This window comes from Rhodococcus sp. MH15, from assembly GCF_019266045.1.
GTDB lineage: Bacteria > Actinomycetota > Actinomycetes > Mycobacteriales > Mycobacteriaceae > Rhodococcus_F > Rhodococcus_F qingshengii.
Genome location: NZ_LPNP01000060.1, coordinates 1 through 57671 on the forward strand (window position 1 = coordinate 1; position 57671 = coordinate 57671).

At 63.0% G+C, this 57671-nt stretch carries 58 protein-coding genes and 1 riboswitch; of the genes, 28 read left to right on the forward strand and 30 right to left on the reverse strand.

The window, feature by feature from the left end:
• Both ATN37_RS06645 and ATN37_RS06650 read left to right on the forward strand, forming a co-directional pair.
• The coding region (locus ATN37_RS06645; RefSeq protein ID WP_256933182.1) for an alpha/beta hydrolase-fold protein at positions 1-501 on the forward strand (501 nt) is incomplete at its 5' end.
• 84 nt (positions 502-585) lie between these two features.
• Complete coding sequence (locus ATN37_RS06650; protein ID WP_218694936.1) at positions 586-2637, forward strand: prolyl oligopeptidase family protein; 2052 nt, start codon at positions 586-588, stop codon at positions 2635-2637.
• A gap of 4 nt (positions 2638-2641) precedes the next feature.
• Here ATN37_RS06650 and ATN37_RS06655 read toward each other — a convergent pair whose 3' ends face one another.
• Positions 2642-3475 carry an alpha/beta fold hydrolase gene (locus ATN37_RS06655; RefSeq protein WP_020906717.1) on the reverse strand — a complete coding sequence of 278 codons (834 nt, stop codon included), beginning with the start codon at positions 3473-3475 and terminating at the stop codon, positions 2642-2644.
• Between the two features lie 51 nt (positions 3476-3526).
• Positions 3527-4441: a polyphosphate kinase 2 gene (gene ppk2 / locus ATN37_RS06660; RefSeq protein ID WP_037129644.1), complete on the reverse strand. Its 915-nt coding sequence runs from the start codon at positions 4439-4441 to the stop codon at positions 3527-3529.
• 145 nt (positions 4442-4586) lie between these two features.
• Between ppk2 and ATN37_RS06665 the strand changes: the two genes are divergently transcribed.
• Positions 4587-4790 carry a PspC domain-containing protein gene (locus ATN37_RS06665; RefSeq protein ID WP_003941534.1) on the forward strand — a complete coding sequence of 68 codons (204 nt, stop codon included), beginning with the start codon at positions 4587-4589 and terminating at the stop codon, positions 4788-4790.
• A gap of 93 nt (positions 4791-4883) precedes the next feature.
• Here the strand turns inward: ATN37_RS06665 and ATN37_RS06670 are convergent, their stop codons facing one another.
• The 7 genes from ATN37_RS06670 to ATN37_RS06695 all read right to left on the reverse strand — a co-directional run bounded on the left by ATN37_RS06670 (position 4884) and on the right by ATN37_RS06695 (position 9573).
• The gene (locus ATN37_RS06670) at positions 4884-5027 is read right to left on the reverse strand and encodes a hypothetical protein (RefSeq protein WP_003941503.1); all 144 of its coding nucleotides are present in this window, start codon (positions 5025-5027) and stop codon (positions 4884-4886) included.
• Between the two features lie 63 nt (positions 5028-5090).
• Positions 5091-5276: a hypothetical protein gene (locus ATN37_RS06675; RefSeq protein WP_223304379.1), complete on the reverse strand. Its 186-nt coding sequence runs from the start codon at positions 5274-5276 to the stop codon at positions 5091-5093.
• Between the two features lie 212 nt (positions 5277-5488).
• Positions 5489-6934 carry a wax ester/triacylglycerol synthase domain-containing protein gene (locus ATN37_RS06680; protein WP_054781531.1) on the reverse strand — a complete coding sequence of 482 codons (1446 nt, stop codon included), beginning with the start codon at positions 6932-6934 and terminating at the stop codon, positions 5489-5491.
• Positions 6935-7070: 136 nt separating this feature from the next.
• The gene (locus ATN37_RS06685; RefSeq protein WP_058038503.1) at positions 7071-8531 is read right to left on the reverse strand and encodes a wax ester/triacylglycerol synthase domain-containing protein; all 1461 of its coding nucleotides are present in this window, start codon (positions 8529-8531) and stop codon (positions 7071-7073) included.
• 467 nt (positions 8532-8998) lie between these two features.
• Positions 8999-9193: a hypothetical protein gene (locus tag ATN37_RS06690; RefSeq protein ID WP_031331808.1), complete on the reverse strand. Its 195-nt coding sequence runs from the start codon at positions 9191-9193 to the stop codon at positions 8999-9001.
• Between the two features lie 55 nt (positions 9194-9248).
• The gene (locus tag ATN37_RS32425) at positions 9249-9380 is read right to left on the reverse strand and encodes a hypothetical protein (protein WP_003941467.1); all 132 of its coding nucleotides are present in this window, start codon (positions 9378-9380) and stop codon (positions 9249-9251) included.
• 49 nt (positions 9381-9429) lie between these two features.
• On the reverse strand, positions 9430-9573 hold the full coding sequence (locus tag ATN37_RS06695) for a hypothetical protein (protein WP_153212751.1): 144 nt from the start codon (positions 9571-9573) through the stop codon (positions 9430-9432).
• A 565-nt stretch (positions 9574-10138) separates the two neighbouring features.
• On the opposite strand from ATN37_RS06695, the gene ATN37_RS06700 reads away from it, so the two are divergent.
• Entirely contained in the window at positions 10139-10975 is an 837-nt protein-coding gene (locus ATN37_RS06700; protein ID WP_054781533.1) for a DUF559 domain-containing protein, read from the forward strand.
• Between the two features lie 154 nt (positions 10976-11129).
• Here the strand turns inward: ATN37_RS06700 and groL are convergent, their stop codons facing one another.
• From groL to ATN37_RS06715, 3 genes are all read right to left on the reverse strand, one after another.
• Positions 11130-12755: a chaperonin GroEL gene (groL, locus tag ATN37_RS06705; protein WP_003941476.1), complete on the reverse strand. Its 1626-nt coding sequence runs from the start codon at positions 12753-12755 to the stop codon at positions 11130-11132.
• Between the two features lie 273 nt (positions 12756-13028).
• Positions 13029-13586 carry a DUF6764 family protein gene (locus ATN37_RS06710; protein ID WP_019744475.1) on the reverse strand — a complete coding sequence of 186 codons (558 nt, stop codon included), beginning with the start codon at positions 13584-13586 and terminating at the stop codon, positions 13029-13031.
• Positions 13587-13667: 81 nt separating this feature from the next.
• Positions 13668-14453, reverse strand: coding sequence for an HAD-IIA family hydrolase (locus ATN37_RS06715; RefSeq protein WP_020906711.1), 786 nt, complete (start codon positions 14451-14453; stop codon positions 13668-13670).
• 82 nt (positions 14454-14535) lie between these two features.
• On the opposite strand from ATN37_RS06715, the gene ATN37_RS06720 reads away from it, so the two are divergent.
• Together ATN37_RS06720 and ATN37_RS06725 are read left to right on the forward strand one after the other, a co-directional pair.
• Positions 14536-15681 carry a CdaR family transcriptional regulator gene (locus tag ATN37_RS06720; protein ID WP_003941492.1) on the forward strand — a complete coding sequence of 382 codons (1146 nt, stop codon included), beginning with the start codon at positions 14536-14538 and terminating at the stop codon, positions 15679-15681.
• 156 nt (positions 15682-15837) lie between these two features.
• Positions 15838-17091 (forward strand): FAD-binding oxidoreductase, encoded by a 1254-nt coding sequence (locus tag ATN37_RS06725; RefSeq protein ID WP_042926583.1) that lies wholly within the window; start codon positions 15838-15840, stop codon positions 17089-17091.
• Here ATN37_RS06725 and ATN37_RS06730 read toward each other — a convergent pair.
• Positions 17063-18454 (reverse strand): amino acid permease, encoded by a 1392-nt coding sequence (locus tag ATN37_RS06730; protein ID WP_021333985.1) that lies wholly within the window; start codon positions 18452-18454, stop codon positions 17063-17065. The genes ATN37_RS06725 and ATN37_RS06730 overlap by 29 nt on opposite strands.
• A gap of 189 nt (positions 18455-18643) precedes the next feature.
• Here ATN37_RS06730 and ATN37_RS06735 point away from each other — a divergent pair, with 189 nt between their 5' ends.
• From ATN37_RS06735 to ATN37_RS06770, 8 genes are all read left to right on the forward strand, one after another.
• Positions 18644-19114, forward strand: a complete 471-nt coding sequence (locus ATN37_RS06735) for an SRPBCC family protein (protein WP_003941500.1) — start codon at positions 18644-18646, stop codon at positions 19112-19114.
• A gap of 34 nt (positions 19115-19148) precedes the next feature.
• Positions 19149-19601 (forward strand): hypothetical protein, encoded by a 453-nt coding sequence (locus tag ATN37_RS06740; RefSeq protein ID WP_218694937.1) that lies wholly within the window; start codon positions 19149-19151, stop codon positions 19599-19601.
• Positions 19591-20610, forward strand: a complete 1020-nt coding sequence (locus ATN37_RS06745; protein WP_042450437.1) for a MerR family DNA-binding transcriptional regulator — start codon at positions 19591-19593, stop codon at positions 20608-20610. The genes ATN37_RS06740 and ATN37_RS06745 overlap by 11 nt, the downstream gene beginning before the upstream one ends.
• Before the next feature lie 72 nt (positions 20611-20682).
• Positions 20683-21396 carry a phosphatidylserine decarboxylase gene (locus tag ATN37_RS06750; protein WP_003941540.1) on the forward strand — a complete coding sequence of 238 codons (714 nt, stop codon included), beginning with the start codon at positions 20683-20685 and terminating at the stop codon, positions 21394-21396.
• A 59-nt stretch (positions 21397-21455) separates the two neighbouring features.
• The gene (locus tag ATN37_RS06755) at positions 21456-22286 is read left to right on the forward strand and encodes a phosphatidylcholine/phosphatidylserine synthase (RefSeq protein ID WP_029254795.1); all 831 of its coding nucleotides are present in this window, start codon (positions 21456-21458) and stop codon (positions 22284-22286) included.
• Positions 22287-22307: 21 nt separating this feature from the next.
• Positions 22308-24485 (forward strand): AAA family ATPase, encoded by a 2178-nt coding sequence (locus ATN37_RS06760; protein ID WP_003941536.1) that lies wholly within the window; start codon positions 22308-22310, stop codon positions 24483-24485.
• Between the two features lie 9 nt (positions 24486-24494).
• Complete coding sequence (locus ATN37_RS06765) at positions 24495-26117, forward strand: amidohydrolase (protein ID WP_161120407.1); 1623 nt, start codon at positions 24495-24497, stop codon at positions 26115-26117.
• Positions 26118-26557: 440 nt separating this feature from the next.
• Positions 26558-27796 carry an HNH endonuclease signature motif containing protein gene (locus ATN37_RS06770; protein WP_218694938.1) on the forward strand — a complete coding sequence of 413 codons (1239 nt, stop codon included), beginning with the start codon at positions 26558-26560 and terminating at the stop codon, positions 27794-27796.
• Positions 27797-27884: 88 nt separating this feature from the next.
• Here the strand turns inward: ATN37_RS06770 and ATN37_RS06775 are convergent, their stop codons facing one another.
• From ATN37_RS06775 to ATN37_RS06785, 3 genes are read right to left on the reverse strand one after another with little or no spacing between them, the layout of a single operon-like run.
• Positions 27885-28904: a DUF2804 domain-containing protein gene (locus tag ATN37_RS06775; RefSeq protein WP_029254792.1), complete on the reverse strand. Its 1020-nt coding sequence runs from the start codon at positions 28902-28904 to the stop codon at positions 27885-27887.
• Between the two features lie 2 nt (positions 28905-28906).
• Positions 28907-29659: an isocitrate lyase/phosphoenolpyruvate mutase family protein gene (locus ATN37_RS06780; RefSeq protein ID WP_007730096.1), complete on the reverse strand. Its 753-nt coding sequence runs from the start codon at positions 29657-29659 to the stop codon at positions 28907-28909.
• A gap of 46 nt (positions 29660-29705) precedes the next feature.
• The gene (locus tag ATN37_RS06785; RefSeq protein WP_003945041.1) at positions 29706-30974 is read right to left on the reverse strand and encodes a cytochrome P450; all 1269 of its coding nucleotides are present in this window, start codon (positions 30972-30974) and stop codon (positions 29706-29708) included.
• 128 nt (positions 30975-31102) lie between these two features.
• Here ATN37_RS06785 and ATN37_RS06790 point away from each other — a divergent pair, with 128 nt between their 5' ends.
• The 3 genes from ATN37_RS06790 (at position 31103) to ATN37_RS06800 (ending at position 34622) form a co-directional block, all read left to right on the forward strand.
• Positions 31103-31738 (forward strand): TetR/AcrR family transcriptional regulator, encoded by a 636-nt coding sequence (locus tag ATN37_RS06790; RefSeq protein WP_042926208.1) that lies wholly within the window; start codon positions 31103-31105, stop codon positions 31736-31738.
• 9 nt (positions 31739-31747) lie between these two features.
• Positions 31748-33175, forward strand: coding sequence for a hypothetical protein (locus ATN37_RS06795; RefSeq protein ID WP_073512164.1), 1428 nt, complete (start codon positions 31748-31750; stop codon positions 33173-33175).
• A gap of 67 nt (positions 33176-33242) precedes the next feature.
• Positions 33243-34622, forward strand: coding sequence for a hypothetical protein (locus ATN37_RS06800; protein ID WP_223304380.1), 1380 nt, complete (start codon positions 33243-33245; stop codon positions 34620-34622).
• Here the strand turns inward: ATN37_RS06800 and ATN37_RS06805 are convergent.
• The gene (locus tag ATN37_RS06805) at positions 34579-35004 is read right to left on the reverse strand and encodes an NUDIX domain-containing protein (protein WP_007730102.1); all 426 of its coding nucleotides are present in this window, start codon (positions 35002-35004) and stop codon (positions 34579-34581) included. The genes ATN37_RS06800 and ATN37_RS06805 overlap by 44 nt on opposite strands.
• 190 nt (positions 35005-35194) lie before the next feature.
• Between ATN37_RS06805 and ATN37_RS06810 the strand changes: the two genes are divergently transcribed.
• From ATN37_RS06810 to mnhG, 6 genes are read left to right on the forward strand one after another with little or no spacing between them, the layout of a single operon-like run.
• Positions 35195-38032 carry a Na+/H+ antiporter subunit A gene (locus ATN37_RS06810; RefSeq protein ID WP_218694939.1) on the forward strand — a complete coding sequence of 946 codons (2838 nt, stop codon included), beginning with the start codon at positions 35195-35197 and terminating at the stop codon, positions 38030-38032.
• Entirely contained in the window at positions 38029-38661 is a 633-nt protein-coding gene (locus ATN37_RS06815; protein WP_003945054.1) for a Na(+)/H(+) antiporter subunit C, read from the forward strand. Before ATN37_RS06810 ends, ATN37_RS06815 begins: the two co-directional genes overlap by 4 nt.
• Positions 38658-40358, forward strand: a complete 1701-nt coding sequence (locus ATN37_RS06820; protein WP_003945059.1) for a Na+/H+ antiporter subunit D — start codon at positions 38658-38660, stop codon at positions 40356-40358. Before ATN37_RS06815 ends, ATN37_RS06820 begins: the two co-directional genes overlap by 4 nt.
• On the forward strand, positions 40355-40927 hold the full coding sequence (locus tag ATN37_RS06825; RefSeq protein WP_003945063.1) for a Na+/H+ antiporter subunit E: 573 nt from the start codon (positions 40355-40357) through the stop codon (positions 40925-40927). Before ATN37_RS06820 ends, ATN37_RS06825 begins: the two co-directional genes overlap by 4 nt.
• Entirely contained in the window at positions 40924-41193 is a 270-nt protein-coding gene (locus ATN37_RS06830) for a monovalent cation/H+ antiporter complex subunit F (protein ID WP_003945061.1), read from the forward strand. Before ATN37_RS06825 ends, ATN37_RS06830 begins: the two co-directional genes overlap by 4 nt.
• Entirely contained in the window at positions 41190-41534 is a 345-nt protein-coding gene (mnhG, locus tag ATN37_RS06835) for a monovalent cation/H(+) antiporter subunit G (protein ID WP_003945045.1), read from the forward strand. Before ATN37_RS06830 ends, mnhG begins: the two co-directional genes overlap by 4 nt.
• Here mnhG and ATN37_RS06840 read toward each other — a convergent pair.
• From ATN37_RS06840 to ATN37_RS06860, 5 genes are all read right to left on the reverse strand, one after another.
• The gene (locus ATN37_RS06840; protein ID WP_047268848.1) at positions 41500-42867 is read right to left on the reverse strand and encodes a phosphatase PAP2 family protein; all 1368 of its coding nucleotides are present in this window, start codon (positions 42865-42867) and stop codon (positions 41500-41502) included. The genes mnhG and ATN37_RS06840 overlap by 35 nt on opposite strands.
• Before the next feature lie 107 nt (positions 42868-42974).
• Positions 42975-44099: a glutamate--cysteine ligase gene (locus ATN37_RS06845; protein ID WP_003945034.1), complete on the reverse strand. Its 1125-nt coding sequence runs from the start codon at positions 44097-44099 to the stop codon at positions 42975-42977.
• A 90-nt stretch (positions 44100-44189) separates the two neighbouring features.
• A complete protein-coding gene (locus ATN37_RS06850) occupies positions 44190-44891 on the reverse strand; it encodes a superoxide dismutase family protein (protein ID WP_007730117.1) in 702 nt (233 codons plus the stop codon).
• A gap of 95 nt (positions 44892-44986) precedes the next feature.
• A complete protein-coding gene (locus ATN37_RS06855; protein WP_021333972.1) occupies positions 44987-45583 on the reverse strand; it encodes a LytR C-terminal domain-containing protein in 597 nt (198 codons plus the stop codon).
• Between the two features lie 53 nt (positions 45584-45636).
• The gene (locus tag ATN37_RS06860; protein WP_007730120.1) at positions 45637-45987 is read right to left on the reverse strand and encodes a DUF3263 domain-containing protein; all 351 of its coding nucleotides are present in this window, start codon (positions 45985-45987) and stop codon (positions 45637-45639) included.
• Between the two features lie 244 nt (positions 45988-46231).
• Between ATN37_RS06860 and ATN37_RS06865 the strand changes: the two genes are divergently transcribed.
• The 3 genes from ATN37_RS06865 to ATN37_RS06875 are packed head-to-tail and all read left to right on the forward strand — an operon-like array spanning position 46232 to position 48600.
• The gene (locus tag ATN37_RS06865; protein WP_003945053.1) at positions 46232-46831 is read left to right on the forward strand and encodes a peptide deformylase; all 600 of its coding nucleotides are present in this window, start codon (positions 46232-46234) and stop codon (positions 46829-46831) included.
• A gap of 40 nt (positions 46832-46871) precedes the next feature.
• Positions 46872-47783, forward strand: coding sequence for a GNAT family N-acetyltransferase (locus ATN37_RS06870; protein WP_218694940.1), 912 nt, complete (start codon positions 46872-46874; stop codon positions 47781-47783).
• 16 nt (positions 47784-47799) lie between these two features.
• Complete coding sequence (locus tag ATN37_RS06875) at positions 47800-48600, forward strand: exodeoxyribonuclease III (protein WP_042926198.1); 801 nt, start codon at positions 47800-47802, stop codon at positions 48598-48600.
• A 44-nt stretch (positions 48601-48644) separates the two neighbouring features.
• On the opposite strand, the gene ATN37_RS06880 is transcribed toward ATN37_RS06875, so the two are convergent.
• Positions 48645-49076: a GNAT family N-acetyltransferase gene (locus ATN37_RS06880; protein ID WP_231915197.1), complete on the reverse strand. Its 432-nt coding sequence runs from the start codon at positions 49074-49076 to the stop codon at positions 48645-48647.
• A 156-nt stretch (positions 49077-49232) separates the two neighbouring features.
• On the opposite strand from ATN37_RS06880, the gene thiD reads away from it, so the two are divergent.
• Positions 49233-50075: a bifunctional hydroxymethylpyrimidine kinase/phosphomethylpyrimidine kinase gene (thiD, locus tag ATN37_RS06885; RefSeq protein WP_003945044.1), complete on the forward strand. Its 843-nt coding sequence runs from the start codon at positions 49233-49235 to the stop codon at positions 50073-50075.
• An 18-nt stretch (positions 50076-50093) separates the two neighbouring features.
• On the opposite strand, the gene ATN37_RS06890 is transcribed toward thiD, so the two are convergent.
• The 7 genes from ATN37_RS06890 to thiO all read right to left on the reverse strand — a co-directional run bounded on the left by ATN37_RS06890 (position 50094) and on the right by thiO (position 56584).
• On the reverse strand, positions 50094-50945 hold the full coding sequence (locus tag ATN37_RS06890; RefSeq protein ID WP_007730127.1) for an adenylate/guanylate cyclase domain-containing protein: 852 nt from the start codon (positions 50943-50945) through the stop codon (positions 50094-50096).
• Positions 50946-51074: 129 nt separating this feature from the next.
• Complete coding sequence (locus ATN37_RS06895; protein ID WP_007730129.1) at positions 51075-52526, reverse strand: M20/M25/M40 family metallo-hydrolase; 1452 nt, start codon at positions 52524-52526, stop codon at positions 51075-51077.
• A 132-nt stretch (positions 52527-52658) separates the two neighbouring features.
• Positions 52659-53429, reverse strand: coding sequence for an ABC transporter permease (locus ATN37_RS06900; protein WP_047268852.1), 771 nt, complete (start codon positions 53427-53429; stop codon positions 52659-52661).
• A complete protein-coding gene (locus ATN37_RS06905; protein ID WP_058038516.1) occupies positions 53429-54418 on the reverse strand; it encodes an ABC transporter ATP-binding protein in 990 nt (329 codons plus the stop codon). Before ATN37_RS06905 ends, ATN37_RS06900 begins: the two co-directional genes overlap by 1 nt.
• A 129-nt stretch (positions 54419-54547) precedes the next feature.
• Entirely contained in the window at positions 54548-55300 is a 753-nt protein-coding gene (locus ATN37_RS06910; protein WP_007726857.1) for a thiazole synthase, read from the reverse strand.
• Entirely contained in the window at positions 55293-55508 is a 216-nt protein-coding gene (thiS, locus tag ATN37_RS06915; protein WP_003944402.1) for a sulfur carrier protein ThiS, read from the reverse strand. Before thiS ends, ATN37_RS06910 begins: the two co-directional genes overlap by 8 nt.
• Positions 55505-56584 carry a glycine oxidase ThiO gene (thiO, locus tag ATN37_RS06920; protein ID WP_064074676.1) on the reverse strand — a complete coding sequence of 360 codons (1080 nt, stop codon included), beginning with the start codon at positions 56582-56584 and terminating at the stop codon, positions 55505-55507. The genes thiS and thiO overlap by 4 nt, the downstream gene beginning before the upstream one ends.
• Positions 56584-56730: riboswitch (TPP riboswitch) on the reverse strand. It overlaps the preceding gene by 1 nt.
• A gap of 26 nt (positions 56731-56756) precedes the next feature.
• Here thiO and thiE point away from each other — a divergent pair.
• Positions 56757-57452, forward strand: coding sequence for a thiamine phosphate synthase (thiE, locus tag ATN37_RS06925; RefSeq protein ID WP_003944422.1), 696 nt, complete (start codon positions 56757-56759; stop codon positions 57450-57452).
• The last annotated feature ends 219 nt before the right edge of the window (positions 57453-57671 follow it).

Genomic DNA, 57671 nt, shown 5'->3' on the forward strand with positions numbered 1-57671 from the left:
TCGGTCCTCAACCTCGCCATCGCGGCTCCCGGCCTCTACAAGGGCGTCGGGGCGTACAGCGGATGCGCTGAGACCAGCACCCCCGTCGGTCAGAGTGCGATCGAACTTGTCACAGGTACCCGCGGTGGAGCTGACATCACCAACATGTGGGGCCCGCTCGACGGTCAGGGATGGAAGGACAACGATCCGGTCCTCAACGCCGAGAAGCTCCGCGGCACCGAGCTCTACGTCTCCACCGGCTCGGGACTCCCCGGCCCACACGACACTCTCGCCAATCCCGCGATCAACGGTCAGGTCGGTGCGCTCGCCAACCAGGCGATCGTCGGCGGCGTCATCGAGGCAGCGGTCAACTACTGCACCCACAACCTCGCCTACCGCCTGAGCGATCTGAAGATCCCGGCCACCTTCGACTTCAAGCCGACCGGCACCCACTCGTGGGGCTACTGGCAGGACGATCTCCACAACTCCTGGCCGATGCTCGCTCACTCCCTGGGCGTCTGACCCGATTCGTTCTCACTCGACCCCGCTCCAGTGTTTCGGGAGCGGGGTCGAGTGCTGTCGGGAGCGAGCAGTAAGAATGGACGTATGACTTCCGATCAGCAGCCCACCACCGGCGACGACCCCTACCTCTGGCTCGAAGACGTGACCGGTGAGTCTGCACTCGATTGGGTCCGTCAGCACAATGCCGTGACCGAGGAGCAGCTCACCGACAACGAGCGCTTCGATCGACTACAGAGCGACGTGCGCGAGATCCTCGATACCGACGCGCGAATCCCCTACGTCCGCCGTCGAGGTGAGTTCCTCTACAACTTCTGGCGCGACAGCACCCACGTTCGCGGATTGTGGCGACGCACGACGTTCGATCAGTACGTCACCGACGACCCGGAATGGGACGTCCTGGTCGACCTCGACGCCCTGGCCGAGGCCGAGGGCGAGAACTGGGTCTGGAAGGGCACGCAACTTCTACGGCCACACCGCAACCGTGCATTGATCAGCCTCTCCCGCGGCGGGGCAGACGCGGCGGTCGTTCGCGAGTTCGACATCGACAAGCGCGAGTTCCTCGCTCCCGAGGGCGAGAATCCCGGCTTCTACCTTCCCGAGGCCAAGACCGACATCGACTGGATCGACACCGATACCGTCTACGTCGGAACGGATATCGGACCGGGGTCGCTCACCGATTCCGGATATCCCCGTCTGGCCCAGCGGTGGAAGCGCGGCACTCCCCTCTCCAGCGCCGAGACCGTCTACGAGGGCCAGGCCACGGACGTGGCCATCTCGGCTTCGCACGATCCGACGCCCGGGTTCGAACGGGACTTCGTCACTCGCTCGGTCGATTTCTACAACTCTCAGCATTTCGAAGTTCGCCCCGACGGTGAACTGGTGCTCGTGGACGTCCCCGAGGACGCCGGGATCTCGATTCACCACGAGTGGTTGTTGATCCGCACCAAGTCCGTGTGGGCCGTCGAGGACACCGAATATCCGACCGGCGCACTGCTTGCCATCCGTTACGACGATTTCCTTGCCGGCTCACGAGCACTGACATCGATCTTCGAACCCGACGCACATTCCTCGCTCGAGCACTACACCTGGACACGCGATCATCTGATTCTGGTGGTCCTGACCGACGTGCGCACGACGCTGCGAATCCTGACGCCGGGCGAAAACGGCTGGGAGGATCGACCTTTCGAAGGGCTTCCAGAACTGACCAGTATCGAAATTCTCGACACCGACCCTGATGTCAGCAACGAGTACTTCGTCAATTCGAGTGGATACACCTCCCCTGCAACTCTTTTGCACGGCGTGATCGGCGAAACCGAACCCACTGCCCTCAAGCAGGCTCCCGCGTTCTTCGACGCCGAGGGCATCACCACGGAGCAGTTCTTCGCCACCTCTGCCGACGGCACCCAAGTTCCGTACTTCGTGGTGCGCAGTCCGCGTAGCGAGCCCGGCCCTACCCTGCTCTACGGGTACGGCGGATTCGAGATCTCGCTGACACCGTCGTACAGCGGTTCTCTGGGCCGTGCCTGGCTGACGCAGGGCGGAACCTATGTGGTTGCGAACATTCGTGGTGGCGGCGAGTACGGACCCGGTTGGCACACACAGGTTCTCAAGGCCGGGCGCCACAAGGTGCACGAAGACTTCGCTGCCGTCGCGAGAGACCTCGTCGATCGCGGAATCACGACCCCGGATCTTCTGGCAGCTCAGGGCGGTAGCAACGGCGGCCTGCTGATGGGCATCATGCTGACCAAGTACCCCGAGCTCTTCGGCGCCATCGTCTGTCAGGTCCCGCTGCTGGACATGCGCCGATTCCATCTCCTGCTGGCCGGCGCTTCGTGGATGGCCGAATACGGTGACCCCGATGTCCCGGAGGAGTGGGCATTCATCTCGGAGTACTCGCCGTATCAGAACATCGACGCCGCCGCGTCGTACCCACCGATCCTGATCGCGACGTCCACCCGCGACGACCGCGTCCACCCCGCGCATGCCCGCAAGATGGCCGCACGGCTGGAAGAGCTGGGCAAGCCGGTGCTGTATTTCGAGAACATCGAGGGTGGCCACGGCGGCGCCGCGGACAATGCTCAGCTGGCCTTCAAGACTGCGCTGACCTACGAGTTCCTCTGGCAGAAACTCGGCTGATCTTTCAGCGGTCGCGCAACCACGCGACGACGCGCTCGCTCACAGCGGTGGGATTGCGTATCCAACCGTTGTGACCGAGTGGTTCGTCGATGTGCGTCATCGTCACTTGGGCCCCGGAGAGCTTGTCCACCAGGTTCTTTGCCGACCGGCGTGGAGCGAGATCGTCCCCTTCGATCGTGATCGACAGAACCGGCAAGGTCAGGCGGGCGATCCGCTCCTCGTAGTCGATATCCGCACCGACGGGTTCCATGCGACCGGTCCTGGCGAACCGGGCCCAATCGGTGATCAGAACTTTCGACTGTCGACCGAAGCCGCCGACGTTGACCCGGTCTCCCGGCCAGAAGCCGGCGATGTTGGCTGTCACCGACATCGCGGACGAACCCAGATAGAGTCCGGGCGCACGGATTCCGGGGAATCCGCGGTGATACGGCGATCCGGAGGCAACCAGGATCAGTCCGCCGAGCCGGCCCCGAATCCTCGACGCGTACATGACCCCGATCTGGCCGCCCATGCTGTGCCCCATCAGAAATGGTGTGCTGGCCGGAAACCGCTCACGCACCACCTCGAACGTCGCCGGACAATCGATCGAGACCAGTTCCTGATATCCGAAAACACTCGACGCGCTCGGGCGCGGTTTGCTGTCACCTTGGCCACGCAGTTCACCGATGGCCGCATTGAAGCCGGCTTCGACCAGGGCCTGCGCCACCGGATCGTAGAACCCGGCGGGAACTCCGAGCCCGGGCAACATCACCACCACGGGTGCGTCGTCGTTCGGTCCGGGAAACAGACGGATCGGGGTCACGGTGCCGTCGGGGAGTTGGATCGGTACGGTCTCCATTCAACTCACACTAACCACCCACGCCGCGGATGGGCAGAGCCCACGCGCCGACTATTCGAGGCTTCCCACGATCAGCGGATCCGGAGTACCCACGATCTCGTAATCCTTGTTGTCGTAATCGAACTGACTGAGCACGTGACGCATCGCGTTTATCCGTGCGCGTTTCTTGTCATTGCTCTTGATGACGGTCCACGGAGCGGTGTCGGTATCGGTGAACCGGATCATCTCTTCCTTCGCCGCCGTGTACGCATCCCACTTGTCCAGAGAAGCGATGTCCATCGGCGAAAGCTTCCACTGCCGCACGGGATCGACCTGTCTGATCGCGAACCGCGTGCGCTGCTCCAGCGGGGAAACCGAGAACCAGAACTTGATCAAGCTGATGCCGTCGTCGACGAGCATCTGCTCGAACAACGGCACCTGGCGCAGAAAACGCTCGTGCTCCTCGTCGGTGCAGAAGCCCATGACCCGCTCGACCCCGGCCCGGTTGTACCAAGACCGATCGAACATCACCAGTTCCCCGGCAGCCGGAAGGTGCTGCACGTAGCGCTGGAAGTACCACTGCGTCGACTCGCGGGCCGACGGCTTCTCCAGCGCCACGACGCGAGCGCCGCGAGGATTGAGGTGCTCCATGAATCGTTTGATCGTTCCGCCCTTGCCGGCAGCGTCGCGTCCTTCGAACACGATGGCGTGCCGTGCGCCGGTTTCCTTCGACCAGTTCTGCAGCTTGAGGAGTTCGATCTGCAGCAGACGCTTGGACATTTCGTACTCGTCCCGAGGCATCCGTGCCTCGTACGGGTAGCCCTCCCGCCAAGTGTCGACCTCGAAACCGTCCGGCGACGTCAGCAGCACCGGATCGTCGTCGTCATTGTCGTCGACGGTGAAGGCGGCGGTGTCGGCCAGATCGACGGCGGTCGAAAGATCCGCGAAGGCGCTGAGGAACGGTCGGCGTTCTGCTAAATCGGTCACCGCCGACAAGTTAGTCTCCCGCAGCAACCGTTCGGTGAAGCTGGGATGAACTACCGGGGTATGACACGACGGGCTCAAAAGATCAGGGTGCAGATGGGGGTCGTCCCCGATGGTGCCTGATGCGATCTCGCTTCAGAATTGAAGCATGACATTCGAAAGCAACACACCTCGCCCCTTCACCCGTTCCAACGACAAGAAAATGTTCGCCGGAGTGTGCGGCGGAATTGCAGATTACTTCGGCGCCGACGTCAATCTTGTCCGTCTACTCGCCGTTATCGCCGCTATTTGCACGGGCGGAACCGCGGCTTTGGTATATCTCGCCGCCTGGATGCTCATGCCGTTAGGTTGAGGATTCCGGCACCTGACATGGCGAGAATTACGCGCCGACAAAAGGTATTTCGGGGCCTACGCGCCAACACGAGCAGGCCCCGAAATCAACAATCTACTTGGCGGCCTTCAACTCTCCACCGCTGAGCGCAGCGAGGGCCTCGAGACCCTTGACGGCCAGGCCACTGACGCTGCCCAACCCCTGACCGATGATCGCACCGACTGAGCCGGCAGCGTCCATGACAGATCCTTCAAGCATGACGTTCTCCTTTAGATGTTCAGTGGTTCACTTGGGACGAGCAAATGACGCCGATCAGAAAACTCAGGGAACGACAGGCGGCGTAAAGCTGAGGGTGTCGAGAGATCCGAAGATTCCACCGGCGGTGTCAGCCAGTGAACCGAAGAGGTTTGCACCGACATTGTCCAATCCCAGCAGCATTGTCAGCAAAGCCTGCATCGGTGCACCGTCCCCATTCGGACCACCGAGAATATCCATCAACGAACCCATGTTCAGCTCCTCGCGTAGGTGATTCTTTTTACCGTCGGTGACGATTATCGAACCAGTCCGGCGGTAGACACTCGACGTGTCGACAGTCACATTAATCCGCGAGATAACGACTCGACACCACTACGGACAATTACCTTAATTAGGATGAATTCGACAGAAATTTCCCGAACACAAATCGTCGATTCACCACAAGTTCCGACGCAAGTTGCACTTTATCGTTCGACTACCTCACGATTTTGGTCAGAAACTGCCTGCAAAAGCGTCGTGAACCCCACCCGCAACAATTCGACGTAGTGCTCGATATCCGGCATCGTCTCTTGCGAGACGATGACATTGAGCGTCAGAGAACCTCCACGCGCGGCAATGAGGAAGTGGCGCAGAATATCTCCGTCGACCGGCGCCTGCCCGCCGAGAACTGCCACCGCCGGCGCACCTTCGAAAACATTGCCGTCGACCGATACCGGGACATTGCTGATCGTCGTGTTCTGAATGACCTTGTGCGAAGGGTCCAGCTTGTTGAGCCGACGCGAGAGACCGGTGAGTCTGAGCAGAGCCGCAGGCGAGGTTTCGATGCGTGTGCCGTAACGACGGACGGCTGGGTGCGAACTCCGCCCCTTTGCCATCAGCGCCGAATCCCTGATCAGTGTCAGCCTCTCGACCGGATCTTCGACGTCCGTGTGCAGATCGACCGTCAACAGCGCCAGTTGGTTGGCCGATTCCCATTCGGCTATCTGCCGCATCGATCGGGGAACCATCGCCGCCAACCCACTGGCCGACTTCTCGCCCTTTTCCGACAGGTATGCGTCGAGAGCACCGGCGACCACGGTCAGGAAGATGTCGTTGACCGTCACGTCCGGAACGGCCGCTCGGATCGCTTTGATGTCTGCGCCGTCCAGCGTCAGGAAATCGATCGTGATGTCTCCGCCCAGCACGCCGTTGAATCGGGTCGGTAGGCGGTCGGCCGAGTACGTAGGCAGCTCTCCGGCCTCTTCCGCCTCCCGAACCGTCTCGGCCGCAACCTTTGTCACGGACAGACCCCGGCCGAAACGGATCGCCTGGCCGGGCAAACCGACGACCGTGCGCCCGATCAAATCCAGCGACGAAAGCCCCGAACCGGCACGCTTCGTCTCCGGCTTCGGCGGACCGGAGAACAGAAGGTTGGTCAGATCGCGGATCGCCAGACCGTCACCAGCCCCGTGGTGGGTCTTGAGCATGATCAGCGTCAGATTGCCCGGCAGCTCGTCGATCCCGTGCACGCCGGTCATGACGTGCAACTCCCAGGGCGGCCGGGACAGGTCCATCGGCTCCCCGAGCGAGCGCCCGAGCAATTCACGAACCGGGGCCCACCCGGCAACAGGGGCACGATGGACGTGCACGTGATCATCGACGTCGAAATCGGCCGGGACCCAATAGGGATAGTCCAGATCCAGCGGAACTCGCTGGAGTCGACTCGTGAACAGTGGCCAGTACCCGAATCTTTCGGTGATCCACCGAACCGCGTCGTCGTGCGTCATCTCTGCGAGCGGATGGCCCGTCGTGTCGAAGAAGTAGGCGCAGACCATGTGGCTCAGATGTCCGCCGGACTCGTTGTAGACGAACTCCGCGTCTCGCGGTCCCATCTGAGATACCGCGGCTGGCAACGAGTTCCGAAAGATCATGCATTCCCCTCAATTCCGACGCTGAACGAATGTCCGAATTGTAGCGAGCTGACATGCAGATCCTCTGGGTTCTGCTCGGAATCGTTGGGTGTCACCAAATCCAGCAATCGGAGAAGGTGCCTGCGATTCCGATCGATCAGGAGGCAACCTCTTGGTTAGGTGAATCCGCAGTCTGCATCGCGGCTGCCGCTGCCAAGTCATCGAAACTTGCTCGCAGTAGTTCGATGTAATGGTGGAGATCGGGCATGGTCGCGGTATCCGCGATGACGTTGAGGGTCAGTCCCCCACCTGCTGCGGCGACCATGAAATGCCGTAGCCCATCCCCGTCGATGGGCGCTTGCACTGCAAGCACAGCCGCGCCCGGGGCGCCGGCAAGCGTCAACCCTTCGACCGAGAGTGGAATGTTACTCACCATCGTGTGCTGGTAACGCGGTCGATCGAGGCTGTGATCGTTCTGCTTGCGCGCATACGCCATCAATCTCATCAAAGGCGCGGGCGTGGTCTCGACTGCGGCCCCGGCACGCCTGACCGCGGGATGGGACGTGCGCGCCTTCTCCGACCGTGCCGAACTCGAAATGAGCGCCAACCTCTCCAATGGGGACTCGACCTGGGTGTGCATATCCACCAGCAGAGCCACCAACTGATTCGCCGACTCCCACGCTTCGACCTTACGCACCGAGCGAGGAACCATCGCGATCAAGGAATCGCTTGGCCTTTCATCCTTTTCCGTGAGGTAGCGCGTCAGAGCGCCTCCGACAACGGCGAGTAGAACGTCGTTGACAGTGGCACCGGGCACCGAATCCTTGATCTCACGGACCTGCTCCCCGGACATTGTCATCGGTTCGAGTGAGGCAGCTCCACTCACCTTGCCGTTGAATCGAATTGCAGGCCTCTCGTTGAGGCTCTCCACCCATTCTCCTGCCTTCTTCGCAGCGTCAGCATCTCTCTGAGCGCGTCGGTTGCCTGGTACCTGCCTTGCGAAGCGATATATTCGGCCGGGAAACCCCAGTAGCGACTTGGTGAATATCCTCGCTCGCACAAACGGCACAGACGGTTCGGACCCAGCCTGCTGCACCTTGCCCGAAAAGATAGCCTCGCCCAACGTCCTGATGGCGATACCGTCAGCTGCACTGTGGTGAGACTTGAGCACCACCGCCGTCAGTCGGCCCGGCAATTCTTCAAGTCCCTCCAAACCTACGAAGAAGTGCAGTTCCCACGGCGGACGGCGCAGGTCCATCTTCGTGGTCAACAACGCGCTCAACGGCTTTTGCAGCGCTGCCCATCCTGTGTCGTTGATCTTGTTGACGTACACGTGCTTTCGGACGTCGAAGTCAGGGTCTGTCACCCAGTAGGGATGGTCCAGTCCCAACGGAGTCCGTTGGACTCGTTGAGTGAACATGCGATCACATCCGAGGCGTGCGGTAACCCAGTCCACTGCCTGTTCTGCCGTGAATTCCGCGCTTGGGTGCAACGATGTCTCGAAGAAGTACACAGCGATCAGATGGTTCAGGTGACCAGCGCCCTCGTGATAGATGAATTCGGCATCGCGTGGGTTCAGCTGCGCCATCCTTGCGCCTGACGTGTTGGACGCGCCCATTGAACTCCTTGTATCGCGGCTGGTTGCCCGCACATTCGCCTGAGTGCAAAGCTTGTGACTATGAGGCCAGTGATTGCAAAACCGATGGTCCCCGAAGCCAGAGGGCTACGGGGACCAAAGTTTCAAGCAAGTGCAGGTTGTGCAGGTTCGCCTGACTGCTCCGCTACGATGCTGTCCTCGACAACCGAACAATATGATGCAGTCGCTGGAGTGATCACGGCTTTTGTGGAGGATCCTTGATGATCTTGCTTCCAGTGGAAGTGAGACCAAGCATGTTCGATACCCACGTGATCATTCCGGTTAAATAAGTTTGCAGCATGACCGATTCCGTTCTTTCTATGGCGTGGGGGAAGACGACAGCGCGTTCAAATACTTCACAAACGTGCCCACGAGATCGACCGATCCGAAATCGACGATCTTGGACAGGTAGTCCAGGAAGAGATCGAACATCTTTTCTCCTTCTCCTTTTACAGGCCGGCTACGGAGCCGAGGACCGATTGGACGCTGCCCGCCGCAGCCTCACCGAGCGCACCGCCCATGTTGAGGCTTCCGGTGATCGACACGAAGATTCCGTCAACGACCTTGACCAAGTAGAACAGTGGATCCACGAGGGATCCGACGTCAACGCTTGCGAGCGCACCTATCAAACTAGCTGTGTCCACCGTATTTCACACTCCTTGAGATTGATTTCGTTCACTGGCTAAAGCAATTCACTTCTCAGTCGACGTTCGGGAACCAGCCGAAGTCAACCGAGGCGATAAACGGGGTAAACAAAGCCATCCCGAGAATGTTTTTGATCAACCCCCCGGCCTCGCCCTCGAGAACGTCCGCAATCGATCCCAGATCCATCATTCGCTCCTGTCATCAAAAACATTGGAAGAAGAACTTGCAGGTGCCGTCAACTGAGGTCGATTGCCGAAACCAACGATCCGGTGACCCCGTCGATTCCCGGCATGAGCGAACCGGACCAGACGTTACCCAGCAGGTCGGTGAACAATGCCGCCGTTGTCTGCAGGAACATGACGATCATATTGAATCCCACGCTTTCGATTGGCCGCGAATACTCACGGAACATTTACATTGGAATGCTTGATGCAGCCCACAAAGAACCGGTCCGAGCAGCAATTAAAGAATCCCAGTCGAACGATGAAGCCGAGATCCTCCGGGGCTGGTGCCCACTTTCCGCGGCTGTGACTGACATCAAGGTAGTGCAATAGGATCCGGTTTGGGTGCTTTTTGCCCAAGAATTTCAGATGGATCTGAAACCTGTTCCATATTCGCAGGTCTAGCGTCCAAGACGCCTGAAAATCGAGCAAAATGGAATAGCAACCGGAATTTACGTCGTCCGAAAGGCTTAGTACTTGAGGGTATTCAGGACAGAATTATCCACCAAAAGAACTAGACGTATCCGCACTTCACAGGTTAGCGGAGGCGAACAATCGGGACGGAAAATATCAAACATCCTTCAACATTCGGATAGATGAAGCTTCTCGTTCCCCACCTTCTCGATACACCTGTTACGCCATGAGGTTGTCCACACACACGCGGCCATCCACAAAGTGGCTTCTGAATCCGCGTCGTCAGGCTCTTGCCGCCACAGTGCATACGTGGAAGTTGTCACAAGAAACCAGTTGCTCGAGCAGGGCACTTCGCGCAGTTCGATCTCCCGATCCACGCGGTCAGGGCGACTCCATCGAATCCTGCCGTCGGTGTACTCCACCGAAGAACCTGGATACTTCGAGCGTTGCGTCGCGGTCACACTGTGGAAGCCTGAGGCCGTCCTCAGCCATACCAGCGCAGCCTGGCTGTGGGATCTCCTGCCGGAGGAACCACTCTTCGTCGAGGCCACCGTGGCTCCCAGCGTCCGAGCAGCCAGTCCGCAGTGGGTACGGCTTCACCGACGAACAGGAGTCTCGTCGGATGAGTGGATGGGTTTACCGATCGTGCCGATCGAGCAGTGCTTCATCGACGTCGCGACCACGTTGCCACGGCCCGCACTCGAGGCCTTCTTCGACGCGGCGGTATCGACCCGAGTGCCGTGGAAGTCGATAGCCCAACTGTGTGATGCGAGCCGCGGCAGGCACGGGATCCCCGCCGTACGCGAACAACTCCGCACCTGTTGCCCGCTCACTCGTTCGGAACCGGAGCGAGCAGTCGCCCGTGCACTGACTGCGCGCAACGTTCACCTGGAGATCAACGCTCGGGTCGGACCCTACTTCGGCGATCTGGTCGACACGCGAGCCCGGGTGATCGTGGAGATCGACGGGCGCGAATTCCATACCGACCCCGCAACTTTCAACAACGATCGACGGCGTCAGAACGCACTCGTTCTCGACGGATGGATGGTGTTGCGTTACTCCGCCGCCACCGCGATGGCCCATCTCGACGCTGTGGCGGACGAAATCATCACAGTGGTCCGAAGACGCCGACACAACCGGGCGTAAGCGCGGGCGTAAACGCACACAGCATCGAGCGCGCAACGGGAAACCGCGATCGCGTCGCAGTAGTGGACAAAAATGCCCGCAAATACCTCCGCACAAGCAAAAGCCCGGCCCACCAAACGGTGGGCCGGGCTCTAGGAGCTAGGTGGAGATGGACTCAGAAGTCCATGCCGCCCATGCCGCCGGTCGGATCGCCTGCAGGCGCTCCGGCCTTCTCGGGCTTGTCAGCGACAACGGCTTCGGTCGTCAGGAACAGAGCCGCGATGGACGCTGCGTTCTGCAGTGCCGAGCGGGTGACCTTGACCGGGTCGTTGATGCCTGCAGCGAGCAGGTCGCCGTACTCGTTGGTCGCAGCGTTGAGGCCGTGACCTGCGGGCAGGTTGGAGACCTTGTCCGCAACAACGCCGGGCTCGAGGCCTGCGTTGAATGCGATCTGCTTGAGCGGAGCGGACAGTGCAACGCGAACGATGTTCGCGCCGGTTGCCTCGTCACCTTCGAGCTTGAGGTCGTCCAGTGCGGGAGCTGCCTGGAGAAGTGCAACGCCACCACCGGCGACGATGCCCTCTTCGACGGCTGCCTTTGCGTTACGCACTGCATCTTCGATGCGGTGCTTGCGCTCCTTGAGCTCGACCTCGGTAGCAGCGCCGGCCTTGATGACTGCAACGCCGCCGGCCAGCTTGGCCAGACGTTCCTGCAGCTTCTCACGGTCGTAATCCGAGTCGCTGTTCTCGATCTCGGCGCGGATCTGGCTGACACGACCGGCGATTGCGTCGGCGTCGCCGGCACCCTCGACGATGGTGGTCTCGTCCTTGGTGATGACGACCTTGCGTGCCTGGCCGAGGAGCTCGAGGCCTGCGGTCTCCAAGGAGAGTCCGACCTCTTCGCTGATGACCTCGCCACCGGTGAGGATGGCGATGTCGGCGAGCTGAGCCTTACGACGGTCACCGAAGCCGGGAGCCTTGACGGCAACAGACTTGAAGGTGCCACGGATCTTGTTGACCACGAGGGTGGAGAGAGCTTCGCCCTCGACGTCCTCGGCGATGATCAGGAGCGGCTTGCCGGACTGGATGACCTTCTCCAGCAGGGGCAGCAGGTCCTTGACCGTGGAGATCTTGGAGCTGACGAGCAGGATGTACGCGTCTTCGAGGACGGCTTCCTGACGCTCTGCATCGGTGGCGAAGTACGCCGAGATGTAGCCCTTGTCGAAGCGCATGCCCTCGGTGAGCTCGAGCTGCAGGCCGAAGGTGTTGGACTCCTCGACCGTGATGACGCCTTCCTTGCCGACCTTGTCCATAGCCTCGGCGATGAGCTCACCGATGGACGGGTCGCCGGCGGAAATACCGGCGGTAGCAGCGATCTGCTCCTTGGTGTCGATCTCCTTGGCGGTCTCGAGCAGGCGAGCTGTGACAGCCTCGACAGCCTTCTCGATGCCGCGCTTGAGGCCGAGCGGGTTCGCGCCGGCTGCGACGTTGCGCAGGCCTTCACGGACCAGAGCCTGTGCGAGAACGGTAGCGGTGGTGGTGCCGTCGCCAGCGACGTCGTCAGTCTTCTTGGCGACCTCCTTGACGAGCTCGGCGCCGATCTTCTCGTACGGGTCGTCGAGTTCGATCTCCTTGGCGATGGAAACACCATCGTTGGTGATCGTGGGGGCGCCCCACTTCTTTTCGAGAACGACGTTGCGACCCTTGGGGCCCAACGTCACCTTGACAGCGTCGGCGAGGGCGTTGAGGCCTCGCTCGAGGCCACGACGTGCCTCTTCGTCGAACGCGATGATCTTTGCCATTGCGAAGTGATCCTCCGGATAGGGGGTGACACACAAGGTGACCGCTCGTCGGGTCACCTCATCGGCACAAGGCGACCGTTTGACCAGTCACCTCATTACACGGGCGACCGATTTGCCTGGTCACCCATCTACGCCTGTGGTCTAGTCAGTGCCCGCGACGGACGACCGGGGGTGTCTATGGTTCCCGGTCTCACTGCCTCGACCTGGCACTCACGGTTCGCGAGTGCCAACTGCATTTTTAGCACTCGAGCGTGCCGAGTGCAAGGTTGAGCCTCAGCCCGCGATGCAGAACTGTCCGTTACTCAAATTGACCGCAAACGAGAGCACTCCGACGCAGTCGACGCCATTGGCATCGGCCGTAGCGCCCGCTCCGTAACCAGCGATGGCGAAGGTGACATTTCCGTCAGCCGCCCCGGCCCGCGCGATACCGCCGCCGAGCGCAAATGCCTGCGCCTGACCGTTACCGCGAGAAGCCCCCAGCGCGGTTCCGAAGCCGTTTGCATATGAATTGGAGTAGCCGTTGTCGGCGGCGACGCTCACAGCGGTACCGCTCTCGGCAGCACCGGCCTGCGAACGGCCGGCTCCGACGGACTGCGCGCCGCAGCTCGCGGTCTCGGAGACCTGGATGTCATTGGCCGACGGCGGCGAGACACACGTGACGGGGGCTGCCGAAGCAGCTCCCGCACCGGTCAGCGCCAGCCCGGCGGCGAGCCCCATACCTACAGTCATCACAGCCCCTGTTCTCGCCAGGCGGCCCCCCAACCGACTACTGGAAATTCCGCTGACTCGAGAGGATGAGCGACGGAACCAGACTGACGAGATCAAGGGCATAGAAAACTCCTTCGTGGAACAAGTTCATTGGATTCGGGCGCGAGAGTACCCGCTCGAGTGAAGTCCGTCACCCCCGCCTGGTCAAGCCTCGAGGACGACCCCGAGAAGGGCCGGAAGATCCGCGACCGAATCGATGACATGATCAGGCTTCTGAACCGACAGATCGAGCACTGTTTGCCGAAACTTGCCTGTGCGCACCAGAACTCCGGTCAAGCCGACTCGTTGTGAGGAGAGGACGTCCCCGATCAGATCGTCGCCGACCATCACCGTCGCCTCAGGTTCGACATGCATCAGCTCCGTGGCTGTCAGGAACCCCGTGAGAGACGGTTTACCCACTGCGGCGATATTTACACCTGCCACTTCCTCGAAGCCCGGCAAGTACGTTCCGGTGTCGATCCGAAGGCCGTCTACGGTCTCCCACATCATCCCGCGGTGCATCGCGACGACGGGCACACCGGCGAGCAGAAGTTCGAGCACTCGGCTCAGCGCCTCGTGAGTGAACTCCGGGCCGGCACCGCCGAGAATCACGACCTCCGGATCGGCGTCGTCGAATTCGATTCCCTCGAGATCGGCAGACACGTCACCGTGATTGAGGACCCACGCCCGCGCGTCCGGATACGTCGCCCGCACGTACTCCCCTGTGAGCCTGGCGGCAGTAACTATCTGGCTCGCCTCGACCTCGATACCGGCGTCGCACAACCCCTGCGCGATGAGCGACGAACTGCGCGAAGTGGTGTTGGTCAGAAACCCACAGGCCAATCCCCGCCGCCGAACTTCGCGTACGGCTTCCCCTGCTCCCTCGATCGGCTGCCAGGACGTGAGCAGGACTCCGTCGATATCGAACAGAACACCTTCGATGTCGGCCATTGCACCAGCCTATATTCGCCATCGAGGTCCTGCCGAGGCGTCGGAACCCGAAATCCGTCGATCGCTCAGTAGGCTCCCACCCATGGACCTGCGCGACGACGACCTATTCTCCGTTGCCGGTTCTCTGGCCGAATTGCTCGGCGCTCCCGTCACGATCGAGGACGAGAACTCGACTGTCCTCGCGTACTCCGGCGGCGAGCAGGCCGTGGACGAAGCCCGCATCGGCACGATCCTCGGCCGGCAGGTACCCAGCCGATTCCGCCAATTACTCTCCGACGCAGGAGTATTCGATCGTCTCCACCGAGAGAGCGACCCAATCTACGTTGATCTCGAAGACCCTGCGATCACGCCGCGCCTGGTCATCGCAGTTCGCGAGAACGATCACCCCGTCGGCTCGATCTGGGTCGCACTCGCCGGAACACCGACGCCCACACAGGAATCGATACTTCGATCCGCGGTATCTGTCGTGGCCGAGAGAATCGCCTCGGAGCGTGACCGGGTCGACAGCACACGCCGTCGCCAATCCCAGCGCGTCCAAGCTCTGATCGGCGGTGGCGAACCCGCATTCCGCGCCGCAGACGACTTGCGGTTGGCAGGCCCGCTCACCGTCGTCGCCGTCGGAACCGTTGCGGGACCACTGCCGGCGGGGTTGGTCGCGTCCTTGAGCTTGTACCTCGACACTCTGGCCGTCGACGCCGTTGCCGCTCAACTGTCCGAGACCATCTACCTTGTCATCGCGACCGACGAGACCAACGCTCGCCGATTGTCCGCCGACTTCCTCACCCGCGCCCGTGGCCGCGAATTCCTGGCAGTGGCCGTCGGTCGGACAGTGAAGTCTGCAAGCGAATCACATCTTTCGCGCTCGGACACCGACCATGTTCTCGGAGCGCTTCGTCATGGCCGGTCCGGCGGAACCGTCGCGGGAATGAGGGACACGTTGGCCTCCGTTCTCGCCCTGCACGTCGCCGACATCATCGACGGACTCGGCGACTCCACACCACTCGGAAGCCTCGAACGTCACGACTCTCAGCACGGCAGCGATCTGGTCGCGACGGCAAAGGCCTTTCTCGAGCACGGCGGTGACGTGGCGAATTCTTCTGCCGCACTGCATGTTCACCCCAACACGCTCCGCAACCGCCTGCGTCGAGGCAAGGAGATGTGCGGCGTCGACCTGACCGACGCCGACACCCGCTTGATTCTGATGCTGCAGTTCAAACTCGCTCGCTGAGCAGGCGCGGCGGTGCGTTGTGCGAATCCACAACGAGGTAGCTCCGACGATGGCCGAACGGCCAGTCCTTTTGCCGCCCCCGCGATTCATGCTTGAGAGAAGAGCCGGATGTGACCGGCGTCTCGGTTCGAGCAGAGTCTGTAGAAGGAGTGCGTCATGGGAACTCGTCAGAGCCCCGATCGTGTGGTCGTGGTCGGTGCGGGCGTTGTCGGATTGTCGACGGCCTGGTTCTTGCAGGAACGTGGAGTCGAGGTCACCGTCGTCGATCGCGACGGGGTCGCAGCCGACGCGAGCTGGGGCAACGCCGGTTGGCTTGCCCCCGCATTGACGCTTCCGCTGCCCGAACCCGCAGTGCTCCAATACGGCTTGCGCGCGATGCTCAGCCCGTCGTCCCCGGTGTACGTGCCACTGACCACCGATCTGAAGCTGATTCGGTTCCTGGTCGGGTTCGCGCGCCACTGCACGCCGTCGAAGTGGCAGGAAGCGATGTCGGTCTACACCGAGGTCAACCGAACAGCCTTGGGCGCGTATGACGAACTCGCCGACGGTGGCGTCAAAGAGCTGACCCGCCTGGCCGATCCTTTCCTCGCCGCGTTTGCATCCGAGAAGGACCGACAGACTTTGGTGGACGAGTTCCATCACGTCGAGGCCGCGGGCGGCGAGGTCGACTTCGACCTCCTCGACTACGACGCGATTCATTCGCTCGAGCCTTCACTCGGCCAGGGTGTGAAAGCCGGTTTGCGCCTGCGCAATCAGCGTTTCATCGATCCCCCGTTGTTCGTGAACTCGTTGGCGGACGCGGTTCGTGAACGCGGTGGAGAAATCGTCAGCGGTTTCGACGTCACGCAGATCGACGATCGGGTCGGCGGAGTCACTGTTCGCAGTGCACACGGTGATTCACGCGACGGTGACTCCGTAGTCATCTCGAGCGGTGCCCGCTTGAACAAGCTCGCAGCACCGTTCGGTGTGCGCAAACTGGTGCAGGCCGGACGCGGATACAGCTTCAGCGTCAAGCCCGAGCACCTCCCCAAGAACCCTGTGTATTTCCCCACCCAGCGCGTCGCATGCACTCCGTTGCACGATCGCTTCCGAGTGGCCGGAATGATGGAATTCCGCAGCCCTGACGCGCCGCTGGATCCGCGCCGCGTGCAGGCGATCATCGATGCGGCCAAGCCGATGCTCAGCGGCATCGACTGGACTGCGCGGGAAGAGGAATGGGTGGGATCACGACCGTGCACTACCGACGGCTTGCCGTTGATCGGAGCCACGCGCTCGCCGCGCGTGCACGTCGCCGGTGGCCACGGGATGTGGGGAATCGCTCTGGGTCCGTTGACGGGAAAGATGGTGGCCGACTCGATGACCGGTGCTCAGACGCCGACCGTCATGAGTCACTTCGATCCGCTGCGCTGACAGCCGGTTTCACCCACTTGTAGTACGCGCCCGTCAGCAGAACCAGCCATCCGGCGCCGACGAGCAGCGCAACTCGGGTATCGGCGATGACGCCGAGCAACACGATGACAAAAGCCAGGAACACGATCGCGAAGATCTGACCGTACGGCCACAGCGGCACTGGAAACTTCAGTGCCGCTGTTTCGTCTGCACTCATCTGAGCGCGGGAACGGAACTGCGAGAGCAGGATCATGATCCAGACGAAAATGGTGGCGAAGGTCGCCAGCGAGGCGATGACGAGGAACACCTGGTCCGGGATCAGGTAGTTGAGCACTACTCCCACCAACAGGGCAACGGTCATGATGACAACGGTCATCCACGGAACACCGTTGGCGGAGACTCTCTTCATCACCTGCGGGGCCTGGCCGGCATGCGACATTCCGAACATCATGCGACCCGCACCGAAAACGTCGCTGTTGATGGCTGACAGGGCTGCGGTGATGACGACGATGTTGAGGATCGATGCGGCCGTTCCCAATCCGAGGTTCTCGAAGATCTGGACGAACGGGCTGTTGTCGGAGTTGATGGTCTGCCACGGAATGATCGCCATGATGACGGCGAGGGTGCAGATGTAGAAGAGAATGATGCGCACCGGGACCGTGTTGACGGCTTTCCTGATGGTCTGCGCCGGATCCTCGGCTTCGCCCGCGGTGATACCGATGATCTCGGTGCCACCGAACGCGAACATGACGATCGCGAAACACGCGACGAATCCGCCGAAGCCCGTCGCGAAGAACCCGCCGTCCGACCAGAGGTGGCTGATTCCGGCATCGGTGTCGTGAACGCCGAATCCGAACACGATGATCGCGATGCCGCCGGCGATCATCGCGATGATGGCGGTGATCTTCACGAGCGTGAACCAGAATTCCAGTTCGCCGAACACCTTGACGCTCAACAGGTTTATCGCGCCGATGAAGAAGACGACAGCCAGAACCCAGATCCATCTCGGTACGTCCGGGAACCAGAACTGCATGTACAGGCCGAAGGCGGTGACGTCGGCGAGGCACACGATCACCATCTCGAACGTGTACGTCCACCCGGTCATGAAACCGGCGAGTGGTCCGAGGTGCTTGTTCGCGTACTCGCTGAACGAACCGGAAACCGGGTTACGGACCGCCATCTCGCCGAGCGCTCGCAACACCAGGTAGACCGCGATACCGCCGATCAGGTAGGCCAGGAGCACCGACGGGCCGGCTCGTTTGATGGCCTCGGCGCTGCCGTAGAACAGTCCGGTTCCGATGGCTGATCCGAGGGCGATGAAGCGGATATGGCGCGCTGTCAGCCCTCGCTTGAGGCCATCCTGCGTCGCGGCGTCGCTGTTCACTTCTCGGTACTCCAGTCGGATGGATCGTCATACGTGCGCGAACCATTGTCCGCTACCACCGCGCGTGTTCCCGCACGACCCTGTTGGACGGCCGTACAGTGACCTGACACACATGGTCCATTGACGGATCGCTTACGATCGACAAAAGTGTTTGTAACTTTACGTAGCATCAACTCGACTGGAGAGACTGTGTCCAACACCCTCGAAGCAAGCATCGACATCGACGCATCACCGCAGGACGTGTGGGCAATCGTCGCCGACCTGCAGCGCATGGGCGAATGGAGCCCCCAGTGCAAGGTGATGAAGGTAATCGGCGGGACCGTGCGTGAGGGCGCCAAGACGATCAACGTCAACCGCAAGGGCCTGCTGGTCTGGCCGACGTCGTCGAAGGTCGTTCGCTTCGAGCCCAACAAGTCGGTGGCGTTCCGCATCGCGGAGAACCGCACGATCTGGTCCTACGAACTCGAGCCGACCGCTACCGGCACCAAAGTGACCGAGCGTCGCGAGGCTCCCACCGGAACGTCGAAGGTCTCGCAGTTCCTCGTCAAGACCGTCCTGGGCGGAAACGCCGACTTCGAGGTCGAGCTCGTTGAAGGCATGAATGCCACCTTGAAGCGTGTGAAGAGCGAGGCCGAGGCGGCTGCACGCACCTCTGCTTGACCCTCGACCTGGTCGAGGCATCAGGATCCGTTCCATGGATCCCGTGATGACACAGATAGCGCAGGCACAAGAATTGGCGAGCTCCGGCGATCGAGCCGGGGCTCGCTCTGCGTTCGAGAAGGTGTGGGAAGAGATCAGCGCCGCCCCCGATGCGCTCCACATCGTCTCCCTCGCGCACTACATGGCCGACGTTCAAGACGATCCGGCTCAAGAGCTCTGCTGGGACCTGCGCGCCCTCGACGCTGCAGATTCGTTGACCGACGCGCGAGCCCAGGAACACCACGCATCGCTGCAGGTCGCCGGTTTCTATCCATCGCTGCACCTCAACCTGGCTGCCGACTACCGCAAACTCGTACGCGACGCCGAGGCCGTCGAGCATCTGACGAAGGCCGAGGCGTCGGTCGGCACACTCGCCGACGACGGTTACGGCCGGATGATCAGGGGCGCTATCGAGCGACTGCGGGCAGAATTGATCCGTGACCACTAGTTCCGCCCTCTTGACGATCGGCGAGATGTCCAGGGCGTCGGCACTCCCGATCAGCGCGCTGCGGTTCTACGACAAGGAAGGCGTGCTCGTCCCGCATTCCGTCGATCCGCACACCGGTTACCGCTGGTACACCGACGACCAACTCCGCGACGCACGCGTGATCGCCGGTATGCGGCGCGTCGGTGTTCCGATCCGCGACATGATGGCCGTCCTGACCGGACCGGAACCCCATTCGTGCCTCGACGCCCATCTGCGCAACCTCGAGGACGGTCTCGCCGACGCCCGGGCCGAACTGGGACGAATCCACCGCCTGATCGACGCGCTACCTATCTCCGGCGGCGTGGACATCGACTCGTGGGATCTACGACGCGCACTCGACGCCGTGCTGTTCGCCGTGAACGAGGAATCGGAGTTCCCGATACTTCGCGGCGTCCACCTCGACATTCACGACGGCGTCGCTGCGTTTGTCACCACTGATCAGTTCCGGCTCGCGGTCGCCGAGGTGACAGTTCACTCCGCTCTGACGGTGTCCGCCGTCGTTCCCGTCACCTTCGCGCGATTGTTGCGCGACGTCGCCGGCGTCGTGACGCTGACTTTCTCCGCGCGCACGGTGACTGCGTCGTATCCGGGAGGTGAGGTGTCCAGCCCCCTGATCGAGGACGGAGAGTTCCCCGATCACCGAATCCTGCGCGAGCACCACAACGCCGTCGAACTGAGCGGCGACCACCTTGCCGCCCTGCTCAACGGCACCGAGGACAGTGCCGTCGTCAGCGTCGGCGAAGACGGTGGTGCCCGGGTGGATCCGGGCGGAACGGATCCCCGTGAGAAGTTCCGAGTACTGGTCGACCGGCAGCGACTGCGCGACGCCGCCGCAGCCCAACCGGGGCGGCAACTGGTGATCCGAGTAAGCGGTGCGACGCTCCCGCTGGCGATACGCACCGGCGACTGTGTCGGGTACTACTCGTACTTGATGCCACTACAGCCTGTAGGAGAGAAGGCGTTCACGTAATCTATGGATGCTCTACCACCCCGTACTGTCAGTGCGACCAGCAGAAGACCTACCGAGTAGTTAGAGGAGCCTGTGGCACGCCGACCCACACCCCCCGGAACCCCGCAACCCACCGGGATCGGACATATCGTCGATCTGGTTCGCCATGCGATTCCGCCACTTCATCCCGCCGGCCTGCCGTTCGTGCTGGCCCCGCTGGGAGTTGCAGCTCTGGGCCGCAACCGTAAGTGGGTGCGCCGAGCCGGTCTGACCACCGCCGCCGCATGCGCCACGTTCTTCCGTCACCCGCACCGGGTGCCGCCCAACCGCATCGGCGTCGTCGTCGCACCCGCCGACGGCGAGGTGGCGTTGGTCGACAACGCCGTTCCGCCCGCCGAGCTCAATCTCGGAAGCGAGCCGCGCCCGCGCGTCAGCATCTTCCTGTCGGTTCTCGACGTGCATGTCCAGCGCAGCCCTGTCGGTGGAACGGTCAAAGAGGTCGTTCACCAGGCAGGCAAGTTCCTCTCCGCAGATCTCGCCGACGCCAGCGAGGTCAACGAGCGCAACAGCATGCTGATCGAAACCGCCGATGGTCACGACGTTGCGGTTGTCCAGATCGCGGGACTGCTTGCACGCCGCATCGTCTGCTACGCCGGTGTCGGTGACGTCCTGCCGATCGGCGACACGTACGGACTGATCCGTTTCGGCTCACGCGTCGACACCTATTTCCCCGCCGGAACCACACTCCTGGTCGAGCCGGGACAACGCACGATCGGTGCTGAAACAGTTATCGCGCAACTGCCGTGAAGACGCCGAAGATGAAGTCAGCCGTGAAGAAGCCGGGAGCAGCCCAACCCGGCGCGAAGATGCCCAAACGCACCCAGGCGGTGCGGTTGCTGCCGTCCGTCATCACCATCCTGGCGCTGTGCGCCGGGCTGTCCGCCGTCAAATTCGCTCTCGACGGACAACCCGGTACCTCGCTCGCGATGATCGGCGCAGCTGCCGTCCTCGATTCACTCGACGGCCGCATCGCGCGACTGCTCGACGCCACCAGCAAGATCGGCGCCGAACTCGACTCACTGGCCGACTCCATCTCCTTCGGCGTCGCCCCGGCCCTGGTCCTGTACGTGACCTTGCTGGACGGCACCAGCATCGGCTGGATCATCGCGTTGATCTACGCGGTCAGCATCGTGTTGCGACTCGCACGTTTCAACACTCTGCTCGACGACGACGACGTCCCCGCGTACGCACGTGAGTACTTCGTCGGCGTTCCGGCTCCGGCCGGCGCACTCATCGCCCTCACTCCCCTGGCCGCGACGGCTCAGTGGGGTGACGGCTGGTGGTCTTCGCACTTCGTCGTCATCGTGTGGACGCTCTTCTCGGCTGCACTGATCGTCAGCCGCATCCCGACGCTGGCGATGAAGTCGGTATCCGTGCCGCCGCACATGGCGGCCGGCCTGCTCGTCCTGGTGACGTTGGCTGCAGCCGCACTCATCACCTACCCGTACATCCTGCTGATCGTTCTCATCGCGATCTACCTGGTGCACATCCCGTTTGCCGTGCACTCGAAGCGGTGGGTGGCAGCACGTCCCGAAACCTGGGACATCAAGCCTTCCGAACGCCGCGCGATCCGACGCCAACCCAACGTCGGTGGCCGCCGCTCGGCCGCTCGTCTCGGATTGCGGCGACCCCGCTAGTCCACGACGTACTCTCGAGAGGTGACTTCGCCGGAACTCGCCCTCACCGTTCGACTCAACACCTCTGCCGCCGACCTACGCCGCGGGGTCGTGCGCTTGCACCCCGAAGCGTTGGCGGCGTTGGGCATCCGCGAATGGGATGCCATCGCACTCATGGGAGCCCGCGGCACCGCGACCGTCGCGGGCCGTGCGCCCACCGGAACCCCGGCAGGCACGATCCTTCTCGACGACGTCACCATGTCGAACGTCGGCCTGACCGAGAACTCTTCCGTCGTGGTCGGTCCGGTGACGGTGTACGGAGCGCGATCCGTCTCCGTCACCGGCTCGTCCATGGCGACAAATTCGATCAGCTCGACGGTTCTGCGACAAGCCCTTCTGGGCAAGGTCGTCAGCGTCGGCGACACGGTCTCGCTCCTCCCCCGCGATCTCGGTCCGGGTACGAGCACTTCCGAAGCCACCCAAGCGCTTTCCCGTACCTTCGGCGTCGCGTGGACATCCGAACTGCTCACCGTCACGGCCGTCGAACCTGCCGGTGGTCCGGTCAGCGTCCAGCCGAATTCGGCAGTCAACTGGGGTTCCGGCTCGGCGGGCACACTGACACCGAGTGCGCTTGTATCCAGTCCGGCCGCCGTCGCGATCGAGCCTGCACCGTCGGTTCCGCTGGATCACCTCGTCGGCGCGCAAGCGCAGGCAGCCAAGCTGACCGAGTGGCTCGGCCTGGCACTCGACGAACCAGAACTGCTCCGTACGCTCGGCGCCTCCCCGCACCTCGGCGTCCTCATCACGGGCCCCGCCGGCGTGGGCAAAGCCACGTTGGCCCGCTCGGTCCTGTCCTCGCGCAAACTGGTCGAACTCGACGGTCCGGGAGTCGGTGCCACCGAGGCGAATACCCGCCTGCAGCGAATCGTCGACGCCGTTGCTGCCGTGCGCGGCGGTGGTGTACTGCTGATCAGTGACATCGACGCTCTGCTTCCGGCCACCGCCGAACCGGTGTCCGCACTGATCCTCGAACAACTGCGCAGCGCCGTCGCAACCCCGGGCGTGGCATTCGTCGCGACCTCCGCCCATCCGGAGACCGTCGACGCGCGCCTTCGCGGACAGGATCTCTGCGATCGAGAACTCGCACTTACCCTGCCCGACGGCGCAACCCGCAAGGCATTGCTCGAACTCCTGCTCCGCCGCGTGCCCACCGGAACCCTCGAACTCGACGCCATCGCCTCGCGCGCACCGGGATTCGTGGTCGCCGACCTCGCGGCGCTCTGCCGTGAAGCTGCCTTGCGAGCGGCGACGCGGGCCTCCAAATCCGGTGATTCTCCGGAGATCACGCAGGAAGATCTTGTCGGTGCCCTCGAAGTGATTCGGCCACTGTCTCGTTCGAGTACCGAAGAACTGTCGATCGGCAGCGTCACCCTCGACGACGTCGGCGACATGGTCGAAACCAAACAGGCGCTCACCGAGGCGGTGTTGTGGCCGCTACAGCACCCCGACTCCTTCGCGCGCCTCGGTGTCGACCCACCCCGCGGCGTGCTCCTCTACGGCCCTCCTGGCTGCGGCAAGACGTATCTCGTTCGTGCCCTTGCCAGCTCGGGGCACCTCAGCGTTCATGCCGTGAAAGGCGCAGAGCTGATGGACAAGTGGGTCGGCGCCTCCGAAAAGGCCGTAAGAGAGTTGTTCCAGCGCGCACGCGATTCGGCGCCGTCGTTGATCTTCCTCGACGAAATCGACGCCCTTGCCCCGCGTCGTGGTCAAAGTTCCGACTCCGGGGTGTCGGATCGCGTCGTAGCCGCGTTGCTGACCGAACTCGACGGCGTCGAACCGCTACGCGACGTCGTGGTGTTGGGCGCCACCAACCGACCGGATCTGATCGACCCGGCTCTTCTGCGCCCCGGCAGACTCGAACGTCTCGTATTCGTACCGCCGCCGGATGCGGAGGCCCGCAAAGCGATTCTGCGTGCTTCCGGCAAGTCGGTACCGCTCGCCGAAGATGTCGATTTGGACATTCTGGCCGTCGATCTCGAGGGATACTCGGCAGCAGACTGCTCGGCTCTCCTGCGTGAGGCTGCACTCGCCGCCATGCGTCGGAGCATGGACGCGGCCGACGTGACGGCCGCGGACGTGGCAACCGCCCGTGAGAAGGTACGTCCCTCACTCGATCCCGAGCAGGTGGCACACCTACAGGCGTACGCGGACAACCGATAAGGACTGACCATGGCTGCTGATCTGGTTCTGTACGGCGACATCGTGACCATGCACGAGGAAGCACCACGCGCCCAGGCGCTCGCCGTGACGGGCGGCCGGATCACAGCCGTCGGCGCGCGCACGGACGTCGAGGAACTGGTGGGGCCGGATACCCGCGTCGTCGACGTCGGAGGTGCCACTGTTCTGCCGGGGTTCATCGAGCCACACGGTCACCCTTTGGAAGAAGCCATCGTGCTCGGGCCTGACGTCGTCGACATCCGGCCTGTCACGATCGCCGAGGCGGACGCCGTAGTTGCTGCCGTCGTCGACACTGTTCGTTCGCGAGGTGCTGCCGGCGCTTCTCTGAACGGTTGGGACCCGTTGCTGCAGAAGGGCCTACCCGACCCGACCATCGACTGGCTGGACTCCGTAGCGCCGGAGTACCCCCTCGTGATCATGCACAACTCGGGACACGTCGCGTATTTCAACACGGCGGCAGCAGTGCAGGCCGGCATCACCCGCGATACCCCCGATCCGATCGGCGGATCGTACGGCCACGACGCGACGGGCGCACTCGACGGAGCCGCGTACGAAATGCCTGCGGTGTTCGCAGTCGCGGGCCACGCAGTCACTATCGGTGACGACTTCCCCGCACTGGTGGCGGCCGAATGCGCCCGACTGAACGCCGCCGGAATCACCACCATCGCCGAATTGTCGTTCGACCCCAAGATGCGGCCCGCCCTGGCCGCAATAGCCGACGCCGGACTGCTCACCACCCGCCTGCGGCTCTACGAAATGTCCAACGACGCACGCACTACCGAGGCGTCGCCGGGCGACGGAAACGACCTGGTGCGCCAGATCGGCATCAAGGTCTGGTCCGACGGTTCGCCGTGGGTCGGCAACATCGCCACCAGTTTCCCGTATCTCGATACCGAAGCCACCCGTGCGCTCGGGATCGCCTGCACGCACGGGCATGCCAACTACACCGGCGAACAGATCCACGACATCAGTTCCGCTTACTTCGCCAAGGGGTGGCAGATGGCGTGCCACGCCCACGGCGACGACGCGATCACCATGGTTCTCGACGCGTGGGAGCAGCTTCTGAAGGAGCACCCCCGGCCCGATCACCGGTTGCGCCTCGAACATGTCGGCGCGATGCGTCCGGATCAGTTCGCCCGCGCAGCGGAACTGGGCGTCACGGTCAGCATCTTCATCGACCACTTGCACTACTGGGGTGACGTTCTGGTGGATGACCTGTTCGGCCCCGAATACGGATCCGTCTGGGCCGCAGCAGGATCTGCACTCGCCGCCGGGCAACGGTTCACCTTCCACAACGACGGTCCCGTCACCCCCGCCAATCCGCTACGGAATATGCAGGACGCCGTCACCAGACTTTCGCCCAGCGGCCGCGTCGTGGCACCCCAGGAACGGATCCCCGTGGATGCCGCAGTGCGCGCCCACACGGTCAACGCCGCGTGGCAGCTGTTCAGCGAAGATCACATCGGGTCCATCTTTCCCGGTGCCTACGCGGATTTGGTTGTGCTGTCGGCAAATCCCCTCGACGTCGAGCCGGCCGAGCTGGCCGACATCACGGTGCTCGCCACCGTCCTGGAGGGCCGGACGGTGTACGGGGACCTGAGCGCGATCGGCTGATCGGTCGCCGAACGCCGTGGACAAAGGCCGATAACCTTCTCTGCTCGAGTTCCAAGGATTGTTGCGAAACCGGAGACGGCGCAGGTGGTCTCAGGTTCAGTGCGGATGTCGTCAACGACCTGAGCGATCGCATGTTTCGCCCAGGCCGTGATCTGCTCGTTCGTGTCGCGGTAGTACGGCAAGGCAACCAATGCAATCGACAGAGCCCATGCGCGGCCACGCGTCCAAGTGCCCTCGTCCACGTCAACATGAAGCCGGAATGTATGCCGAGTGCTCGGCGTCAGCAGAGTCCATGCAATGAGGCAGTCGAGATTGCCTGCCGCAAATCGAATGAAGATCCGAAAAGTCCCAAAAATCGGAATTGTCGAAAATTATTGCATAGGAACAGTTTTCGAGATACAAGTCTTGTGTTCGAAACTTTGTTCGATTAGACTTTTAGCATGGACAGTCGGGAAGCGTGGCAGCTGGATGGCGAGGGCCTCAAGGGTGAGGTTCTAGGTCTGGTGCGCGCCCGACACGAGTTGCAGTCGCGGATGGTGTTGCTGATCGTGGAGATGTTTTCCCGTGAGGTTCTCGGCGGGAAGGGTTTTCGGGCGATCGCGCTGTGGTTGCATGGTTCGACGAATCTGGAGATCGGTGAGTGCAGTCTGCTGGTCGGGTTGGCGCGGTTGTTGATGCTCGAACCTGTTGTCGCGGATGCGTTTCATCGCGGTGACGTGGATGCGTTGAAGGCGCGGCAGGTGGCGTCGTTTTGTCAGCATCCACCGAAGAACATGACGCCGGCGGATGTGGACAAGGCTCGCGGGATTCTGTTGGGTTTGGCGTCGAAGAACATTGCCGATTGTGATGCGGTGCGGGCGGCGATCCGGCGGATCGAGAAGCAGTACGGCAAACGCGAGGACGGGGTTCCGGTCGGTGAGGATTCCGAACGTAACGAGTTCTACGCGTCGAAAGGCCTGTACGGCAGAGTAACTGTGAAGGGCGACCTAGATGCTGTGAACGGGGCCCGGTTGATCACGTTGTTGTCGAGCCTGTCGGCTCCGACACCGGAGAAGGACGGCGTCAAAGACACCCGCACCCCGGCGCTGCGGCGGGCGGATGGGTTTTGCGAATTACTGCGGCGGTACGAGCGGGCGGGGTTGGGTCCGATCGAAGGCGGAGTGAAACCGCACATCACGGTGACCGCGTCGGCAAAAGATATGACGGACCTTAAAGTTCTGAAAGACCTGTTGCCGTCCACTGAGGAGTTGGGATTTGCGTGGACGGATTGGGTGGGCCCGATCAGTATCGACACTGCGCGGATGTTGGCGTGCGACTGCACGATCACGCGGATTTTGTTGGATGAGAATGGTGTTCCGCTCGACTGCGGTAAGGAAGCGAGAACGGCGACGGTTCCGCAGCGGCGGGCGTTGGCGGTTCGTGATGGTGGGTGTGCGTTTCCCGGGTGCGGGACGCCGTCGGGGTGGTGCGATGCTCATCATATTGTTCACTGGAACGATGGTGGCCCAACAGATCTCGATAATCTGATTCTGTTGTGTGGTCATCATCATCGGACGCTGCATCACACCGAGTGGCGTGTCGAGATCGGCCCGGATCGGAAATCGGTGTTCTATCCACCGATGTCGATCGATCCGTATCAACAGCCGATCGGCGGGAACAGCCCACCAACAGCCGCCTGAAGTGAAACAACTCGAGACGCGAGCACCGGGGCACGATCATGCCCCGGTGCTCATGCTGCGTTCCGTCATCTTCGCGGAGACGTACGGCCTACCAGCGGTTCCGAACCTCCTCGGCAAATCCGAGGAGATCTCGAACCACCACGGAGGTACCGTCGTCGAGGATCACTGTGCCGGAGAACTTTCCGAACACCTGATGCTGAATCGAACGCAGCACCCCGACGTCGAAAGTCGCGGCACGGTCGATGATCGGCTCGAAAGTCATCTCGAAGCGACCATCGTTGCTCGAGAAGTTCCACGGAGCGCCGTCGTACGTTCCCTGCGGGATGCCGAAGTCGATCCTGTCCAGTTTGTGTGCCCGCCCTCCGACAAACACGATGTTCTCGCTGGCCGCCGTAGTATCGCCGAAGCCGTACCCGATGTTGAATCCGAACCGCTCGCCGTTCACCAGTCCGGATGCAGAACCCCAGTACCAGGTGTTGTCGTAAGTCCAGACTCCCCTGCCCCAATCGAGAACGCCGAACGAGTCCTCCGAGCGAAATGTGAAGTCGTCGCTCCCGATTCGCACGGTCCCTGCAGCGGGCAGGCAGTTGATCTTCTGGTTGTAGTAAAACGAACGGGACGCCTTCGGAAACGGTGTGGCGATCACCATCCGGTCATCGGCAGGACTCGCCAGGAACAAATCGGCATGAAGACCTCGCCCACCGTCGAAAGCCGGGTAGTCGACAATCAGGTGGCGCCCACCGTCCACATGGCGAAACTCGAAGCGAGCTTTACCTTTCGACACCACCACATCACCGTCGTCCGCGCTTTCGGGCAGACCGAGCCTTCCCATCGGGAACGGCAGCATCACGTTTTCGGTGATCTCGTGTGGTGTTCGGAAATCGAGCCAGGAGACTCCGAGCAAGCCCATGTACCCGTTGTCGGCGACGGTCAGCGCGATGCCGTAATCCGCAGTGAGAACGCAGTAGTAGTCCCACTCCTTGATCCGGAACTTGGGAGCGGTGATCGCAGAGCGTCGATACTTGCGAATCTCCGATGGGGCCCAACCCGTCTCGACCAAATGTCCGCGATCGTCGAGAAGCGGGCCGGGCGACATCAGTGTCTGCATTCTTACTTCCAGCGTCCCAAGATCTCGTTCGCACGGTTGGCCAATGCCATCTGGAAGAACGGACCGAAGCTCACACGTGCCACTCCGAGCGGACCGAAACTTGCCGGGTCGTCCTGATCCGGGATTCCGATCGCATTGATCGGAAGTGGGAGCTCGGACGTCAGGCGGCGCTGGGTCGCGTCGTCATGGCGCCCGACGGGGTAGAGAACGTCGGCGCCGGCGTCGGCCGCCAGCTTGAGGCGTGCGATGGCGCGATCGACGCGATCGGACTCGTCACCGACCTGCTTCACGAACAGGTCGGTGCGCGCGTTGACGACAACGTGAACTCCGGCTGCGTCGGCGGCCTGACGAAGCCCACCCACGAAGTCGGCGTGCTCCTGCGCCTCGCGCAAGCGTCCGCCTTCACTGTGAACGGTGTCCTCGATGTTGAGTCCGACAGCGCCGGCATCGATCAACCCGTCGATGAGAACTGCCGGCTCGAGCCCGTAACCACCCTCGATGTCCACCGAGATCGGGGCGTCGACCGCACCGGTGATCTGCTTGATCCGGTGCAGAAGTTCGTCGAAGGTGATGCCCTCGTTGTCCGGCTTGCCGATGGAATCGGAAACCGGATGACTGCCTACCGTCAGGGCTGCAAAACCGGCAGCCACCGCAAGATTCGCCGACCACGCGTCCCACACCGTCGGGAGAATGACCGGATTACCTGGCTGGTGCAACGCCAGTAGAGCAGTTGCCTTGTCGTTGATCGAAGTCATGCGGTGGCTCCTCGAGATCGTGGGGTGTACCTCTCACCTACCGACTCTAGTGAGCGACCGGGCAGCCTGTGCTCTTGTAATCGACCTGGAACTCCTTGATGCCGTTGATCCAACCCGAGCGCAGACGGCGCGGATCACCGATCTTGGTGATGTCCGGGACGTTGTCGGCGATCGCGTTGAACATCAAGTCGATCTCCATACGAGCGAGGTTGGCACCGATGCAGAAGTGCGCGCCCGTTCCGCCGAAGCCCAAGTGCGGATTGGGGTTACGAGTGATGTCGAACGTCATCGGGTTCTCGAACACGTCCTCGTCGAAGTTCGCGGAGCTGTACAGCATCACCACGCGCTGCCCCTTCTTGATCGACACTCCTGCCAATTCCGTGTCCTCGAGCGCGGTGCGCTGGAAGGCGGTGACGGGTGTCGCCCAACGGACGATCTCGTCGGCCGTCGTCTTGGGACGTTCCTTCTTGTACAGCTCCCACTGCTCGGGGTTGTCCAGGAACGCGATCATTCCGTGCGTGATGGCGTTGCGAGTGGTCTCGTTCCCTGCGACCGCCAAGATGAGCACGAAGAACCCGAACTCCTCCGGGCTCAAGGAGTCGCCGTCGATGTCGGCCTGGACCAGAGTGGTGACGATGTCGTCTGCCGGGCAGGTACGACGTGCGTCTGCCATTTGGTACGCGTATCCGAGGACCTCGGTGGACGCGACTGCCGGATCACCCTGGTATTCCGGGTCGTCGTAGCCCATCATCTCGTTGGACCACTTGAACAGCTTGTCCCGATCGTCCTGCGGTACACCGATCAGATCCGCGATCGCTTGGAGCGGCAGCTCGCTGGCAACCTGCTTCACGAAGTCGCCCGGGCCTTCGCTCACAGCGGTGTCGACGATGCTCCGTGCACGACGGTCCAATTCGTCGCGCATGCCGTTGATCGCGCGAGGCGTGAACAGCTTCGAAATCAGCTTGCGGAGCTTGGTGTGCTCCGGTGCATCCTTGTTGAGCAGAAGATGCCGGAGCATCTCGACGGCCTCACGTGGCATGTCGTCGGCGAAACGCGCGATCGCGGTGTTCTCCCAGCTCGAGAACACATCGCTGCGCTGGCTGACCTCTTTGACGTCAGCGTGACGCGAGACCACCCAGTAGCCCTCGTCCTGGAATCCACCGACCGTCGGCGGCTGCTCACACCACCACACGGGTGCGTTGCGACGCAGTTCGGCGAATTCCTCGAAAGGGATCCGCTCCCCGAGGACAGCAGGATCGGTGACGTCGAATCCGGCCGGCAGGTCAGGCGTGCGTGTTGTGTCCGAGATGGTCATGGCGTCCTCTGATCGGTCGAATGTGCGCTACACCACAGAGTAGCTTTCACTAACGGACTGTCAAGTGAAAGACGGAGAGTCTCGTGCAACTGACCCGTGAGAGCCCCCGCGGCACTAGGATCCTGGTAATGACAGATACCTCCGGCAGACTGACGCTGCGAGAGAAGCAGAAGCAGCGAACCCGCGCAGACCTCGTGGATGCCGCCGGCGCGCTCTTCACCGAACGCGGATACGCGGCTGTCACCGTCGAGGACATCGCCGGCCGGGTCGGTTGCAGCCGAGCCACCTTCTACCTGCACTTTCCCGGAAAGATCGACATCCTCAAGGCGCTCGGCTCGAACACCGTCGTATCCAGCACCCTCGCCATATTCCAGGATCTCGACCACGTACTCGATTCCGGTTCGCGCGAAGAATTCGCCGGCTGGATCAACCGCGCTCTCGACTGGTGCCGCGATCACCACCACATGATGCGGGCGTGGGACGAGGCCATGGTCCTCGAACCCGAGTTCCGCACACTGGCCCGCGAAGGCATCTCCGCACTGCCCAACGCGATGCCGTCGTACCTGGCACGCTGGCCGCAGAGCCGACACGACGAGGCGAAACTCCGGGTCGAACTCCTGCTGACACAAGTCGAGCGCTTCTTCATTCGCTGGGCGGAACAGGGCGCGATCACCGCGGGTGCGGACGTCGCAGCAGACGTTCTCACCGACATCTGGTTTCCGGCACTCACGCCGCCCACGACCGATGTCGCGGCGCCGCGATAGGTTGGCCCGATGCCACTCGATCTTCGAGCGATCCTCACCACCGTCGCTGCGCTCCTGTCCGGGATACTCGCTGCGCTGGCCCTGACCAATCCGGTTCTCCGTGACTGGGCCATCGTGGCCTCTCCGTCGGAAGTAGATCGCTGGATCAGCAGTGGACCCACCGCTGTCGGGCTCGGCGCCGTGGTTGCCGTGCTTGCCTGCGCACTCTCACAGCGTCGCGGCTCCCGTCGGGCAGCCTGGATCGCGATCACCGTCGGGGTCGCCGTCATCGCGATCATTCGGGCAGTCGTGCCCGAGGTTGCGTCACTGGACCTGCTGATCGCCGTGATCATCGTCAAAAGTGTTGCAGCCGGTGCGATTCTGGGTTGTGTGGTTGCCGTCAGTTGGGATCGCACCGCCACGAAGAACGCCACCCTCCTCGGCGTGCTTGCCGCCTTCCTCGCGGTTCGCACGTTCGCCGGCGGGACGGGCCGGATGAGTACGTCTTCGGTAGGTGAGCCGTCGTGGTGGCTGATCGGCGCCACGGCCGCAGCAGCAATCGCCTGTGCAGTGACCGCGCAATCTGGCTTCCGGATCCGCAAGCCCGACGCGGGTGAAATCCGCATCGCGCTCGTGGTGATCGCCGCGCTGGCGATCGGGCATCGAGTGCTCGGCGCCGTGATCGATCGCCAGCAGTACGCGTCCGAGGCAACTGCCTGGATCGTCATGGTCTTGGCAGCGGGCGCTGCGCTCGCGTTGACATGGATCGCCGCCTACCGTCTCGGCGACACCTCCGGTGCTGGTGGCAAGTTCCTCTGGGCCGCAACCGCTCTGGCCGCTGCGTCGGCTCCGCTGTTCGTCGACATCGCGAAGGGTTCCGGCCACTGGGGAGACCTGAAGTCCCCCTGGGTACTGGTGCTTTTCGCAGCCCTGCCGGTCGCCGTCGGATTGCGACTGCACAAGCAGGTGCCAAACCTCGTTCCCATCGCCGTTCTCGTTGCGGTACCGCTGTCAGAACTACTGCCCTTCGACTCCGCGCACGGTGTCTGGTCAATCGCACTGAAGATCGCCTCGCTGGGTCTCGCCGCCGGATTGCTGTTCGGTGCCCTGGCTCCCGGCAGCCTGGTCGACGCCACACTCGGACTCGCCATTCCCTTTGCCGCAATGACCTTCTCGTCGATCGCCATTCTCACCGATCAGCTCACCGCGCCGCCAGAGTTGACAGCGGCAGACATTCAGCGATTGATGGAACTTCCCATCCCGGCGCACGTCAGCGCCAACGGAGGACTATTCGGACGCGGAATAGGCATCACCATCGACTACGTCACCCCTCAGACCGTCGGCGCTGCAATCCTCTTCGCCTTGATCATCGGCTTCTGCGGTGCAGCGATCCTCCGACGATCCCATCCACCCGTCGACACCACGGAATCTCGGATCGAACCGGAGCCAGTCGACTGACACACCGTCACCGGACTGAGACCTGCTATTGCGGTGCAACTGGTACCGGATTGACTATTTTGGAGCAGTGCCCATCGCCCGCAGGACGCTGCTCGTCGCGCTGAGTGGTGTGACGGCATTCGTCGTCACCGTCGTCGCCTTGGCACCGTTCGTGAACAGCCAGTCGACGTCGATTTCGACGGGCGACCGATTCTGGTCCATCTCGACCATCGGCGCCGGCGTCTTGGCTGTCGTCGCGGTCGGGACAGCCGCGATGATGGCCCGCTGCCGGTTGCGGACCGCGGCCATGACGGTCTTCGGTGGACTCCTACTCGAACTGCCCGGGCTCTACGATCACAACTTCGAGGCACTCTCACCCGTCGGTGCGGGAGTCGCTGTCGGCGCGGTCACGGTTGCTGCCGCTCCCCGGGTCCGAGCCGCTTCCGTCGCGGGAACGATTGTTGCCGTGCATGTCTCGGATTCACTCCTCGACGAAGACGCTATTCCTCGGCGGTATGCGGACTACATCGCCGACAACACCAACCAGTTTCAACCACCAGTGTTGGGGGCAACACTGCTCGCGCTCGCTTTGGCCGCCGCCTGCGTCGCCGCGTTCTGGTTCCACGACTTCGACAAGGACCACCCCAAGGAACGGATGGCCGTTCGACCGGTGACTATCGCGGCGGTGCTCACTCTCTTCGGGGTCGCGGCGAATTGGTGGTTCGAGATCACCACCGTCACGGCGGCGGTGCCTCTACTACTCGTCGCGCTGGTGATCACGGTGATCTGCGCGCGGGTGCTGGGCGACGGCAGTCGAATCCTGCTGATGTGTACCGCTGCCGTCGCAACTCTGGCGGCGGTCTCGGCGAACCGTCCCGCAACCGAAGCCATGGAATGGTCGAAAACCCCCGCCTCCACCGCCGTCGTGATCGGACTCGTCATCGTCGCCGCGGCAGCGATCGGCGCGATCGCTCCCTCGCGAGTCGTCGGCTACGGATTGCTCCTGACGGTCACGGTCGCCGGGATCGTCAGCTACGCCACGTCGCCGTCGCCGAAGATCGGTGACGTTCTCACGATCAGCGATCTTCTTGTCGCCTTCACCGCTGCGGTCGTCACATACGCGATCGCCAGCGCGATGTACCGAGAGCCACCGCGGACCGGAGCGTCGCGAGCACTCGTCGGACTCGGTGTCATCTTCGGCCCGACGGCGCTGGCCCTGCTCGTCTATCCGCAGTTCGACTACGGATGGACGGCGTACACGCCGCTCGACGAGAACAAGCCCTTCAACGGCATCACGACGGTCGGCCCGTTCGAAATCTCGACCGACATTCTGATACTCGACGCCGTGGCGCTGATCATCGTGGCCGTCTGCGCCTACGTGAGTCTCCGATTGGGGCGGATCAATCGATCCGTTCCTCCGCCGATCAGTCGATCAGATCCATCGACGCCAGGCGATGGAACACTTTGAGCGATCCGGGCGCCACCTCGTCCATCGCTGCGTACTCGGCGAGCGTGAAGTAGCGGAACTCGGCGATCTCGCTGGTCGGGTGCGGGTCTCCGGCCATCTCCGCCAGATAACAACTCATGTGCAGGCCCGTGTCCGCGGAATGTCCGAAAGCGTGAGCCTCGAAGACGTCGAGGAACGTGACCGTCCCGTCGACCAGATCGACGTCGAGTTCCTCCCGAATTTCGCGGTGCAGTGCCTGCTCGGGCGTCTCCCCCGGGTCGATCTTTCCGCCGGCCATGTAGAACGCCGTCTTGCCCACGGAGCGGGTCTGGATCAGCTTGCGGTCACGAATGTGTGCAAGGGCAGCGGTACGGATGATCGTGGTGGGTGTCGACGAATTCACGTCGTCCAACCTACGTGTATCAGCGAGTGCCGATGATGTCCGAATCGACTCGCTGCACATCGAAACTGCCACGCCCGGTAATATGTACGCAAAGACAACCTCTCCGACAAGGTGAATTGTCTCGTTAATCCGATAGGTTCGATTTTGTTCGGACACCCCGCCGCCCGCTGACAACACGACGGAGTGCCTTTTGCTCGCTATCTTGCTTGCCCATGCCGTTGCCGCCCTCTTGGCTCCGCTTGTGGTGCGCAGGTTAGGGCGAAACGGCTTCTTCCCCCTCGCGATAGTCCCCCTCGCCGGCCTCGGCTGGGTCATCGACAAATGGGGCACCGTCGAGACGCTGCACATCACCTGGGTTCCAGGGCTGTCGATGGACATCGACTTCAGGTTCGACGCGCTTTCGGCCATCATGGCCGTGCTCGTCCTGGGTGTCGGCACGCTCATCCTGGTCTACTGCGCCCGCTATTTCACCGACGACGAACCTCGACTCGGTATCTTCGCCGCCGAGATGGTCGCCTTCGCGGGTGCCATGTTCGGGCTAGTGACCAGCGACAACATGCTGCTTCTCTACGTGTTCTGGGAACTGACAACGGTCCTGTCGTTCCTGCTCGTGGGTCACTACGCCGAACGCGCCACCAGCCGCCGCGCCGCGACCCAGGCACTGCTGGTCACCACCGCGGGTGGTCTGGCGATGTTGGTCGGCATGATCATCCTCGGCCAGGTCGGCGGCAGCTACAACCTGTCCGAACTGGTCGCGAACCCGCCGACGGGGTGGCTCCCGTCCGTCGCGATCGTCCTGATCCTGATCGGTGCGCTCTCCAAATCGGCAATCGTGCCCCTGCACTTCTGGCTTCCCGGTGCAATGGCCGCGCCAACCCCTGTCAGCGGTTATCTTCACGCTGCTGCAATGGTCAAGGCCGGTATCTACCTCGTCGCGCGCCTGGCTCCCGGGTACGCCGATTCGCCGCCGTGGCGCATCACCATCATCAGTTTGGGTCTGCTGTCGATGGTCCTCGCCGGTTGGCGAGCCATGCGCGCGTACGACCTCAAACTCGTCCTCGCCTTCGGAACCGTCAGCCAACTCGGCTTCATGATGGTCCTGGTCGGCATCGGCACGCGTGACGCCGCCCTGGCCGGCATGACGATGGTCGTGGCGCACGCGATGTTCAAGGCCGCACTCTTCATGGTCGTTGGCATCATCGATCACACGACCGGTACCCGTGACCTGCGCAAACTTGCTCACCTGGGTAAAGCGGCACCCGCTCTCGCGATCATCGCGAGCCTCGCTGCCGCCAGCATGGCCGGTCTGCCACCGCTACTCGGATTCGTCGGCAAGGAAGCCGCACTCGAATCGGTGCTCGAAACGAACGCGCTCGGCCACTGGTCGTCCATCGCCGTCGTCACGGTGATCGTGTTGGGCTCGATCCTCACCGTCGGCTACAGCGTCCGCTTCATCTGGGGCGCCTTCGGACGTAAGACCCTGAGCAAGCCCAGCCCAGCCGTGAGCAAGATGCACAAGCCGGGTTGGCTGTTCCTGTTCGCGCCCGGCCTGCTCGCTGTTCTCGGTCTGGCCGCCGGCATTCTCTCGCCCCAGCTCGAGAAGCTGCTGACCCCGTACTCCACCACACTGGCCCCCGGACCTCACGCCGACTACCACCTCGCGCTGTGGCACGGATTCAACACTCCGCTGCTGCTCACCTGCATCGTCATCGCCGGCGGCATCGCGCTCTACATCGCGCAGCGTCAGATCAGCCGACTGCACTTCGAGCACCCGCCGCTCGGCAACGCCGACCGTATCTACGACGCGACCCTGCGCGGCATGGACACCATCTCGATGCGCCTGACCGGTGCCACTCAGCGTGGTTCGCTCCCCCGCACACAGTCGACGATTCTCGCGACGCTGGTCGTTGTGCCGCTGTTCCTGCTGATCATCGACACCGATGGCGGCGGAGTCGACCTTCGGATGTGGGATTCACCCATCCAGTTCACTATCGCGCTGATGATGATCTCGGCCGCCATCGCCGCGACGCTGATGCGCAACCGACTCGCCAGCGTCATCCTCGTCGGACTCACCGGCTACGGCTGCGGCGTGTTGTTCGCGCTGCACGGCGCACCCGACCTCGCGCTGACCCAGTTCCTCGTCGAGACACTGACACTGGTGATCTTCGTGCTCGTGCTCCGGAAGTTCCCCGCCGAAGTCGACGAGAGCAAGGCGATCGGCTTCAAGTGGCCGCGTGCCGCACTCGCTGTCGCCGTCGGTATCACCGTCACCACCATCGCGGCCTTCGCGACCAATGCCCGAAACACTCGTCCGATCTACGAGCTGCTTCCCGACGCTGCCTACGACCTGGGCAACGGCAAGAACGTCGTCAACGTCCTACTCGTCGACATCCGCGCATGGGACACCCTCGGTGAGATCTCGGTGCTGCTGGTAGCTGCGACAGGCGTCGCCAGCCTCGTCTTCCGCAACCGCCGGTTCGGTATCGCGCCGCGCGTCGCGGACGCCCCCTCCGTCATCGTCGACAAGGCAGCTGCCAACTCGGACACGACGTGGTTGCGCGGCGGAGACCTCATCGATCCTCGACACCGTTCGCTGGTTCTCGAGGTCACCACGAGGTTGATCTTCCCGACCATCATGGTGTTGTCGATCTACTTCTTCTTCTCCGGTCACAATGCCCCCGGTGGCGGTTTCGCCGGAGGCCTGACGGCGGGCCTGGCGCTGGTACTTCGGTACCTCGCCGGCGGACGCTACGAACTCGGTGAAGCCGTACCCATCGACGCGGGCAAGATTCTCGGCCTCGGTTTGGCGCTGGCCGCGGGCACCGCCCTGGTGTCGCTGTTCCTCGGCGCCCCGGCGCTCTCGTCCGCCGTCTTCGAGTTCACACTCCCGCTCATCGGCCACGTCAAACTGGTCACCGCACTGTTCTTCGACCTGGGCGTCTACCTCATCGTGGTCGGCCTGGTCCTGGACGTACTCCGAAGTCTCGGCGCCCGCCTCGACGCAGAAATCGAGGTGAAAGCACCATGAGCGCAAACATCGGAATGCTGATCCTGATCGGCGTCCTCACGTCGGCCGGTGTCTACCTGCTGATCGAACGAAGCATCACTCGGATGCTGCTCGGTCTACTTCTATTCGGCAACGCCATCAACCTCTTGATCCTGACCGTCGGTGGATCGGACGGGAATCCGCCCATCGTCGGCCGAGATTCGGTCCACGAGGAAATAGCGGATCCGCTCGCCCAGGGCATGATCCTGACGGCGATCGTGATCACGATGGGTATCGCCGGCTTCGTTCTGGCACTGGCGTACCGGTCTTACAAGATCAACACCGCCGACGCCGTCGAGGACGATCCCGAGGACACCAAGGTTCTCAAGCGTCGCCTGCCTGCCGACGCTCCCGACCACGACCGCTCCGACGACCCGGTCACCGGTGCCCCGAGCATCGGCGGCGACGCATTCGACAAGGACGGCAACCCTATTCCCCTCGAACAACTGGTCAACCTCGAGGACATCGAATGCTACGACGACCTCCACGACGGCGACTTCGAGGACGAACCGGTACCCGACTGGGCCACCGACCTTGCTCGTAAGAAGGAATCCGAGAAGCGGCGCAAAGACGCTCGCCAGACCAAGATCGAGGGAGGTGGAGGCGCATGACCATCTCGGACAACCTGATGGGAGCCCTTGCGCCCCTGCCCGTCTTGATCCCGATGCTGGCCGCAGCTGCGACGCTGGTCGTCGGCCGACGTCCTCGTTTCCAGCGCGTGATCACACTGATCGCGCTCGTCGGAGTCGTCGCGGTGTCGGGCTTGCTGCTCTACCTCGCCGACCGCGACGGTACGACGGCCGTTCAGGTCGGCGGCTGGGACTCCCCCATCGGCATCACACTCGTGGTCGACCGTCTCTCGGCGATGATGCTCGTGGTCTCGTCGGTGGTGTTGCTCGCCGTCATGATCTACGCGATCGGTCAGGGTATTCGCGACGGCAGCGAGGCCCAGCCGGTCTCGATCTTCCTGCCGACCTATCTCGCATTGACCGCCGGTATCTCCAACGCGTTCCTCGCCGGTGACCTCTTCAACCTGTACGTCGGATTCGAGGTTCTGCTCGCTGCGAGTTTCGTGCTCCTGACGCTCGGTGCCAGCGCCGACCGCGTCCGGGCCGGTGTCTCGTACGTGATGGTCTCGATGGTGTCCTCGCTGATCTTCCTGGCGGGCATCGCCTTCGCCTACGCGGCGACCGGCACCCTCAACATGGCCGACATGGCCCTGCGCTTCGACAACATTCCGCCGGGCACACGAACCGCCATCTTCGCTGTCCTTCTCGTGGCGTTCGGCATCAAGGCTGCGGTCTTCCCGCTGTCCGCGTGGCTACCGGACTCGTATCCGACCGCGCCCGCACCGATCACCGCCGTCTTCGCCGGGTTGCTCACCAAGGTCGGTGTGTACGCGATCATCCGCGCGCATTCACTGCTGTTCCCGCAAGGGGAACTCGACAACGTACTGATGGTGTGCGGCCTGCTCACGATGGTGGTCGGCATCATGGGTGCCATCGCGCAGAGCGACATCAAACGTCTGCTCTCGTTCACACTGGTCAGCCATATCGGTTACATGATCTTCGGTATCGCACTGTCCACGACGTCCGGGCTGTCCGGCGCGATCTACTACGTCGCCCACCACATCATCGTGCAGACGACGCTCTTCCTCGTCGTGGGTCTGATCGAACGACAAGCCGGGTCGTCGTCGCTGCGCCGTCTCGGCGGTCTGGCGGCGGCCAGCCCGATCCTCGCGATCGTCTTCCTGATCCCGGCGCTGAATCTCGGTGGTATCCCGCCGTTCTCGGGCTTCATCGGCAAGGTCGCGCTCCTTCAGGCCGGTGCGGCCGACGCCAGCGCGTTGGCTTGGATCCTCGTTGCCGGCGGCACGATCACCAGCTTGCTGACGCTCTACGCCGTCGCCCGCGTGTGGACCAAGGCTTTCTGGCGAGCCCGGGCCGACGCGCCCGAAGGTGACCTCGCCGACGTCAGCCCGTCAGCGTTGATCGACGAGTCCGAAGAGGACATCGCGTTCGTCGACCGCGAGGATGTCGGCAAGATTCCGCTCTTCATGCTGATTCCGACGGTCGGACTTGTCATCGTCGGTCTGGCACTGACGGTGTTCGCGGGCCGGATCATCGACATCAGCGACAGAGCGGCGAAGGACCTGCAGGACCGGTCCATCTACATCGACGCGGTTCTCGGCAACCACCGGCCCGTGCCGGTCGACGAAGCTCCCGTCGCTGCAGACGACCCTGCAGCCGTTCCGAATACCGAGGCCCCGAACACCGATGTCCCGAACACCGAGGAGGCTCCGCGATGAAACGCGAACAGGTACTCCGCGTCGGGATCCTGCTGTGGCTGATGGTCGTATGGATCCTGTTGTGGGGCAACATCAGTTTCGGCAACATCTTCGGCGGACTCGCCGTCGGCCTGATCATCATGGTCCTGCTTCCCCTCCCCCGCGTACCGGTCGAGGGTCGGGTACATCTGCTGTCGATTCTGCGTCTGTTGTGGATGATCGTGTACTACGCGATCCAGTCGAGTATCCAGGTCGCGTGGCTGGCGATCCGCCCGTCGCCGCCCCCGGTCACCGGAGTTCTGCGGTACCAACTCGGGATCAAGTCCGACCTGGTTCTCACGCTGTGCATCGACGTTCTCAACCTGATCCCCGGCACGATGGTTCTCGAGATCGACCAGAACCGACGCATCGTCTACGTCCACGTGCTCGACGTCGGCTCGCAGAAAGCCGTCAGCGCGTTCTACCGCTCGGTGGAGGACCTCGAGCGGTTGTTCATCGCGTCGTTCGAACGTGATTCGGACTGGCAACCCAGCCCATGGCACCAGCGCGACTACGAATTCGATGCACCCCGGCAGGAGGACCAACCATGAACGGGTTCATCACCACGATCTTGATCATTTCCGGAGTGATTCTGCTGATCGCCGCCGTACTGACCACGTTCCGATTGCTCGACGGTCCGAGCTCACTCGACCGCCTCGTCGCCCTGGACACGATCATCGCGGTCTCGATGTGTGGACTCGCGGTCTGGGCCGCGTACAGCAAAGACACGACCATCGTTCCCGCGATCGTCGCGCTGGCGCTGGTCGGCTTCATCGGTTCGGTGTCCGTCGCGCGCTTCCGGGTGAGTGACCAGTGATCGGCAACATCCTCGACACGATCGGGGCCATCTCCATCTTCCTCGGCGCGCTGCTCGCGCTGACCGCCGCGGTGGGAATCGTTCGCTTCCCCGACACTCTGCGTCGTATGCACGCGGCCACGAAACCTCAGGTGGTCGGACTGATCTTAGTCCTGATGGGCGCCGTGTTCCTGCTTCGTGGGAGCGTCGACATCTGGATGTTGGTCCTGGTGGGCATCTTCACGCTGCTGACGGCGCCCGTGATCGCGCACAGCGTCGGCCGAGTCGCCTACCGCGAACAGCGCGAAGAGGACGACCTCATGAAGATCAACGAGCTGGAAGACCCGGACTCTCTCCTGTGACGGCATCCCACTCGCCGTCGCGCTCGCCCCACACCGCAAGAGCAGTGCCGGGGCGGGCGAAGAAGGTGGCGAAGTACGCCACCGACATGAGAACCAGGACAGCCATCAGCAGCGGCCCGAAGATCGCCGGGTACTCGGCCATCTGCACCGCAGCGAACCGGTACGAGAGCAACAATCCCGCCAGGAGTGCCGAGCCACCGATCAACAGACGCACTCGGAACCAACCCCAGCCGCGCTCCGGATCCCGTAGCGCCGCATCGAGGGTCAAGCACAGGACGGCACCGGCAATGAGGTCGACGCCGTAGTGGAATCCGAAGCCGAGCGTCGCGGTCAGGGTCGCAACGAGCCAGAACGATCCCAGGCTGCGAATCCACCACGGCCCGCTGCGCGAGTGGATAAACAATGCGACCGCCCACGCGGTGTGCAGGCTCGGCATGCAGTTTCGCGGTGCGGCGTCGTCGAACGGCAGCGACGACGGTGATGCGAAGTCGAAGTTGGGCACGATGTTCGGCCAGTAGTCACCGATCTGGAATCCGAACCCACGCGGACCGAAGGCGAACACCGGGCCGACCACCGGGAACAGGACGTAGAAGATCGGGCCGATCAGCCCGATGAGCAGGAACGTGCGCAGCAGGTGATGCGACGGCCATCCCTTACGTACTTGATAGAGAGCAACCACGATCACCGCGACCGGCAGTTCGACGTAGATCCAGTCGAGGGCTGCTGCACCGACGGGGCCCATGGCGTCGACGATCTGGCCCATCACCCACGACGGATTCCCGAGAGCCTGGTCGGCGAGGAACACGTACTCGTCCCACACGTCGGTGCCGACGAGAATGGTGATCTCCAGCCACGTCTCGGCAACCTTGGCGGCGATGATGAGCAACGCGCCGAGAGCGACGCCGTGCAGAACGCTGAGTCGACGCTCGCCGGACAACTTCCACACCGCATACACCGCGATGGCCGTCAGCACCCAGGTGCCGCCGGTGCCCATCGTCAGCGGTCCACCCGAGAACCAGCGGATCGCGCCGACGACCACGTCGATCACGACGGCCGCGGATACCGCGTAGATGCGTTCTTTGTTGTTCAGTCCGACGAGCGCGAGAGCGAGGCCCACCCAAGGCATGGTCGCGGAGCGGGGAACGAGGAAGTAGTCACCAAACAGGCTTTCCACCGGACCGAGATAGCCCTTGTACGACGCGAACGCCTGCACACCCAGGACCAGCAGGGTCAATGCTGCTGTGCCGATCAGAAGGAGTCGGTGAGAACTCGACCACGAACGGTCCGACTGTCCGGGTGCGCCCCCTCGTTGGGACCAACTGTCTATCAACACCGGACAATAGTAAACGGCGTGTGAACTGAATATGGACACCCACTGGACAAACGGTTGGTATGCCCGGATTTCCAGTCCGCGAAACAGCCCTTCGCACTGTGAACCTGCTAGGTGCCCAACTCTGCGACCAAGGCGTCGACGACCGCAACCAGATCGCCGCCCGTCGCTTCCGCGACACGACGTTGCCGCTGGTAGGACGCGCCGCGACGGGGAATGTCCGCCACCGACGCCAACTCGTCCGCGCAGCCGAGCGAGACCGCGATCGGCGCCAAGTCGTCGAGTAGGCGATCCAGATCGTCAGTGACGAGGCACTCGTTTGCGTCGGAGTCGAGGATGATCTCGGCGTCCAGTCCGTATCTCGCTGCGCGCCACTTGTTTTCCTTGACGTGCCACGGCTGCATGTTCGGCAGAGTCTCACCGGCACTCAGTCTGCGGTCCAGATCGACGATGAGGCAGTGGACCAGAGCAACGAGAGCACCCAGTTCAGCGCGTGTCGAGACGCCGTCGAACACCCGGACCTCGATGGTTCCCCACTTCGGCGCGGGACGGATGTCCCAGTGCATGCCACCGATCTTGGTGATCACACCGGTCTTCATCTGGTCGTCGATGAACGACTCGTATTCGGCCCAGTTCTCGAACTGGTACGGAAGGCCCGCGGTGGGGAGCTGCTGGAACATCAACGCGCGATTGGACGCATAGCCGGTGTCCACACCGGCCCACATCGGCGAGGACGCCGACAGCGCCAACAGGTGCGGATAGCGCTGCAGCAGTGCGTTGATGATCGGGAAAACGCGATCCGCGGACGAGACACCCACATGAACGTGCACGCCCCAGATCAGCATCTGCCGACCCCACCACTGCGTGCGTTCGATGAGTTCGTCGTAGTCGGGTGTCCGGGTGACCAACTGAGTCGACCATTGCGCGAACGGGTGCGTGCCCGCGCTGATGAGGTCGACGCCGAGCGGATTCGCGGCGCGACGCAGCAGATCCAGTGACCTGTCGAGATCACTCATCGCCTCGCCGACCGTCGAATGAATACCAGTAACGAGTTCGACGGTATTTCGCAGTAGTTCCTTGGTGATGTGCGGGGTTTCGGAGCCGGCAAGCTCTTCGACCGCCGAAAACACCTCGGCTGCTGTGTTGGAGAGATCTCTGGTCTTGCGATCGACCAGCGCGATCTCCCACTCCACGCCCAGCGTCGGGCGCGGCGAACCTGGAAATGGAACTACCACGCAGAGAATCCAATCACAGTGTCGGTAAAAACACCGTGCTGGCTACTGCGTGGTAGTCGCCGGAAGTGATGCAAAACTCAGGTGAGTTTGTCAGCTCTTGGTGATGACACCGCAAGCAACGCGTCCGCCTGCGTCACCGGTGTCGAGGGTCTGCTGGTCCGGTGCCGGCGCGTAACGCGTCGGGATGTTGCCGAAGTTGTCCGCTCCGGCGTGGATCATGACGGATGTTCCACCGTTTGCGACCAGTTCGTCGACGGTGAATGCATCGGTGGTGGTGACCAGCGTGGCGGTGCCGTCTTCGAGGACCTGAACCGAAGTGAGGTCGCCGCTCGCCGGGTGGCCCGTGTGACCCTCGGCCTGGAAGTGTCCGCCTGCCGAGAGGAAGTTACCCGGCTCTCCGCCGCTGGGGGCAACGGAATTGGTCTCGCACTTGGCGACCTGGTGGACGTGGAATCCGTGGAAGCCGGGGGTGAGGCCCTTGGCGTCGAGGGTGACCTTGACGTCGCTACCTTCCTGCGCGAACGTGACCGTTCCGACCTTGGCGCCGTCGGTGCCGTTCAGCGTTGCGGTGACAGTCTCGGCAGAAGCGCCGGCGTGAGCCGTCTCGGAACCGTGGCCGCCCGCGCTTTCGTGCGCGCTGGGATCGGCTGCACCGGTCCACACCGGAGGAGTCGTGCCGGGGACGCTGCTGGGCTCTTCGCTGTTACTGCAAGCGGTCAAGCCGAAAGCGGCAATCGCGACTACAGGGGCAACGACGCGCCAGGACATACGCCGGGTGCTGCTGGGGGCCATCGAACCGCTCCTTTGAGGTGGCGAGAAAGTGCTTCTGATCATAACGGCGCGTGTAGTAGCTGGAACCGACGGGTCAGTTCCACCTTCACGACCGGTCAGTTGGAGGTCACGATCACGATCACGCCAGGTGACGCGTTCGCGATGCCGGCGAATCGAGGTTCTGCGGTGACTCCGAGTTCAGCTGCGATCTTCTGCGCCGCTGCCTTCTCCGCCGCGGACGATCCGTAGTACACCGTCGTCGTACTGACGGTGCCCTCGCTGTAGTTACCCGTCTCCTCGACGTTCCAACCTGCAGCCGTCAATTCCTCGGCAGTGCCTGCTGCCAGACCCGAGACGGTGCTGTTGTTGAGAACTCGAACGCTGATATTCGACGTGTCGACGCCGCTCGCGGAGCTGGAAGTCGTGGTCGTCGCAGTTCCCGAGGGACGCGACGTAGTGGTGGTATCGCCCGAAGCGGGTTGCGTCGTCGCTGCCGGCTTGGAAGTGGCAGATGCCGGTGCGGTGGCGCTCGTCGTGGCAGACGCCGAGGATTCGGTCTGCTCTGCTGCGGTGTTCTCGTCGCCCGATCCACCGTCGCTCGATCCACCCAGTGAGGCTGCTCCGAGACCGATGAACACGATCGCCAACGCGATCAACACCATGGCGATTGCGCGAAGCGGAGGTCCGGACGGCTGCTCTTTCGGGGTACTCACGATGTCGACCTTATCGCCAGTTCGTGGACAGCCCGATCATATGTACGCGTGATTCAGGTGACCTCGAAGCCGAGGCGACGCGCGGCCCTGGCCTTCTGACGGCTGGCACGCAGACGACGCAGGCGCTTGACCAGCATGGGATCAGCCGCCAAGGATTCGGGGCGATCGACCAAGGCGTTGAGAACCTGGTAGTAGCGGGTTGCCGACATGTCGAACAACTCCTTGATGGCTTCTTCCTTCGCACCGGCGTACTTCCACCACTGACGCTCGAAAGAGAGGATGTCGTGCTCCCGGCGGGTGAGGCCGTCTTCGCCCACCTCGTGCATGCCTGCTGTATCTACTACCGAATCGTCGGCGCCAGTGCCTTCGGACTGGTTCCGACTACGCGCGGTTGCGCCGTCCATGTCACTCCTCGACTGCTGTGCTCGGCGTCAGCGAGACTCGTATGCCCGGTGTTCTTTTCCGACCGATATTCTCGCGGCCGTGAGTTTCCCGGTCCCCTGGCCCGAAGGTAACTCACAATTTCCCCCGCGGCCCACGTTCCGACCGAGCAACGAATTACATCGCTGTTCTTCAGCAACCATTGAACCATGATCGAGTGTGCGGGCCGTGATAACTGCGCGGGCGCGCCGCACTATCCTTGTCCGCATGGCTATCCTCCCCATCCGAATCGTCGGCGACCCGGTACTGCACAAGGCGACAGAGCCGGTCACTCAGTCCCCGGCCGAGATCGCCGAACTGATCGCAGACATGTACGAGACGATGGACGCTGCCAACGGCGTCGGTCTGGCGGCCAATCAGGTCGGTGTTCCACTGCGAGTCTTCGTCTACGACTGCCCCGGTGACGACCGCAGCAGCGAGCGTCGACGCGGCGTCGTCGTGAACCCGGTACTCGAGACGTCCGAAATCCCCCAGACGATGCCCGACCCGGACGAAGACTTCGAGGGTTGCCTGTCCGTTCCCGGCGAGCAGTTCCCGACGGGTCGCGCCGATTGGGCGAAGGTCACCGGCACCGACGCCGACGGCAACCCGATCGAGGTCGAGGGCACCGGATTCTTCGCACGGATGCTCCAGCACGAGACCGGGCATCTCGACGGTTTCCTCTACACGGACGTACTGATCGGCCGCAACGCGCGCGCTGCCAAGAAGATCATCAAGCGTTCCGGTTGGGGCAAGCCCGGTCTGACCTGGACGCCGGGGACCGTCGACGATCCGTTCGGTCACGACGACGACGATTACGAAGACTGAGAATTCCGCTCTGAACGGCAACATTTCGATCGGTAGCCGGGTGGTTTTGCGATACAAGCTCCCACCCGGCTATTCGCATCCCATGACCGACGTCATCGGCATCCTCGAGGGCGCCGATCCCATCGCCGTCCGCGGCGGCGACGGTCGGCTGGTCCAGGTCTCCGCCGATCAGGTGATCGCGCTCAAGAGTCTCTCGGCCCGCCCGATTCGCATCGGCGAGATTCGAAACCTCGAAACGGCTGCTGCGGCGGCGTGGCCGGGGGTCGAGCAGGCGTGGATCGACGGTTGGTTGCTGCGCGCCGGTCACGGTGTCACCGGTCGCGCCAATTCCGCTTTGCCGCTCGGCGGTGCGGGGGCGGTTGCCGGCTTCGACGCGAGCACCATCGAGCGGATACGCCAGTGGTTCGGTGACCGCGGCCTGCCGACCGTGCTGCTCCTCCCCGATCGACTCGGCACCGCTCCGGACGGGTGGACCAGCAAGAAGGAAACCATCGTGATGGCCGCCGATCTGGACAATGTCACGCTGCCGCTCGGTCCTCCGGTCACCTCGTTCGCCGACCACCCCGACCACAACTGGCTGTCGATGTACGACGCCCACGGCGATCCGGCGTACGTCGAGGCGGTCCTCACGGCTGTCGTGGGCACTGCAACTTTCGGCGCGATCGGAAACACCGACACGACGCTTGCCATCGGGCGCGCTGCGCTCACCGAGGCACCCGACCACAAACGCTGGGTAGGACTGACCGGCATTCACGTCCCCCCTGAACACCGTCGTCACGGAATCGGGTCGCTGATCTGCGGAGATCTACTCTCCTGGGGTCGTGAGAACGGTGCGACGCACGCGTACCTCCAGGTTTCGGCGGACAACTTCGCGGCGATCGCGCTCTACGAGCAGCTCGGATTCGTCGAACACCACCGCTACCGATACGCCACCGATCCTGTCGGCGGCTGACGCTAGGCTTGCCCTCGTGCGCATCGCTACCTGGAACGTCAACTCCGTCCGTGCCCGTACCGACAGGATCATCGACTGGCTCGGTCGATCCGACGTCGACGTCCTGGCAATGCAGGAAACCAAGTGCAAGGACGAGCAGTTTCCGTACGAACGCTTCAAGGAGATCGGCTACGAGGTCGCCCACGTCGGGTTGAGCCAGTGGAACGGTGTCGCCATCGCTTCCCGCGTCGGCTTGGACGACGTGCAGATCGGATTCGAGGATCAGCCCGGATTCGACAAGGATCCCGAGGCAGACCCGGTCCGCGAGGCACGTGCGATCGGTGCCACCTGCGGCGGTGTGCGGGTGTGGAGCCTGTACGTCCCCAACGGCCGTGAGCTGGAAGACCCGCATTACGCCTACAAGCTGGATTGGCTGGCCAAGCTGCGCGACGACGCGGAGGGCTGGCTCAAGCAGGATCCCGACGCGCAGATCGCCCTGGTCGGCGACTGGAACGTCGCTCCCACGGACGACGACGTGTGGGATCCCGCTTTCTTCGAGGGCAAGACCCACACGTCGCAGCCGGAACGAGCTGCGTTCACCGCCTTCACCGAGTCCGGGTTCGCGGACGTAGTTCGCCCGTACACACCCGGTCCCGGCGTGTACACGTACTGGGATTACACGCAGCTTCGCTTCCCGAAGAAGCAGGGTATGCGAATCGACTTCATCCTCGGCTCACCGGCATTCGCAGCACGCGTCGAGGCGGCCGAGATCGATCGAAACGAGCGAAAAGGCAAGGGCGCCAGCGATCACGCTCCGGTGATCGTGAATCTCGGGTGATCGTGAATCTCGGAGCCTGATCGTCTGTTTGCACCCTCGGGCTTCTAGTCCTCGACGAGCAGTTCCAGATACTCGGGATGCTCGCCGAGGTACCGCTGAACATAGGTACACACGGGCCGTACCGACCAATCACGTTCACGGGCGCAGTCCATTGCGAACTGCACGAGTACGGCTGCCAGTCCCTGCCCGCCGTACTCCTCTTTGACGACGGTATGCATGTACGCAACCACGTCGCCCGCTTCGGCTCCGCTCCCCGAAATCTCGTCTTCGTCGCGGTATCCGAGGATGCCGACCAACTCGTCGTCGGAGAGCAGTTCGAATCGTTCGTGCGACGGATTGTCCACGAGCGTGACTTCCGGTGAGGTTCCGGTTTTCGAATTTTCGATGTCGTTCATTGCGGCGACCTCCACGGCACGATGTGCACCTGCGCGATCGGCGACAGCTGCGTTCGCACGCTCTCCATAACTGTGATCCATGCCACTCATAGAATCAGCTACCGACGACGCTGTCCCGGGTTCGACCAATTTTTGCACTGGGAACGACCGGATCGCAATCGCAGTTCGCGCCGTCGTTCCCGCGAGAGGTGGGACCGAGCTGCCGTTTCCCCAGGTCCGATCGGTAGGCTCGTCGTCGTGAAGCTGCTGCCCCTGACCCCCGCCGGACAGACCCCGATTCGGGCATTGACCATCGCCGGAACCGACTCCGGTGGCGGAGCCGGCATTCAAGCCGATTCCCGCACGATGGCGATGTGCGGAGTGCACGCCTGCGTGGCCGTCGCCGCAGTGACGGTCCAGAATTCGGTGGGAGTCAGCGGATTCCACGAGATTCCGCCGGAGATCGTCGCCGACCAGGTGCGCGTCGTGGTCTCGGACATCGGCGTCGGTGCGGCGAAGACGGGAATGCTCGCGTCGACGACGATCATCGAAGCGGTGGCCGCGGTTGCCGCCGAGGTTGGGATCGGCCGCGACCGTCCGATTCCGCTCGTGGTCGACCCGGTGTGCGCGTCGATGCACGGCGATCCGCTGCTGCACGAAGAAGCTCTCGACGCGGTCCGCAACACCTTGATTCCGGCAGCCACGGTGGTCACTCCGAACCTCGACGAGGTTCGGTTGATCACCGGTATCGAGGTCGTCGACGACAAGAGCGCCCGCCAAGCGGCAGAAGCGCTGCATGCGCTCGGCGCTCAATGGTCCATCGTCAAGGGTGGCCACCTTCGTACTTCGGAGTTGTCCACCGACCTGTTGTTCGACGGCGACCGTTTCCTCGAATTCAGCAGTGCCCGGATCGACACCGGCAACGATCACGGCGGCGGAGACACGCTGGCTGCTGCGATCACTTGCGCTCTCGCACACGGCTATTCCGTTCCGGACGCGGTGGCGTTCGGCAAGGAGTGGGTGACCAAGTGTCTCGAGGCGTCGTACGACCTCGGCGCGGGACACGGTCCGGTGTCCCCGCTCTGGCGGCTCCAGGTCTAGCGCTCGAGGTCCAGGGCGCTAGTTCCGGCGCACGCGCCAGATTCCCAGGTCGACGGGAACTCCGTTGGGCGTGGTCGCGAAAAACCCTCGCCGCCATGGCCGGATCGTGAGATCGAGATCCTCCAGGGTGCCGGCTTCGAGTTCCTCGAGAGTTGTCGCCGACATCATGACGTTGCCGTCGCCGCCCAAGCCCATCATCCGGGCGGCGATGGTCACGTCGACGCCGAGCCAGTCGTCACCGATCTGACGCGGGGTACCCGTGTGTAGGCCGACGCGCATGCGCGGGGTGTATCCGTCGAGATCGACTTCCGCGAGCGCGTCCTGCGCGGTGAACACCGCCTTCAAAGCCGCATCCGGGCGAATGAACACTGCCATCAGACCGTCGCCCATCCGTTTGACGACGTGTCCGCCGTTGTCGGTGATCGGAGTTTCCACGGCCTGCGCCACCGCACGCAGAAGGGTCAGCGTCGCGCCGTCACCGGCTGCGAGCGACCAGGTGGAGAAGCCCACCAGATCGGTGAAGACGATGGTCAGTTCTTGATCGCCACGTCCGCGGCCCATCTTTTCCAGCGCTGCCTGCCACACCTGCAGTGCTCCGAGGCTCACTTCGCGAGTGGCTGCCGGCTTCTGATCGAGCAATCTGTCAGCGACGCGCGCCACGGCGCGGGCACCGCCGGGGCCGGCGAGCGAGAGCGGATCCCCAAACCCTGGATCACCGGGTAGTGCCCGCCTGAGGCGTCGTAGCGCGTCGATGAGCTGCTGCCGACGGTTAAGTTCTGCCGCAGAGTTCAAGACGACGTCGACGACGCCTCGAACCGAGGAGGAAGAAGCACCTGCCGTGTCGGTGTTCTCCGGGGACAGATCAGCCATAACTCAAGCGTAACTCAGAGTTACAGACAGTGTGCTGCCGCCGTTCTCGCACAGTGGCCTCCTGGTCGCTCGCACAGTCGATCATTCGGTCAGTCGATCATTCGGTCAGTCGATCATTCGGTCAGTCGATCATTCGGTTCTGGCCTGTGTCCGGGCATCGCCGACGGGAACTCCGTTCGGCCCGCTCAAATCCTGGGCATACGTCGCAACTCCGAAGGCTACTGCAGAAGCGTTGGCAGCGAGCGCTTCGCGATCGATGTTCGCGAGGTTGTCCTGGGCACTGTGGTAGTTCGGGTCGAAGGTCTCCTCCGCTTCTCCGCCCCACTTCTCGGCCTGTGCCGGCGTCTTGCGCTCGTCCGCGCCGCTGAACACGCCACCCGCCGGGATCCCGATCTCGATGAACGGGCCGTAGTCGGAGCGCCCGTCGAAGTCCGTTCCGTCCGCCGCAATCCCTCGCCCGGCGAGAAAATCGACGAAGGTGCGCTCGATGCCCGCCGACCCCTCGGGCCCGGGCCCCTCCCCGACGGCATCCGAGTTGTCGCCGTCGTAAGCCAGGTATCCGGCGTTGGGCGAACCGAGCATGTCGAAATTCAGGTACAGGGCGATGTCGGCCCGTTCCTGATCGCTCAGACCCTCGACGTAGCGGGTGGAGCCGACCAATCCCACTTCTTCCGCTCCCCAGAAAGCAAAACGCACGGCATTTTCGATGCTCGGTGAGCTTCCCATCTGCAGCGCGGTTTCCAGTACGGCTGCGGTACCGCTTCCGTTGTCGTTGATTCCGGGACCTTCCGGCACACTGTCCAGGTGGGCGCCCACGACAACCACGTTGTCGGTCGCGCCGGTCTTGGTCTGCGCAATCACGTTGCGCGACTTCGTCGTTTCCGTCGACGTGTCGAGAATCAGCGTGAGGTCTCCGGGCGCTGCGGCAAGAGCCTCGCCCGACGCCTTACTCACCCCGCCGGTCGGAATGCGGGCGTCTTCGGGTTCACCCAAGGTAGCCCCGCCCAGCATTGCGTCCTCGTTGTTGGCAACCAGCAACGCCGCCGCGCCGCGATCAGCGGCGATCTTCTGCTTGTCGCCGAACGGGCACACTCCGCGGGTGACCAGCACGATTGCACCGTTCACGTCGCGGCCGTCGTAGTCGGTGGCCTCGCAACCGGGGGTCTCGTCGGCGGGAATCGCCACCAGACGCGCCGTGATTCCGGTCGGTCCCGTGGAGGTGGAATATGTCAGCGCCCGCACCGGAACATCGGAGCCGTCAGCGGCTTTCAGGGATTCGGTGCCGGGATCGAAGGAGCTGAAGTCGAATTCCGGGGTGCTGACCTCGAAACCCTTGTCTTCGAGCAGGTTTGCCACGTAGTCGACACTGGCGTCGTAGCCGGGGGTACCGGCCGATCGATTGCCCTCGTTGTTGGCGGCGATCTTCTCGAGTTGCTCCAGATGCCCGGTCACGGCGTCGACCGTGACGGTCTCGGAGAATGCAACCGGGTCTGTCGGGACGGCCGCTTCACTTCCCGACGCGCATCCACTCACCACGAGTGCTCCAGCCATTGCGACCACAACCACACCGAAGAGTCTCATCTTCGGAGGATATCGGCCGGAGCACAGGAAAGGGACCCAGTACGAATGGTTTTTCGTACTGGGTCCCTACTCTGCTGTCACTCCTTGTTCTCGGTAGGTCTCCCGACAACACCTACCGAGGGAGCGACAAGATCAGGCGTCGCGACGATTCACGATGACGATACTTGCTCCGAAAATCACCAGAACGAAGGCCGCGAAGTAAATCAGGCTGCCCCAGGGTCCCCAGTGGAAGTCGACGCCACCGCTGCTCGCACTGAGGAAGTGGTTTGCATTCGCGAACGGCAGGAACGGAGTGATCTTCTCGCCGAAGCTGCCGAACAGTCCGAACAGGCTCTCGATGAGCAGCGGCCAGAGCAGGAGCAACGCAATAGCGCCGGCCGACTGGCGAATGATCGATCCGACGCCGACAGCGAGAATCACGCACAGGAAGGCGTAGATCGGGATGCCGTAGATCGCGCGCCAGTCACTGCCGCTCGACAGAGTCAATCCGGCACTCGCCTCGGTACCGGCGATGGCCTTGGCCATGGCGTACGCGCCGAAGGCGAGAACAAATGTCAGTACAGCACCGAAAGCACCGATGAGGCCGGCTTTGGCGATCAGAACCGAGGCACGGTTCGGAACGGCCTGGAAGGTGGTGCGGATGGTCCCGAAGCGGTACTCACTGGTGACCGCGAGGGCCGCCATGATCATGAGAACCATGATTCCGAAACCCGAGATGCCGGCCGTGGCAACGGCGGTGTCGAGGTCCGGTGCTCCCTGGACGTCGGAGGACGTCAGAGCCGACTTGGCAACCGCGCCCATGATGGCCGCGAAGCCGAGCGCGAGCACGACGATGATGACCGAGCACCACAGCGGCGACTTGGTCGTGGTGATCTTGATACGTTCAGCACTGAGAACAGCCATTACAGTGCACCTCCCATAGCCTGCTGCGTGTTTGCCTGCTGTGTATTTGCGTGGTGTGCACCGACACCCGGATCGATACCGGATGCGTGGTACTGGACATCGTCCCCGGTCAACTTCATGAACGCATCCTCGAGCGACCCCTGCTGAGAAGCCAACTCGTACAACACGATTCCCTGCGAACCAGCTAAACCACCGATCACATCGGTGGTCGAATCCACGACCACCAATGCCGGGGCAACGCCGGAACCGTCTTCACGCACCGTCAGCCCCTGCGAGAGCAACACACTGCGCAACGCATCGAGCTGTGGGCTGCGCACGCGCACCGTCGACTCCGACGAACGATCCACGAACTCCGCGACCGTCGAATCCGAAATCAACCGACCCCGACCGATCACCACCAACTGCTCCGCCGTGAGCGCCATCTCCGACAGAAGGTGACTCGACACCAACACCGTGCGGCCCTCGGCCGCCAACCGCTGCATGAACTTACGAATCCAGACGATGCCCTCCGGATCGAGACCGTTGACCGGCTCGTCGAACAACAACACCTTCGGATCCCCCAACAACGCACCCGCCAACCCCAGACGCTGCGACATACCGAGCGAGAACCCGCCGGCCTTCTTGCCCGCCACCTCGGACAACCCGACCAACCCGAGCACCTCGTCGACGCGGGACTTCGGGATCCCGTTCGAAGCAGCCATCCACTGCAGATGTGCACGCGCACTGCGATTGGGGTGCACCCACTTCGCATCCAGCAACGCGCCGACAGTCCGCAACGGCGTCTTGAGCTCGCGGTACGGCTTGCCCTCGATCAACGCCGCACCCGACGTCGGCTGATCCAGACCCAGGATCATCCGCATCGTCGTCGACTTACCTGCACCGTTCGGGCCCAGGAAGCCCGTCACGATGCCCGGCTTGACCGTGAACGACAAATCGTCCACCGCTTTCGTCGGTCCGTAAACCTTGGTCAATCCCCTCAGTTCAATCATGAGGAGAACTTTGCCCTACCGGCAATGACCAGCACATCGGCCACAGGTCTAGTTCCGAGTGGTACTCAGGTAGGACACGAAGCCGGACAATCTGGGCATAACCCTGAGAAAACACCCGGAAATGGTCCGTCAGGACGATGCTTGGGCCCAGAACCGCTTGGGAATCCGGCCGGCGTGACGCGCTTCGAAACCTGCTACCACTGCGTGCCGCATCGCCGACGCCATCAACGCGGGATTCTTGGCCCGCGTCACCGCTGTCGCAAGTAGGACGGCGTCGCAGCCCAACTCCATGGCAAGGGTGGCGTCGCTGGCCGTTCCGATTCCGGCGTCGAGGATGACGGGCACGCCGGCGCGCTCGACGATCATCTCGATATTGTGCGGATTCGCGATACCCAGCCCTGTCCCGATGGGTGAACCGAGCGGCATGACTGCCGCGCAGCCGACCTCTTCGAGGCGAAGCGCCAGCACCGGATCGTCCGTCGTGTACGGCAGGACGGTGAATCCGTCGTCCACCAATTGTTCTGCGGCGGAGACGAGTTCGATTGCGTCGGGCAGCAGAGTCCGCTCGTCGGCGATGACTTCGAGTTTGACCCAGTTCGTCTCGAGCGCTTCGCGTGCCAACTGCGCCGTCAGGACCGCTTCGGCGGCGCCCCGACACCCGGCGGTGTTCGGCAACGGTTCGATTCCGAGGCGACGAAGCAGGTCCAGAACGCCGGTGCCGCCGGCCGCGTCGACTCGCCGCATCGCGACGGTGGTCAGTTCGGTACCGGAGGCGACAAGCGCTTCCTCGAGGACCGCAAGGTTGGCGGCGCCGCCTGTCCCCGTGATGAGCCGGGAACCGAAACTGCGGCCCGCGATAGTGAGAAGGTCCTGCTCAGCCACCCTGCACCGCCGTGAGGATCTCGATTTCCCAACCACGTCCGACGGATTCGTCCCAACGCCCGCGAGGAAAGAGCGCACCGTCGACGGCCACGGCGATGCCTTTGCTCGGCAACTCGAGGTGCGTCAGAAGTTCGGTCACCGTGACTGCTCGATCGAACTCGAGATCTTCGCCGTTGACGGTGATCCCGATCGGGACCTGCTCACTCATGAATTTTCCTTAGCTACTGCGAACCGCTCGGGTTCGGTTCCTTTTACCTCGACCAAAGATGTGCCGTTCAGCAACGCGACCGTCGCATCGGCGGTGACGGGCGTCAGCAGGACCCCGTTGCGGCCGTGCCCGGTGGAGACGACAACACGATCGGACACGCGCCCGATCAACGGCAGGTTGTCCGGCGTCATGGGACGCAGACCTGCCGCGCACTCGTACAGTTCGTATTCGCCGATCGCCGGCATCAGTGCCTCGGCGTCGTTGATCAGGTCCCGTACGCCGGCCATCGTGACCTGTGTATCCTCACCAGACTCGTATTGTGTTGCGCCGACGACGATTCCGTCACCGCGCGGGACGAGGTAGGCGGGCCGCCCGTGGACGCTTCCGCGGATGGTGCGGCTGGGCGCCGGGGTGACTCCAGGCCTACTGCGCAAGCGAAGGATTTCGCCCTTGACCGGGCGTACCGGTAGCCCGGGCCACAGCTTGGGTGACGCGATACCGGCGGTGAGCACTATCTGATCGGTATCGAGTTCGGCGAGGTCGTCGACGGCCCGCGCGATCAATTCGACGCCGGATTCCGCACAGGCCTTCTGCAACGCCGCCAGCAGAAGTCTGTTGTCGACGGCGGACTCACCAACAGCCATCAACCCCGACCGGATGCCCCGGCCCAGCATCGGTTCGAGTTCACGGATGCGCGCGCGACCGAGAACTTCGAGTTCGTGCCCCTGCGAGCTCACCCACTCGGCGATGGTCTGCAGGTCCTGCGCGTCGGCAGTGTCGAGTGCAACCGTCAGCGAGCTGTCCGCGGTGAAGACCGATTGCCCGAATTTTCCGAGCTCCTCACCGAACGTCGGCCACCGTTCCAGGGACGCTGCACCGATTGTCAACGCGGTTTCTTCACCCGGCCAGCCTTCGGAAAGCGGGGCAAGCATTCCGCCCGCCACCCACGAAGCACCTGATCCAATGGACGGGTCGTACAACCGAACGGCCCACCCGTCGCGGGCTGCTCGCCACGCGATAGCGAGACCGATGACACCGCCGCCGACAACCGACACCGTACGAGCGTGTGTACTCACGAAACTCCACCTCCACTTCCTGCGCCGGCATGATCCGGGTCAGGTCTGACGGTCGGGATCTGGTCGCGATCCCCTCTCAGCCCTACGAACCTCGCAGTCACGACAAAAAGTGACGACGACGTTTCAGGACTCCCGTGTCGAACCTTGCTCCCTAGAGGCTACCGTTTGCTCCGTGCACCCCACACATCCCAGTAACGACATCGACCGGCGCGAGCGCCTGGCAGCAGCACGGCTGTACCTGTGCACCGACGCGCGCCGCGAGAAAGGCGACCTCGCGCAGTTCGCCGAGGCAGCATTGTCCGGCGGAGTCGACATCATCCAATTGCGTGACAAAGGCTCTGCCGGTGAGCGCGAGTTCGGCCCGCTCGAGGCCAAGGACGAACTGGTGGCGCTGGGCATTCTCGCGACCGCAGCGCGACGCCACGGCGCATTGTTGGCCGTCAACGATCGCGCGGATCTCGCGATGGCTTCCGGCGCCGACATCCTCCACCTCGGCCAGAACGACATTCCCGTCCCCTACGCGCGAACCGTTGTCGGTGAAGACGTAGTCATCGGCCGTTCGACGAGCAGTCGCGCGCAGGCGAGTCTGGCCGCCATCGAAGAGGGCGTCGACTACTTCTGTACCGGGCCGGTCTGGGCGACACCGACCAAACCGAATCGAAGTGCGTCCGGTTTGGAACTGGTTCGATCGACCGCCGACGCCGCACCGCCGCGGCCCTGGTTCGCGATCGGCGGCATCGACGAGGAACGTCTGCCAGAGCTGCTCGATGCCGGCGCCACGCGCATCGTCGTCGTGCGTGCAATCACGCAAGCATCGGACCCCCAGGCGGCCGCGCAACGCCTCGCCGCAGCCGTCGCTGGGCGCTGAAAGCCGGTAACTGGCGTTCGTCAAGTGTTTGCCGGGCGATTTCCGCACAGTTACGGGTCAGCACGCCTGACTCGAATTGTGAACGGAAGTTGTCCGATCAGACAACAAACTCCCAGTTCCTAGGTGCGATTGGATGTCCGAAAAGTCGGATTAAGTGATCTTGCTCACAGTTGCTCCGATTGCGTGTCACATCCCATTCGGTTTGTTGTAGTTTACCTC

Bases quoted from the DNA above. Each gene is read 5' to 3' on its own strand.
- ATN37_RS06880 (WP_231915197.1), bottom strand. From the start codon at position 49,076: ATGGATCACAGTTATGGAGAGCGTGCGAACGCAGCTGTCGCCGATCGC.
- ATN37_RS06670 (WP_003941503.1), bottom strand. From the start codon at position 5,027: ATGCTTGAAGGATCTGTCATGGACGCTGCCGGCTCAGTCGGTGCGATC.
- thiS (WP_003944402.1), bottom strand. From the start codon at position 55,508: ATGAGTGAGCAGGTCCCGATCGGGATCACCGTCAACGGCGAAGATCTC.
- ATN37_RS06830 (WP_003945061.1), top strand. From the start codon at position 40,924: ATGAACGGGTTCATCACCACGATCTTGATCATTTCCGGAGTGATTCTG.
- ATN37_RS06905 (WP_058038516.1), bottom strand. From the start codon at position 54,418: ATGATTGAACTGAGGGGATTGACCAAGGTTTACGGACCGACGAAAGCG.
- ATN37_RS06685 (WP_058038503.1), bottom strand. From the start codon at position 8,531: ATGGGCGCGTCCAACACGTCAGGCGCAAGGATGGCGCAGCTGAACCCA.
- ATN37_RS06820 (WP_003945059.1), top strand. From the start codon at position 38,658: ATGACCATCTCGGACAACCTGATGGGAGCCCTTGCGCCCCTGCCCGTC.
- ATN37_RS32425 (WP_003941467.1), bottom strand. From the start codon at position 9,380: ATGGATCTGGGATCGATTGCGGACGTTCTCGAGGGCGAGGCCGGGGGG.
- ATN37_RS06725 (WP_042926583.1), top strand. From the start codon at position 15,838: ATGGGAACTCGTCAGAGCCCCGATCGTGTGGTCGTGGTCGGTGCGGGC.
- ATN37_RS06900 (WP_047268852.1), bottom strand. From the start codon at position 53,429: ATGGCTGTTCTCAGTGCTGAACGTATCAAGATCACCACGACCAAGTCG.
- ATN37_RS06715 (WP_020906711.1), bottom strand. From the start codon at position 14,453: ATGGCCGACATCGAAGGTGTTCTGTTCGATATCGACGGAGTCCTGCTC.
- ATN37_RS06890 (WP_007730127.1), bottom strand. From the start codon at position 50,945: ATGGCTGATCTGTCCCCGGAGAACACCGACACGGCAGGTGCTTCTTCC.
- ATN37_RS06775 (WP_029254792.1), bottom strand. From the start codon at position 28,904: ATGCAGACACTGATGTCGCCCGGCCCGCTTCTCGACGATCGCGGACAT.
- groL (WP_003941476.1), bottom strand. From the start codon at position 12,755: ATGGCAAAGATCATCGCGTTCGACGAAGAGGCACGTCGTGGCCTCGAG.
- ATN37_RS06850 (WP_007730117.1), bottom strand. From the start codon at position 44,891: ATGGCCCCCAGCAGCACCCGGCGTATGTCCTGGCGCGTCGTTGCCCCT.
- ATN37_RS06655 (WP_020906717.1), bottom strand. From the start codon at position 3,475: ATGGAGACCGTACCGATCCAACTCCCCGACGGCACCGTGACCCCGATC.
- ATN37_RS06665 (WP_003941534.1), top strand. From the start codon at position 4,587: ATGACATTCGAAAGCAACACACCTCGCCCCTTCACCCGTTCCAACGAC.
- ATN37_RS06680 (WP_054781531.1), bottom strand. From the start codon at position 6,934: ATGATCTTTCGGAACTCGTTGCCAGCCGCGGTATCTCAGATGGGACCG.
- ATN37_RS06785 (WP_003945041.1), bottom strand. From the start codon at position 30,974: ATGACCATCTCGGACACAACACGCACGCCTGACCTGCCGGCCGGATTC.
- ATN37_RS06795 (WP_073512164.1), top strand. From the start codon at position 31,748: ATGCCACTCGATCTTCGAGCGATCCTCACCACCGTCGCTGCGCTCCTG.
- ATN37_RS06650 (WP_218694936.1), top strand. From the start codon at position 586: ATGACTTCCGATCAGCAGCCCACCACCGGCGACGACCCCTACCTCTGG.
- ATN37_RS06825 (WP_003945063.1), top strand. From the start codon at position 40,355: ATGAAACGCGAACAGGTACTCCGCGTCGGGATCCTGCTGTGGCTGATG.
- ATN37_RS06740 (WP_218694937.1), top strand. From the start codon at position 19,149: ATGGATCCCGTGATGACACAGATAGCGCAGGCACAAGAATTGGCGAGC.
- ATN37_RS06780 (WP_007730096.1), bottom strand. From the start codon at position 29,659: ATGACTTCGATCAACGACAAGGCAACTGCTCTACTGGCGTTGCACCAG.
- ATN37_RS06710 (WP_019744475.1), bottom strand. From the start codon at position 13,586: ATGCCCTTGATCTCGTCAGTCTGGTTCCGTCGCTCATCCTCTCGAGTC.
- ATN37_RS06755 (WP_029254795.1), top strand. From the start codon at position 21,456: ATGCCCAAACGCACCCAGGCGGTGCGGTTGCTGCCGTCCGTCATCACC.
- ATN37_RS06815 (WP_003945054.1), top strand. From the start codon at position 38,029: ATGAGCGCAAACATCGGAATGCTGATCCTGATCGGCGTCCTCACGTCG.
- ATN37_RS06895 (WP_007730129.1), bottom strand. From the start codon at position 52,526: ATGAGACTCTTCGGTGTGGTTGTGGTCGCAATGGCTGGAGCACTCGTG.
- ATN37_RS06765 (WP_161120407.1), top strand. From the start codon at position 24,495: ATGGCTGCTGATCTGGTTCTGTACGGCGACATCGTGACCATGCACGAG.
- ATN37_RS06865 (WP_003945053.1), top strand. From the start codon at position 46,232: ATGGCTATCCTCCCCATCCGAATCGTCGGCGACCCGGTACTGCACAAG.
- ATN37_RS06675 (WP_223304379.1), bottom strand. From the start codon at position 5,276: ATGGGTTCGTTGATGGATATTCTCGGTGGTCCGAATGGGGACGGTGCA.
- ATN37_RS06860 (WP_007730120.1), bottom strand. From the start codon at position 45,987: ATGGACGGCGCAACCGCGCGTAGTCGGAACCAGTCCGAAGGCACTGGC.
- ATN37_RS06720 (WP_003941492.1), top strand. From the start codon at position 14,536: ATGGACCTGCGCGACGACGACCTATTCTCCGTTGCCGGTTCTCTGGCC.
- ATN37_RS06770 (WP_218694938.1), top strand. From the start codon at position 26,558: ATGGACAGTCGGGAAGCGTGGCAGCTGGATGGCGAGGGCCTCAAGGGT.
- ATN37_RS06790 (WP_042926208.1), top strand. From the start codon at position 31,103: ATGACAGATACCTCCGGCAGACTGACGCTGCGAGAGAAGCAGAAGCAG.